The organism is Dialister micraerophilus DSM 19965 (assembly GCF_000194985.1).
Classification (GTDB): Bacteria; Bacillota; Negativicutes; order Veillonellales; family Dialisteraceae; genus Dialister; species Dialister micraerophilus.
The window spans coordinates 303,226-360,896 of the sequence record NZ_GL878519.1 but is presented as its reverse complement, the minus strand read 5'-3'; the positions used below and the strand labels follow the sequence as shown (position 1 = coordinate 360,896).

At 35.2% G+C, this 57,671-nt stretch carries 56 protein-coding genes, 2 tRNA genes and 1 pseudogene (1 of these 59 running past the window's edge); 56 read left to right on the top strand and 3 right to left on the bottom strand.

Annotated elements, in window-relative coordinates; translation table 11 throughout:
• The 3 genes and pseudogenes from HMPREF9083_RS01740 to pyrE form a co-directional block, all read left to right on the top strand.
• Nucleotides 1-810, top strand: partial view of a hypothetical protein gene (locus HMPREF9083_RS01740; protein ID WP_007555664.1) — the 3' portion only. The gene continues 123 nt to the left of window position 1, outside the view; the window shows 810 of its 933 coding nt (coding positions 124-933); the start codon falls outside the window, past its left edge; its stop codon occupies nucleotides 808-810.
• Nucleotides 811-954: 144 nt separating this feature from the next.
• Nucleotides 955-1,637 (top strand): annotated as a pseudogene (gene pyrF, locus HMPREF9083_RS01735) (orotidine-5'-phosphate decarboxylase).
• Nucleotides 1,634-2,224, top strand: coding sequence for an orotate phosphoribosyltransferase (gene pyrE, locus HMPREF9083_RS01730; protein ID WP_035062575.1), 591 nt, complete (start codon nucleotides 1,634-1,636; stop codon nucleotides 2,222-2,224). The pseudogene pyrF and the gene pyrE overlap by 4 nt, the downstream one beginning before the upstream one ends.
• A 56-nt stretch (nucleotides 2,225-2,280) precedes the next feature.
• On the opposite strand, the gene HMPREF9083_RS01725 is transcribed toward pyrE, so the two are convergent.
• A complete protein-coding gene (locus HMPREF9083_RS01725) occupies nucleotides 2,281-3,336 on the bottom strand; it encodes an NAD(P)H-dependent flavin oxidoreductase (RefSeq protein WP_007555658.1) in 1,056 nt (351 codons plus the stop codon).
• 263 nt (nucleotides 3,337-3,599) lie between these two features.
• Between HMPREF9083_RS01725 and HMPREF9083_RS01720 the strand changes: the two genes are divergently transcribed.
• The 27 genes from HMPREF9083_RS01720 to HMPREF9083_RS01585 all read left to right on the top strand — a co-directional run bounded on the left by HMPREF9083_RS01720 (nucleotide 3,600) and on the right by HMPREF9083_RS01585 (nucleotide 27,786).
• Nucleotides 3,600-4,163 carry a transcription factor gene (locus HMPREF9083_RS01720; RefSeq protein ID WP_035062573.1) on the top strand — a complete coding sequence of 188 codons (564 nt, stop codon included), beginning with the start codon at nucleotides 3,600-3,602 and terminating at the stop codon, nucleotides 4,161-4,163.
• Entirely contained in the window at nucleotides 4,160-5,191 is a 1,032-nt protein-coding gene (plsX, locus tag HMPREF9083_RS01715) for a phosphate acyltransferase PlsX (protein WP_007555230.1), read from the top strand. The genes HMPREF9083_RS01720 and plsX overlap by 4 nt, the downstream gene beginning before the upstream one ends.
• A gap of 1 nt (nucleotide 5,192) precedes the next feature.
• Entirely contained in the window at nucleotides 5,193-6,185 is a 993-nt protein-coding gene (locus HMPREF9083_RS01710) for a beta-ketoacyl-ACP synthase III (RefSeq protein ID WP_035062572.1), read from the top strand.
• A 19-nt stretch (nucleotides 6,186-6,204) separates the two neighbouring features.
• Nucleotides 6,205-7,155: an ACP S-malonyltransferase gene (fabD, locus tag HMPREF9083_RS01705; RefSeq protein ID WP_007555655.1), complete on the top strand. Its 951-nt coding sequence runs from the start codon at nucleotides 6,205-6,207 to the stop codon at nucleotides 7,153-7,155.
• A complete protein-coding gene (gene fabG / locus HMPREF9083_RS01700) occupies nucleotides 7,155-7,898 on the top strand; it encodes a 3-oxoacyl-[acyl-carrier-protein] reductase (protein ID WP_007555654.1) in 744 nt (247 codons plus the stop codon). The genes fabD and fabG overlap by 1 nt, the downstream gene beginning before the upstream one ends.
• A gap of 39 nt (nucleotides 7,899-7,937) precedes the next feature.
• Nucleotides 7,938-8,171 (top strand): acyl carrier protein, encoded by a 234-nt coding sequence (locus tag HMPREF9083_RS01695; protein ID WP_007555299.1) that lies wholly within the window; start codon nucleotides 7,938-7,940, stop codon nucleotides 8,169-8,171.
• Nucleotides 8,172-8,315: 144 nt separating this feature from the next.
• A complete protein-coding gene (gene fabF, locus HMPREF9083_RS06390) occupies nucleotides 8,316-9,560 on the top strand; it encodes a beta-ketoacyl-ACP synthase II (RefSeq protein ID WP_007555653.1) in 1,245 nt (414 codons plus the stop codon).
• 12 nt (nucleotides 9,561-9,572) lie between these two features.
• Nucleotides 9,573-10,292 carry a ribonuclease III gene (gene rnc / locus HMPREF9083_RS06385; RefSeq protein ID WP_007555652.1) on the top strand — a complete coding sequence of 240 codons (720 nt, stop codon included), beginning with the start codon at nucleotides 9,573-9,575 and terminating at the stop codon, nucleotides 10,290-10,292.
• 308 nt (nucleotides 10,293-10,600) lie between these two features.
• Entirely contained in the window at nucleotides 10,601-11,131 is a 531-nt protein-coding gene (locus HMPREF9083_RS01680; RefSeq protein ID WP_007555651.1) for a biotin transporter BioY, read from the top strand.
• A 60-nt stretch (nucleotides 11,132-11,191) separates the two neighbouring features.
• Nucleotides 11,192-12,346 carry a thiolase family protein gene (locus HMPREF9083_RS01675; protein WP_007555650.1) on the top strand — a complete coding sequence of 385 codons (1,155 nt, stop codon included), beginning with the start codon at nucleotides 11,192-11,194 and terminating at the stop codon, nucleotides 12,344-12,346.
• 121 nt (nucleotides 12,347-12,467) lie between these two features.
• A complete protein-coding gene (locus tag HMPREF9083_RS01665; RefSeq protein WP_338084856.1) occupies nucleotides 12,468-13,697 on the top strand; it encodes an AMP-binding protein in 1,230 nt (409 codons plus the stop codon).
• A gap of 131 nt (nucleotides 13,698-13,828) precedes the next feature.
• Nucleotides 13,829-14,299 carry a ribosome maturation factor RimP gene (locus HMPREF9083_RS01660; protein WP_007555647.1) on the top strand — a complete coding sequence of 157 codons (471 nt, stop codon included), beginning with the start codon at nucleotides 13,829-13,831 and terminating at the stop codon, nucleotides 14,297-14,299.
• Between the two features lie 17 nt (nucleotides 14,300-14,316).
• Complete coding sequence (nusA, locus tag HMPREF9083_RS01655; RefSeq protein WP_007555646.1) at nucleotides 14,317-15,438, top strand: transcription termination factor NusA; 1,122 nt, start codon at nucleotides 14,317-14,319, stop codon at nucleotides 15,436-15,438.
• Nucleotides 15,438-15,704, top strand: coding sequence for an RNase P modulator RnpM (rnpM, locus tag HMPREF9083_RS01650; protein ID WP_007555240.1), 267 nt, complete (start codon nucleotides 15,438-15,440; stop codon nucleotides 15,702-15,704). The genes nusA and rnpM overlap by 1 nt, the downstream gene beginning before the upstream one ends.
• The gene (locus tag HMPREF9083_RS01645) at nucleotides 15,697-16,002 is read left to right on the top strand and encodes a L7Ae/L30e/S12e/Gadd45 family ribosomal protein (protein ID WP_007555645.1); all 306 of its coding nucleotides are present in this window, start codon (nucleotides 15,697-15,699) and stop codon (nucleotides 16,000-16,002) included. The genes rnpM and HMPREF9083_RS01645 overlap by 8 nt, the downstream gene beginning before the upstream one ends.
• A 21-nt stretch (nucleotides 16,003-16,023) precedes the next feature.
• Nucleotides 16,024-18,582, top strand: coding sequence for a translation initiation factor IF-2 (gene infB, locus HMPREF9083_RS01640; protein ID WP_007555643.1), 2,559 nt, complete (start codon nucleotides 16,024-16,026; stop codon nucleotides 18,580-18,582).
• A gap of 75 nt (nucleotides 18,583-18,657) precedes the next feature.
• The gene (gene rbfA, locus HMPREF9083_RS01635; protein ID WP_007555286.1) at nucleotides 18,658-19,011 is read left to right on the top strand and encodes a 30S ribosome-binding factor RbfA; all 354 of its coding nucleotides are present in this window, start codon (nucleotides 18,658-18,660) and stop codon (nucleotides 19,009-19,011) included.
• On the top strand, nucleotides 19,008-19,973 hold the full coding sequence (locus HMPREF9083_RS01630; protein WP_007555642.1) for a DHH family phosphoesterase: 966 nt from the start codon (nucleotides 19,008-19,010) through the stop codon (nucleotides 19,971-19,973). Before rbfA ends, HMPREF9083_RS01630 begins: the two co-directional genes overlap by 4 nt.
• The gene (gene truB / locus HMPREF9083_RS01625) at nucleotides 19,973-20,833 is read left to right on the top strand and encodes a tRNA pseudouridine(55) synthase TruB (RefSeq protein WP_007555641.1); all 861 of its coding nucleotides are present in this window, start codon (nucleotides 19,973-19,975) and stop codon (nucleotides 20,831-20,833) included. The genes HMPREF9083_RS01630 and truB overlap by 1 nt, the downstream gene beginning before the upstream one ends.
• A gap of 1 nt (nucleotide 20,834) precedes the next feature.
• The gene (locus HMPREF9083_RS01620) at nucleotides 20,835-21,788 is read left to right on the top strand and encodes a bifunctional riboflavin kinase/FAD synthetase (RefSeq protein ID WP_007555640.1); all 954 of its coding nucleotides are present in this window, start codon (nucleotides 20,835-20,837) and stop codon (nucleotides 21,786-21,788) included.
• A gap of 118 nt (nucleotides 21,789-21,906) precedes the next feature.
• Nucleotides 21,907-23,103, top strand: coding sequence for an aminotransferase-like domain-containing protein (locus HMPREF9083_RS01615; RefSeq protein ID WP_035062565.1), 1,197 nt, complete (start codon nucleotides 21,907-21,909; stop codon nucleotides 23,101-23,103).
• Nucleotides 23,104-23,163: 60 nt separating this feature from the next.
• Entirely contained in the window at nucleotides 23,164-23,889 is a 726-nt protein-coding gene (locus HMPREF9083_RS01610) for an SDR family NAD(P)-dependent oxidoreductase (protein ID WP_007555638.1), read from the top strand.
• 134 nt (nucleotides 23,890-24,023) lie between these two features.
• Complete coding sequence (locus HMPREF9083_RS01605; RefSeq protein ID WP_035062563.1) at nucleotides 24,024-25,238, top strand: DUF697 domain-containing protein; 1,215 nt, start codon at nucleotides 24,024-24,026, stop codon at nucleotides 25,236-25,238.
• A 156-nt stretch (nucleotides 25,239-25,394) separates the two neighbouring features.
• The gene (locus HMPREF9083_RS01600) at nucleotides 25,395-25,811 is read left to right on the top strand and encodes an acyl-CoA thioesterase (protein WP_035062561.1); all 417 of its coding nucleotides are present in this window, start codon (nucleotides 25,395-25,397) and stop codon (nucleotides 25,809-25,811) included.
• A complete protein-coding gene (locus HMPREF9083_RS01595; protein WP_007555634.1) occupies nucleotides 25,811-26,584 on the top strand; it encodes a glutamate racemase in 774 nt (257 codons plus the stop codon). Before HMPREF9083_RS01600 ends, HMPREF9083_RS01595 begins: the two co-directional genes overlap by 1 nt.
• A gap of 2 nt (nucleotides 26,585-26,586) precedes the next feature.
• Nucleotides 26,587-27,141, top strand: a complete 555-nt coding sequence (locus tag HMPREF9083_RS01590) for a hypothetical protein (RefSeq protein WP_007555633.1) — start codon at nucleotides 26,587-26,589, stop codon at nucleotides 27,139-27,141.
• The gene (locus tag HMPREF9083_RS01585) at nucleotides 27,142-27,786 is read left to right on the top strand and encodes a coenzyme F420-0:L-glutamate ligase (RefSeq protein ID WP_007555632.1); all 645 of its coding nucleotides are present in this window, start codon (nucleotides 27,142-27,144) and stop codon (nucleotides 27,784-27,786) included.
• A 107-nt stretch (nucleotides 27,787-27,893) separates the two neighbouring features.
• On the opposite strand, the gene rpmB is transcribed toward HMPREF9083_RS01585, so the two are convergent.
• Entirely contained in the window at nucleotides 27,894-28,085 is a 192-nt protein-coding gene (rpmB, locus tag HMPREF9083_RS06215) for a 50S ribosomal protein L28 (protein WP_040014006.1), read from the bottom strand.
• Between the two features lie 214 nt (nucleotides 28,086-28,299).
• On the opposite strand from rpmB, the gene recG reads away from it, so the two are divergent.
• From recG to HMPREF9083_RS01555, 6 genes are all read left to right on the top strand, one after another.
• Nucleotides 28,300-30,336, top strand: coding sequence for an ATP-dependent DNA helicase RecG (recG, locus tag HMPREF9083_RS01580; protein WP_007555630.1), 2,037 nt, complete (start codon nucleotides 28,300-28,302; stop codon nucleotides 30,334-30,336).
• A gap of 145 nt (nucleotides 30,337-30,481) precedes the next feature.
• Complete coding sequence (locus HMPREF9083_RS01575) at nucleotides 30,482-31,231, top strand: WecB/TagA/CpsF family glycosyltransferase (protein WP_007555629.1); 750 nt, start codon at nucleotides 30,482-30,484, stop codon at nucleotides 31,229-31,231.
• A 1-nt stretch (nucleotide 31,232) separates the two neighbouring features.
• The gene (locus HMPREF9083_RS01570) at nucleotides 31,233-31,880 is read left to right on the top strand and encodes a phosphatidylserine decarboxylase family protein (protein WP_007555628.1); all 648 of its coding nucleotides are present in this window, start codon (nucleotides 31,233-31,235) and stop codon (nucleotides 31,878-31,880) included.
• 1 nt (nucleotide 31,881) lies between these two features.
• Nucleotides 31,882-32,595, top strand: coding sequence for a CDP-diacylglycerol--serine O-phosphatidyltransferase (pssA, locus tag HMPREF9083_RS01565; protein ID WP_007555627.1), 714 nt, complete (start codon nucleotides 31,882-31,884; stop codon nucleotides 32,593-32,595).
• A complete protein-coding gene (locus HMPREF9083_RS01560) occupies nucleotides 32,592-33,854 on the top strand; it encodes a glycosyltransferase family 2 protein (RefSeq protein ID WP_007555626.1) in 1,263 nt (420 codons plus the stop codon). The genes pssA and HMPREF9083_RS01560 overlap by 4 nt, the downstream gene beginning before the upstream one ends.
• Nucleotides 33,855-33,916: 62 nt before the next feature.
• Nucleotides 33,917-34,002, top strand: a tRNA-Leu gene (locus tag HMPREF9083_RS01555).
• A 479-nt stretch (nucleotides 34,003-34,481) separates the two neighbouring features.
• On the opposite strand, the gene HMPREF9083_RS01550 is transcribed toward HMPREF9083_RS01555, so the two are convergent.
• Entirely contained in the window at nucleotides 34,482-35,207 is a 726-nt protein-coding gene (locus HMPREF9083_RS01550; protein ID WP_007555625.1) for a TVP38/TMEM64 family protein, read from the bottom strand.
• Nucleotides 35,208-35,651: 444 nt separating this feature from the next.
• Here HMPREF9083_RS01550 and HMPREF9083_RS01545 point away from each other — a divergent pair, with 444 nt between their 5' ends.
• The 20 genes from HMPREF9083_RS01545 (at nucleotide 35,652) to glmS (ending at nucleotide 57,658) form a co-directional block, all read left to right on the top strand.
• Nucleotides 35,652-38,303: a valine--tRNA ligase gene (locus tag HMPREF9083_RS01545; protein WP_035062560.1), complete on the top strand. Its 2,652-nt coding sequence runs from the start codon at nucleotides 35,652-35,654 to the stop codon at nucleotides 38,301-38,303.
• A gap of 46 nt (nucleotides 38,304-38,349) precedes the next feature.
• A complete protein-coding gene (locus HMPREF9083_RS01540; RefSeq protein WP_035062558.1) occupies nucleotides 38,350-39,651 on the top strand; it encodes a bifunctional folylpolyglutamate synthase/dihydrofolate synthase in 1,302 nt (433 codons plus the stop codon).
• 139 nt (nucleotides 39,652-39,790) lie between these two features.
• On the top strand, nucleotides 39,791-40,417 hold the full coding sequence (locus tag HMPREF9083_RS01535; RefSeq protein WP_035062556.1) for a DUF47 domain-containing protein: 627 nt from the start codon (nucleotides 39,791-39,793) through the stop codon (nucleotides 40,415-40,417).
• Nucleotides 40,410-41,402 (top strand): inorganic phosphate transporter, encoded by a 993-nt coding sequence (locus HMPREF9083_RS01530; RefSeq protein ID WP_007555290.1) that lies wholly within the window; start codon nucleotides 40,410-40,412, stop codon nucleotides 41,400-41,402. Before HMPREF9083_RS01535 ends, HMPREF9083_RS01530 begins: the two co-directional genes overlap by 8 nt.
• Before the next feature lie 91 nt (nucleotides 41,403-41,493).
• Entirely contained in the window at nucleotides 41,494-42,354 is an 861-nt protein-coding gene (ylqF, locus tag HMPREF9083_RS01525) for a ribosome biogenesis GTPase YlqF (protein WP_007555621.1), read from the top strand.
• Nucleotides 42,351-43,145: a ribonuclease HII gene (locus HMPREF9083_RS01520; protein WP_007555620.1), complete on the top strand. Its 795-nt coding sequence runs from the start codon at nucleotides 42,351-42,353 to the stop codon at nucleotides 43,143-43,145. Before ylqF ends, HMPREF9083_RS01520 begins: the two co-directional genes overlap by 4 nt.
• Before the next feature lie 267 nt (nucleotides 43,146-43,412).
• Nucleotides 43,413-43,766, top strand: coding sequence for a YraN family protein (locus HMPREF9083_RS01515; protein WP_007555619.1), 354 nt, complete (start codon nucleotides 43,413-43,415; stop codon nucleotides 43,764-43,766).
• An 8-nt stretch (nucleotides 43,767-43,774) separates the two neighbouring features.
• The gene (locus HMPREF9083_RS01510) at nucleotides 43,775-45,292 is read left to right on the top strand and encodes a YifB family Mg chelatase-like AAA ATPase (RefSeq protein ID WP_007555618.1); all 1,518 of its coding nucleotides are present in this window, start codon (nucleotides 43,775-43,777) and stop codon (nucleotides 45,290-45,292) included.
• Between the two features lies 1 nt (nucleotide 45,293).
• Nucleotides 45,294-46,385 (top strand): DNA-processing protein DprA, encoded by a 1,092-nt coding sequence (dprA, locus tag HMPREF9083_RS01505; RefSeq protein WP_007555617.1) that lies wholly within the window; start codon nucleotides 45,294-45,296, stop codon nucleotides 46,383-46,385.
• 33 nt (nucleotides 46,386-46,418) lie between these two features.
• The gene (gene topA / locus HMPREF9083_RS06825) at nucleotides 46,419-47,798 is read left to right on the top strand and encodes a type I DNA topoisomerase (RefSeq protein WP_256998177.1); all 1,380 of its coding nucleotides are present in this window, start codon (nucleotides 46,419-46,421) and stop codon (nucleotides 47,796-47,798) included.
• A gap of 32 nt (nucleotides 47,799-47,830) precedes the next feature.
• Nucleotides 47,831-48,736: a topoisomerase DNA-binding C4 zinc finger domain-containing protein gene (locus tag HMPREF9083_RS06820; protein ID WP_256998176.1), complete on the top strand. Its 906-nt coding sequence runs from the start codon at nucleotides 47,831-47,833 to the stop codon at nucleotides 48,734-48,736.
• A 24-nt stretch (nucleotides 48,737-48,760) separates the two neighbouring features.
• On the top strand, nucleotides 48,761-50,056 hold the full coding sequence (trmFO, locus tag HMPREF9083_RS01495; RefSeq protein WP_007555614.1) for a methylenetetrahydrofolate--tRNA-(uracil(54)-C(5))-methyltransferase (FADH(2)-oxidizing) TrmFO: 1,296 nt from the start codon (nucleotides 48,761-48,763) through the stop codon (nucleotides 50,054-50,056).
• A 69-nt stretch (nucleotides 50,057-50,125) separates the two neighbouring features.
• Complete coding sequence (gene hslV / locus HMPREF9083_RS01490) at nucleotides 50,126-50,656, top strand: ATP-dependent protease subunit HslV (protein ID WP_007555231.1); 531 nt, start codon at nucleotides 50,126-50,128, stop codon at nucleotides 50,654-50,656.
• Nucleotides 50,657-52,021, top strand: coding sequence for an ATP-dependent protease ATPase subunit HslU (gene hslU, locus HMPREF9083_RS01485; protein ID WP_007555613.1), 1,365 nt, complete (start codon nucleotides 50,657-50,659; stop codon nucleotides 52,019-52,021). It abuts the gene before it with no gap.
• 124 nt (nucleotides 52,022-52,145) lie between these two features.
• Nucleotides 52,146-53,126, top strand: a complete 981-nt coding sequence (locus HMPREF9083_RS01480; RefSeq protein WP_007555247.1) for a biotin--[acetyl-CoA-carboxylase] ligase — start codon at nucleotides 52,146-52,148, stop codon at nucleotides 53,124-53,126.
• 17 nt (nucleotides 53,127-53,143) lie between these two features.
• Nucleotides 53,144-53,914, top strand: a complete 771-nt coding sequence (locus HMPREF9083_RS01475) for a type III pantothenate kinase (protein WP_007555611.1) — start codon at nucleotides 53,144-53,146, stop codon at nucleotides 53,912-53,914.
• A 90-nt stretch (nucleotides 53,915-54,004) separates the two neighbouring features.
• Nucleotides 54,005-54,080 (top strand) — tRNA-Glu (locus tag HMPREF9083_RS01470).
• A 110-nt stretch (nucleotides 54,081-54,190) separates the two neighbouring features.
• Nucleotides 54,191-55,141 (top strand): signal peptide peptidase SppA, encoded by a 951-nt coding sequence (sppA, locus tag HMPREF9083_RS01465; protein WP_035062553.1) that lies wholly within the window; start codon nucleotides 54,191-54,193, stop codon nucleotides 55,139-55,141.
• Nucleotides 55,142-55,150: 9 nt separating this feature from the next.
• Entirely contained in the window at nucleotides 55,151-55,729 is a 579-nt protein-coding gene (locus tag HMPREF9083_RS01460; protein ID WP_007555266.1) for a hypothetical protein, read from the top strand.
• Nucleotides 55,730-55,831: 102 nt separating this feature from the next.
• The gene (glmS, locus tag HMPREF9083_RS01455) at nucleotides 55,832-57,658 is read left to right on the top strand and encodes a glutamine--fructose-6-phosphate transaminase (isomerizing) (RefSeq protein ID WP_007555609.1); all 1,827 of its coding nucleotides are present in this window, start codon (nucleotides 55,832-55,834) and stop codon (nucleotides 57,656-57,658) included.
• The last annotated feature ends 13 nt before the right edge of the window (nucleotides 57,659-57,671 follow it).

Genomic DNA, 57,671 nt, shown 5'->3' with positions numbered 1-57,671 from the left:
TCGGACTTGAACGATAAAAAAGTTGACGAAGCAAGAAAAAATATTTTTTCAAAAATAAAAATAAAAGGTAAAGCATATTATTCTCATGATTATCAGTACATGGCAGATGTAACTGAAGATTCCGTAGCCATATATAATGCCGGAGATTTATCAAATCCTCAAAATGTTGTACTTAAAGGACAAGGTGTTTCTTATTTCGATTGGATGCCCGACAGAAATTTGGCGCTTATGGCGTTATATCCTAAAAATTGGAAAGGCGGACAGTGGAATGTAACTCTTGCAAGATATAATCCTGAAGGTACAGTTCATGAGTCGGATGCTCCTATTAACGATTTACCGAAAAATAGTAAAATTGTAGATGCCGCATATTCTACAGCGACAAACGTTGTATATATGAAAATGGAAGTAGGAGACGGTCTGTATAGAATTTACAGAACGGATGCAAATTATGATACACGCAGAATATATTTGCAATCTTCCCATATAGGTAAAATTGCAGTATTTTATGATGAAGATAGATTGTTTTATGATGATACCGAACGCGGTACAATGTATACTTTTGACGGTTCTGACGGCTCTTGGAGAGTTATTTCACCTCCGGGTATGTACAGATTGGTCGGCGTAGGTAAAGATAAAACTATTTATGCTGTAAAAATAAATTCAAAAAAAGAAGCTGTAAGTTATTGTGTAGGTAAGCTTGGAGTAGGATTTGAAGAAGTGAAATCTTTGGAAACTCCGGTAGATTTCAATTCCGTTACAGTTCACATGATAGCGGAAGCCGCATTACAATCTGAAAAGCAAAAAAAATAAGAAGCTCGGCTTCTTATTTTTTTACTCTGAAATCTTGATATATATATCTGTATAAGTTAGAATGATAAGAATTGTGGTCGGAAAGGAGTGCATAAAGTGGAAAAAATCTGTGAAGTAAACAACAGAATAATTGTGGCATTGGATATGAATTCCTTTGATAAAATGAAAGAAATGGTAGATGAATTGGGAGATGCCGTTTCTTTTTATAAAGTAGGAATGGAATTGTACTACAGTGTCGGACAAAAAGCTGTTGAATTTTTAAAAAGTAAAACAAAAAAGTTTTTTTGGATTTGAAATTGCATGACATACCGAATACGGTAGGACATAGTGTATATTATCTTACAAAATTGGGAGTAGATTTATTAACTGTGCATGCGGCAGGTGGAAGTAGGATGCTTGAAAGTGCAGTTCATTATGCAAAAATTGCAGCTGAAGAAGAAGGAATAGAAGTTCCGAAAATTTTAGGTGTAACGGTTTTAACTGCAATTGATGAAGAAGCATGGAAAGAAATTGGCAGCAAATTATCTATAAAAGACAGCGTTATAAATTTTGCGAAAATCGCAAAAAAATCCGGACTTGACGGTGTAATAGCATCTCCTAAAGAAGCTCGAATGATACGAGAAATTTCCGGTGATGAATTTCTTATAGTTACACCCGGAATACGTCCGAAGTTTGCAAATGCAAACGATCAAAAACGTATTACCACACCGAAAGAAGCAATAAATAACGGTGCAACTCTTTTAGTGATAGGAAGACCGATTACTCAAGCGGAAAATCCGAGACATGCGGCAGAATTGATAAATGAAGAAATAAGGGAGGCAATATAATGAACGAGAAGGAAGTAGAAGCGTTATTGAGAGAAACAAAAGCAATTCTTGAAGGGCATTTTCTTTTAACATCCGGACTGCACAGTTCGCTTTATGTAGAAAAATTCAATGTATTGCAGCATCCGAAGTATACACGTGAATTATGTAATGAATTTGCAAAATATTTTAAAGATAAAGGAATAGAAACCGTAATAGGACCGGCAACAGGAGGAATAATTTTATCTCACGTTACTGCTGATTTATTGGGAGTTCGTGCAATATTCACCGAGCGTGAAAACGGAAAAATGAAATTCAGAAGAGGATTTAAAATAAAGCCCGGCGAAAAAGTGTTGATAGTTGAAGACATCGTTACAACCGGAGGATCCATAAAAGAAGTTGTAGATGCCGTAAATCAGGAAAAGGGCGATATTGTAGGTGTAGGACTTTTTGTAGACCGTTCCGGAGGAAAAGCCGAACTTGGAGTACCTCAAGAAAAAGTGCATGCTCTGCTGCATTTGGAAGTACCTACATTCAAAGCTGAAGAATGTCCTAAATGTTTGAAAAAAATTCCTTTGACCGAAAGAGGAAGTCATCATTTGAAAAAATAAATATTTGAAATAAAAAATCAGAATGTATAAAAAGTACATTCTGATTTTTTGTGGAATTATTCAGTTAATTCGGAAATCAATTTCGGAACGGTTGTAATTTCTTTAATTTTCCAAGCATTCGCACCGCAGAAAATAAGTCCGTTATCCACATCACCCGTTACTGCACGTACAAGCGCCATTGTAATACAGTATGGAGTAGTTTGCGGAGAACAACCTGTCAAACATCTGAAACAACTGCGAACAATTTTTTTACCTCTCAATATTTTTTTTACATAGGGATTTATTATTGCACGTCCCGGCATGTGGACCGGACTGTGAACCAAGCCTATGTCTTCTTTTTTTGCTTTTATATAAGCCTCTTTAAATTCTCTCGAGGCATCACATTCTTCGGTAGCGACAAAACGTGTTGCCATCTGTACACCGGAAAGTCCTAAAGATATGCAATGATTTATATCACTTTTATCGAAAATACCTCCGCCGAAAACAACAGGTATTTTTTTATTGAATTTATTTTCAAAAGTTTTTACTATTTCCAAGATTTTTATGATTTCTTCATAATAACTTTTGTGTTCATATATAGCAATATCTTCACGACTGTATCCTAAATGTCCTCCGGCTTTAGGACCTTCTATAACCACCAAATCGGCAGTTCTCTTATGATGACGTTCCCAAAGCTTCAGCAATACGGTAGCAGCTTTGGAAGAACCGATAATAGGTGCGATTTTTGTGTTTGTTCCTTTAACAAATTCAGGTAAATTTTTCGGAAGACCTGCTCCGGAGAAAATAATATCGGCACCGCTTTGTACAGCACATTTTACATAATCTTCATAATGCTGTCCTCCACACATTATATTAACGCCGATTATTCCGTTATCGGAAATTTCTTTTGCTTTTTCGATATGATAACTTAAAGTTCTTATATTAGCATCATAAGTATGTCTTTTAAAATCAGGATCTTTAAAGCCCGGTTGTGCTGCTGAAACCACTCCTATTCCTCCGGCTTTTGCTACGGCTCCGGCCAATTTTGAAAGACTTACACCTATACCCATACCGCCTTGTATTATAGGTACTTTTGCAATCAAATCTCCTATACGAAGAGAAGAAAACAACATATAAAACTCCTTGTTAAAAAAATAATATTCAAACAAATATAAAAATATGTTTTATATAAAAAGTAAAAATATATTTTTGAATAGTCTAGTATTTAAGGGAATAAAAGTCAAATTAAAAATAAAAAACAAATAAAAAATACAAAAATGATAATTGAAACAGTTAATTATTCTCAATTAATAATGTAATATTTATTTGTTAAAATTTTGCTTAATGGTGAATATTTTTAGCACGTATGATATAGTATTATCGGTAGGTGATAAAAGTGAGCGGCAAAGAGCATTTTAGCAAAAAAGAACGGCGAGAAGCCGTTGCAGAAATACTTCGACAAAATCCTTGTCTCACGGATGCCGACCTTGCTGAGCAATTCTCGGTATCTGTTGCAACTGTTCGCTTGGATCGACAAATTTTAGGAATTCCTCAAATGAGAGAGCGAGTTGAACAGGTTGTTTCCGAAGGTTTTCCGCAAAGAAAAAACGGACTGAAAGTTATAGATTTGGATATCGGGAAAAAAGGTATAGCACTGTTTAATACCGATGAATCTATGGCAGGCAGTGAAGGAATGGTTTCTGCGGAATACTTTTATGGAGCTGCAGCGCAAATGGCTCAATACATTGTAGGAATTTCTTTTTTACCCACGCAGGTAGGAAATGTAAAATATAAAATTCCTGTTGTACCCGATAAACAATTGATAGTAAAGGGAAGAGTAGTATTGATGCGCGGTAATAAAAAATATGTGTATATAAGTTTTTCCAATGATGCACAAGAAGTTTTCCGTGCAAAATTTATTATGGAAACATTAATTGATAAGGATAAGAGAAAAATATGATTAAAATTGCAGTAGATGCTATGGGTGGAGATTATGCACCTTTGGAAATTGTACTCGGAGCAATACGTGCAGTACGTGATTTCGGAGTTCATGTAGTTTTGGTCGGCGATAAAGATCAAATCGAAAAAATTTTAAAAAATGAAAATGAAGAAAATAATGAATTGATTGAAATTCATCATGCATCACAAGTAATAGGTATGGATGAACATCCGGGGTTGGCATTTCGAAAGAAAAAAGATGCATCGATTTCCGTCGGTGCAAAATTGGTAAGATCCGGAGAATGTAAAGTTTTGGTAGCACCCGGATCTACAGGAGCTGCGGTCACTGCGGGACTCTTGGGAATAGGACGTATTCCGGGAATAGAAAGACCTGCAATTTTGACACCTCTTCCCAATGAAAAGGGAGAACAGACTTTTTTGATTGACTCCGGTGCAAGTGCACAACCTAAAAAAGAAACATATTTGCAAAATGCACTTTTAGGTTATGTGTATGCAAAATATGTTGCGAATATAGAAAATCCTAAAATAGGATTGCTTAACATCGGTGAAGAAAGTGTAAAAGGAAGTCCTGAAGTTACTGCAGCAAACAAGTTGCTTTCCGAACAAAAAACGATTCCTTTTATGGGAAATGTTGAAGGAAGATATGTAATGACCGGAGAATATGATGTTGTTGTTACGGACGGATTTACAGGCAACGTGGTATTGAAATTCGGAGAAGGTGCAGGACATCTTTTTTCGGCATTGATAAAAGAATCGGTAAAAAAAGGCGGATTGCGTGCAAAAATCGGAGGATGGCTTTTAAAACCGGCATTGAAAGAGCATTTGGTTAAAAGGATGGATTACTCCGAATATGGAGGCGCTTTACTTTTAGGCATACGCGGAGGTTTGATTATTTGTCACGGTTCTTCGAAATCATGGGCAATTCGCAATGCGATTAAATTGGCAAAAGACGTAGCCAAAACAGATTTACATGAAATAATTGCAGAAGCACTGAAAAAAATAGAAAAAAATGATGAAACGGAGTGTTGATATGAAAGAGATGACACCGTCCGGAATACTTGGAACAGGTCATTATGTACCTGAAAAAATAATTACCAATTTTGATTTGGAAAAAATGGTAGAAACTTCGGATGAATGGATAAGAACACGTACAGGAATAAAATGCAGACATATTTCTTCAGAAAATGAAAACACATCCGATTTATGTGTAAAAGCTGCAAAAAAAGCGATGGAAGCTGCAAAAATTACTGCTTCCGATATAGATTTTATAATTGTAGCGACAATTACACCTGATTACATTACACCTTCAACGGCATGTCTGGTTCAAGATAAATTGGGATGCAAAAATGCAGGTGCAATGGATATATCCGTAGGATGCACGGGATATGTTTATGCATGTACGGTAGCATCAAATATGGTAAGCACAGGAATGTACAAAAAAATTTTGGTAGTAGGAGCCGAGACTCTTTCACGAATAGTAAATTGGCATGATCGTACAACCTGTATTTTATTCGGAGACGGAGCCGGTGCGGCAATTGTAGGAGAAGTTAGTGAAGGTTACGGACTTCTTTCGGCAGAATTGGGTTCTGACGGAAGTTTGGGAAATATATTGTGTATACCGGCAGGAGGAACCGCAAAACCTGCAAGCCATGAAACAATCGATTCCGGAGATATGTTTCTTCATATGTCCGGATCCGAAGTGTTTAAAGCCGCAGTAAGGCATATGGAATTTACAACCTTGAAGGCTGTAGAAAAAGCCGGGCTGAAAAAAGAAGATATAAATATGTTTATAGCACATCAAGCCAATAACAGAATCATACAAGCAGTAGCAAAAAAAATTGGGCTTGAAAGTGAAAAAGTATTGGTAAATGTCGATAAATACGGAAACACATCTGCAGCCTCCATAGGTATAGCTTTGGATGAAGCGGTAAAAGCCGGAAAAGTAAAAAAAGGTGACATTGTGGTACTTACAGGATTCGGTGCAGGATTGACCTGGGGATGTGCGATATTTAAATGGAACTGATACATAGGAGCGCAGAAGTATGGAAAAATTGACAACGGCATTTTTATTTCCCGGACAAGGATCACAAAAAGTCGGAATGATTCGTGATTTATATGAAAAATATGATTCGGTAAAAAATATAGTAAAAGAAGCGGATGAAACACTGGGATTTCCAATTTCAAAACTTATGTTTGAAGGTCCTGAAGAAACTTTGATGAAAACGGAATTTACTCAGCCGGCTATTTTGACGGCAAGTGTGGCATGTTGGAAAGTTCTTTTTGAAAACGGAGTAGATCCCTGTGTAGTTGCAGGACATAGCTTGGGTGAATATTCCGCATTGGTAGCTGCCGATGCGATGTCATTTGCCGATGCGGTGCATACGGTAAATTTGAGAGGTAAATTTATGCAAGAAGCAGTACCTTTGGGACAAGGAGCTATGGCTGCCGTCATAGGTATGAAAGCTGAAACTGTAGAAGAAATTTGTGAAACTATATCTACAGATGAAGAACCTTTACAAGCAGTAAACTATAATTGTCCGGGACAAGTGGTTATTGCAGGAGTAACATCATCTGTGGAAAAAGCTTGTAAAGTATTTAAAGAAAAAGGCGCAAAACGAGCTTTAATGCTCAAAGTAAGCGGACCTTTTCATTCGATATTAATGAAACCTGCAGCCTTAAAACTGAAAGAAGTTTTGGATAAAATAGAAATAAAAGATTCATTTATACCGATTGTAGCGAACGTAAATGCAAATGTTGAAAACAGTGCGGAAGAAATAAGGGAAAATCTTATAAATCAAACATTTAACCCCGTACGTTGGGAAGACTCTATAAGATTTATGCTTGAAAACGGAGTGACAAAATTTGTTGAATGCGGTCCCGGAACGGTATTGTCCGGTTTTATGAGACGTATAGATAAAACGGTATTTAACTGTCATGCGGAAAATATAGAAACCGTAAATGAAGTAATTGTCAAAATGAAAGACGGTGAATAATGGAAAATCAAATAAAAGTAGCATTGGTAACAGGTGCATCCAGAGGTATAGGACGAGCAACTGCCTTGGAACTTGCAAAAAAAGGTTATACAGTAGTAATAAACTATGCAGGCAATAAAGAAGCTGCAGACAAAGTACAAAACGAAATAGAAAAAGAAGGTGGACATTCCGTTACAATTCAAGGGAATGTAGGTTCATCCGAAGATGTCGACAGAATTTTTTCGGAAATAAAAGAAAAATTCGGCAGACTTGACTTACTCGTAAATAATGCAGGAATTACAAGAGACAGTTTGACTATAAGAATGAAAGAAAAACAATGGGACGAAGTAATTACAACGAACCTTAAAGGTGTATTTTTAACTGCAAAAGCTGCAGCTTCAATTATGCTTAAACAAAGAAGCGGAGTAATTATAAACGTTGCATCCATAGTCGGAATTGTAGGGAATATAGGTCAGGCAAATTATTCTGCGGCAAAAGGCGGAGTAATCAGTATGACAAAGACTATGGCGAAAGAATTTGCATCAAGAGGTGTAAGGGTAAATGCTGTAGCACCGGGATTTGTAGAAACGGATATGACGGAAATTCTTCCTGAAAAAATAAAAGAAAATATGTTAAATTCCATTCCGCTCGGACGTATGGGAAAAGCACAGGAAATTGCGAATGCAATAAGTTTCCTTGCATCTGATGATGCTTCCTATATAACAGGGCAAATTTTGCAGGTAGACGGCGGAATGGTTATGTAATATAATTTAAAAATGATGCAATGAAAGGTGGTGAAAGTGATGAGCGCATTTGACAGAGTGAAGAAAATCGTAGTTGAACAGCTCGGTGTAAACGAAGCAGACGTGCAGATAGATGCTACTTTCATTGATGATTTGGGAGCAGATTCTCTCGATATCGTTGAATTGATTATGGCATTTGAAGAAGAATTCGATATTGAAATTCCGGATGACGCAGCTGAAAAAATTAAGACAGTTCGTGATGCAGTAGACTACATTGAAAAACAAATTCAGTAATTGTCTTAAATCATAGGGACACCGGGGGAAACCTCCCGGTGTTTACTATGTATACGGACAAATTTTCAAAAAAGGTAAAGATATCTCTGGTTTTTTTTGAGAATTTGTCTCTAATCGAAAATACTAAAAGGGGTTGTTAAAAATATGAAAAGACGTGTAGTCATAACAGGACTTGGAGTAGTATCTCCGGTAGGTATAGGAAAAGAAAAATTTTGGGAAGAATTATTGAAAGGCAAATCGGGAATAACCGAAATTACAGAATTTGATGCAACGGAATTTCCGGTAAAAATAGCAGGAGAAGTAAAAGATTTTGATGCTGCCTTATATATAGGGGACAAAAAGCAAGCAAGACATATGGATCGCTATGCACAATTTGCAGTAGCGGCGGCAAAACTTGCAGCAAAAGACGCATCATATGACATGGAAAAAGAAAATTCTAATCGTGCAGGTGTGGTAATAGGAACCGGTATAGGCGGAATTGCCACATTGGAAGAAACGGTACGTAGAATAGACAAAAGAGGACCTACCAAGGTAAATCCGTTCGCAGTTCCTATGATGATAGGAAATATGGCATCCGGACATGTATCCATAAGTTTAGGATTGCAGGGTCCGGTACTTACAGATGTAACGGCATGTGCATCGGGAACAAATGCAATAGGAACAGCATTGAGAATAATACAATCGGGTGATGCGGATGTAATGTTTGCAGGCGGAACGGAAGCTGCAGTATGTTCATCGCCGATGGCAGGATTTGCCGCAATGAAAGCACTTTCATCTAGAGAATGCGATCCTAAAGAAGCATCATGTCCATTTGACGTAAGAAGAGACGGGTTTGTTTTAGGTGAAGGAAGCGGAGTTCTGGTATTGGAAGAACTCGAACACGCAAAAAAAAGAGGTGCATATATATACGCGGAACTTGCCGGATACGGAGCAAACGGAGATGCATATCATATTACAGCTCCGAGACCGGGAGGAGATTTGCAAAAACTTTGTATGGAAAAAGCATTGACGGATGCAAATTTGAAACCTGAAGACGTAGATTATATAAACGCACATGGAACATCCACATCTCTTAACGACAAAAATGAAACACTTGCAATAAAGAAACTTTTAGGTAAACACGCATATGAAATACCGGTAAACTCAACAAAATCCATGATTGGACATTTATTGGGAGCTGCAGGTGCGGTAGAAGCCGTTGTATGCGCATTATCAATTGAAAATCAAAAAGTTCATCAAACGTTGAACTTTGAAAACGGCGGAGAAGATTGCGATCTTGATTATGTAAAAGAAGGTCCGAGAGATACGAAAGTTGATGTTGCAATGTCCAATTCATTCGGATTCGGCGGACATAATGCCGTTATAGTAATGAAACGTTATAAAGAATGATTGTGTGAAAAAATGCATAAAAACAGAATAAAAGAACTCGAAGAATTTATAAAAGAGAATGAAATTCCGATAGAAAACCATGAATTGCTTAATATTGCATTGACACATACATCATATGCAAACGAACATAAAAAAAACAAAGAACATGATAATGAAAGATTGGAATTTTTAGGAGATGCCGTACTTGATCTGATAGTAGGAGAATACCTGTTTCGTAAATATCCTTTGTGGAGCGAAGGTGAACTTACTAAAGCAAAAGCAAGTGCGGTATGTAAACCTGCATGTGCGGAAATCTCCACAAGGCTTAATGTAGGGAAATATCTTCTCTTGGGAAAAGGAGAAGAAAAATCAGGCGGAAGAACACGAGTATCCATACTCGGAGATGCTTTTGAATCATTGATAGGTGCAATATATTTAGACATCGGATACGAAGTGACATTTGACTTTGTAATAAAACATCTTGAAAAATTCTTGGATTTGATAATGCAAGGTGACTACGACAAAGATTACAAAACCGATTTACAAGAAATATTGCAACAAAACGGTGATGTAGAAATTTGTTATAACGTAATACATGATGAAGGTCCGGATCATGATAAAACAATTTGGATGTCGGTAACCGCAGACGGGAAATACCTGGGAAGCGGTATAGGCAAAAGCAAAAAACAAGCGGCACAACGTGCAGCAAAAGAAGCAATAGAAAGAATTGAAAAAGAAGCGAAAAATAAATAAAAGCAATTTGTAAAAGCGGTCATTTCCAAATGATCGCTTTTTACAATGAATTTGAAATATAAAATATGAAGAAAATAAAAACGTAATAAATACAATTAATGAAATTGAAATACAAGTTGACAATTGAATTGTATAAAACAATAAAAAATAAAAAATTTATTTGAAGATAAAACCCGTAAAACAGCAAATGTAAGAAGAAATCAAAAAAATATTTGTGCATATATAAATATCAACTTAATCAAAATAGTTTAGTTGACAAATTGACAATAGACATATATAATAACAACATCTTGAAAACGAGGTGCCATATGGAAAGTAAAAACAAATTAAGACAACAAGTGTCGGCTGCACTTTTTGCTGCACTTACTGCAGTGTTTGCGCAACTTGCAATACCGATAAATCCCGTACCCATTACACTCGGAACGTTGGCAGTATTGCTTGCCGGAGGATTTTTAGGTAAAAAATACGGAACTTTGAGCATGTTGCTATACGTTTTGCTTGGAGTTTTAGGAATTCCCGTATTTTCAATGATGCGTTCAGGATTTGCAGCATTGGTAGGACCCAGCGGCGGATTTATTATAGGATTTATATTTATGGCATTGATTATGGGACTTACGGCGGAACTGTTCGGTGAACATTATGGGAAATTGTGTATCGGCGGTATTATAGGAACGGCAGCTTGCTACTTACTTGGAATTATATGGTTTGTTATATTAACCGGTAAAGGAATTCAAAGTGCTTTGGCAGTATGCGTAATTCCTTTTTTACCCGGAGATGCAGCCAAGATATTGATAGCATCGTTTTTGATAAAAAAATATCGAAAAATAGTATTGAAATAAAAAAGATACAGATTCTTATAGAATCTGTTCTTTTAATTGTAAATGAGCAGCGTGATATAAATGATAAACCGAGTTTTTTTATTAGGCGGATTGAGAACTCACATAGGAATAAGAAACGGTATATTTAAAAACGTTCTTCCTGAAAAATTGGGAGCCGCATTGATAAAAGAAATAAAAAGAAAATATTTTGTAGAAAATCCGGACTTGTTGATTTGCGGAAATGCAATAGGACCCGGCGGAAATATAGGAAGATTGACATTGCTTAATGCAGGTATATCAGACAATGTACCTGCTTTTACGGTAGATACGCAATGCGCATCCGGACTGACTGCGATTGATATAGCGTACAGTAAAATTGCATCGGGGCAATGTGAACTGGTATTTGCAGGAGGTATAGAAAGCACCTCTCTTCAACCGTATCGAGAATATAATGAAAACGATCCGCGTACAAAACTAAGAAATTCGAAATTTACAGCAGCACAATTCTCACCGTCGGAATATGAAGATGATGCAATGCTTTCAGGTGCCGAAAAAACAGCAAAATTGTTGAACATAAGTAAAAAAGAAGCAGACATGGCCGCATTGGAATGTTATCAAAATGCATACAAGGCAAGAGATAAAAATTTGCTTGGAAATATAATTTGTCCACTCTTCTCCAGCACAAGAGATGAAGTTATGAGACGTAAATTCACTGAAAAATTACTTGAAAGAGCGCCATTGATATTCAATCAAAACGGAAGTGTATTGACTTCGGCAAACAGTTGTACAATTAATGACGGAGCCGCATTTGTGATATTGGCATCGGAAAATTGGATGAAACAAAATAAAAGAGAATGTGAAATAGAACTGCTAAGCACGATGATGAAAGGTACAAATCCGGAATATCCTCCATTGGCGGCAGACTTTGCGACTTTAAATATATTGAATGAATGTAATTTAAAATACAAAGATATATTTGCCTTCGAATACAATGAATCTTTCTCCATAATTCGAGTTCATTTCCAAAAAGAACACAACGAAGAGAAAAAACGATTCAATAAATGGGGTGGAGCATTGGTATACGGACATCCATATGGAGCATCGGGAGCGATTTTAATGCTTCATTTGCAGGAAATACTGAAAAAAGAAAACGGACAATACGGTATTGCCGCCATTCCTGCAGCAGGAGGAATAGGACAAGCAATTCTTGTCGTTAATCATAAAGGTAAAAAATGAATACATTTTCAGAGCAGATATTTTTATACGCAAAGACAAAAAGTAATAAAAAAGGAATTTCAATTGATGAAAATTTTTATACATATGAGGAATTGGCAAATGAAATAAAAAAACGGAAAAAATATTCAATTGTAATATAAAAGACAAAACAGTTGCGATTTATACAACATCCGTTATTGAGCAACTCGTTGTATTTTTGGCGGTGGAAAATGCAAAAGGAATTCCTCTTTTGCTTCATGACTACTTAAACAAAAATGAAATAAATAATTTATTGAATACATATAAAATTCCTTATTTGTTTTCAAACGGTAAAATTATAAAAACACATTTTGCAAAACAAGAAATATCTGAAACACAAAAAATATGTGAAAATATTCCAGAAAGAAAATTTGCAGTATTGAGCTCAGGAAGTGAAGGCAATCCGAAACTTATATATAGAACATGCTCAAGTTGGACAGATTTTTTCGACATACAAAATCGCATTTTCAAAATCAATTCCGACTCATCACTTTATTTTCACGGATCGTCGGCATTTTCCGGTAATTTGAATATGATATTGGCTTTTTTATACAAAGGGGCATTTGTCAAAGGGACATCAAAAATGTCTCCATCCGTGTGGAAAAAAGAAATCTCGGAATTTTCCTGTGACCATATCTATATGATTCCTTCAAAATTGGCAATATTGACAAAAAACAAAATTGTCTGCACCTGTGTGAAGTCCATATTGTCAGGATCGGAATTGATATCCGAAAAAGAAATGCAATGCCTTAAAACACAATTTCCGAATGCGGAAATTATTTTGTACTACGGCTCGGCAGAATTGAGCTATGTAAGTTATTTGCGAAATCCGGAAGTGAAAAAATCGTTCAATTGCATAGGTAAACCTTTTCCGGAAGTAAATGTATCAGTTTGTAACGGAGAAATTTTTATAGAAAGTCCGTTTACGGCATTGGGACTTACAAAACCGTACAGCTGCGGAGATAGAGGATTTATGAATGAAAAAGGAGAATTGTTTTTTTGCGGAAGAAAGAAAGATGTATTCTCGGTTAAAGGAAATGCCGTACATGCACAACGCATAAAACAAATTTTTAAAAATATAAAAGGCGTGGAAAATGTATGTATAATTCCGTTTCAAACCGAAAACGGAAAAAATAAAATAGCAGCATTTATTGTCAAGTCGGACACATTCAATAATACGTTGATGAAAAAAGTTGTAAATGCCGAATTTCATTCATGGGAAAGACCTTCACGTTATATTTTTTTATCTGAAATTCCATTGAATTCAACCGGAAAAATCAATAAAAAAGCATTATACAAGTTATTGGAAAATTCAAATGACGTTAATAAATAAAAAAATTGGACTTAGTTAAATTTTTCTGCTATAATAACGATGTTAATATATATTTCCTGGTGGAAGTGAGCTGCGGCTCACTTTTTCTTGTATTGAGGGAATGTACCTGAGAAGTTTAAGAGGTGTAAATTATGTCACATAAGGAAATCGAATCTGCAGTAGAAGCACTTATACAACCGGTATTGGAAAAAAAGGGCATTGAAGTTGTCGATGTGGAATATGTTCGTGAAAGAAATTGGATTTTACGCATTTTTATCGACAAAGACGGCGGAGTAGATTTGAACGATTGTCAAGAAATAAGCGTTTCGGCAGGAGAATTAATTGATAAAAACGATTTAATTTCGGACAATTACATGTTGGAAGTTTCCTCACCCGGAATTGATCGTGTTTTGAAAAAAGACAAAGATTTTATTCGTTATAAAGACAGCAAAGTCAGTGTAAAATTGTTTGCGCCTGTTGAAGAATTAAATTTGGACAAAGAATTTGCAGCAATTTTGAACGGCTTGGTAAATGATGAAATATCTTTGATATTAGATGACGGAAGAGAAATTTTTTTATCAAAGAAAAAGATTTCTCAGATGAGATTATATTTTGAATTTTGATGGAGGCGTAAAGAATCGTGAATACAAATTTGTTGGATGCCGTAAAGGCTTTAGTTAAAGTAAAAAAGGTCGATGAAGAAATTGTTTTCAATGCACTTGAAATGGTATTGCTCACAGCTTATAAAAAAGAAACCGGAAGCAACGCAAAAAGCTCGGTAACTTTCAATCGTGAAACCGGTGAATATCATATTTATGCCGAAAAAACGGTTGTTGAAGAAATCGATCCGTTATCGGAGAACGCTATAAATGAAGTCACCGTTGCGGAAGCAAAGAAATATGATGAAAATTTGGAAGCCGGAGATCTTTTCCGTATTGAAGTTACTCCGGAAAACTTCGGAAGAGTAGCTGTACAAACTGCAAAGCAAGTAATGATACAGAAATTGCGTGAAGCCGAACGTGGTTCCATTTACGATGAATTCTCCGGACGTGAAGGAGATATTATAACAGGAACTGTAAAATGGAGTGACGACAGAACGGTATATGTAGATTTGGGACGTGTTGAAGGTATTCTTCCTTTTTCCGAACAAATCGAAGGCGAACATTTTGCACCGAACGATAAAATTAAGTGCTATATTTCAGAAGTAAGAAAAACTACAAAAGGTCCGGAAATTTTCCTTTCAAGAAAATCGCCGGAATTGTTGAAACGTTTATTTGAAGTCGAAGTACCTGAAATTTACAGCGGCGTAATTGAAATAAAAGCGGTAGTACGTGAAGCGGGTTCACGCTCAAAAATCGCAGTATACACAATGGATCCGACTTTGGACCCGATAGGTGCATGTGTAGGTCCGGAAGGACAACGTGTAAGAAATATAGTAAATGAATTGCACGATGAAAAAATAGATATAGTTCGTTGGGATGAAGATCCGGCGGTTTATATCGCAAATGCACTGTCTCCTTCAAAAGTAATTTCGGTATCTATATGGGAAGAAGAAAATTCGTCCTACGTAGTGGTTCCGGACTATCAATTGTCTTTGGCAATAGGTAAAGCGGGACAAAATGCAAGATTGGCAGCTAAATTGACAAACTGGAAGATTGATATAAAGAGTGAATCACAAGCTGCAGAAGACGGATTCGGACAAGAAGAAGGAAGTGTGTTGGAAGATTTTGAAGAAGCATACGAAAAACCGGAGGGAGAATAATGAAAACAAAAAAAATCCCTATGCGTATGTGTGTAGGTTGTGGTAATCTTAAGATGAAAAAAGAATTGTTACGTATAGTAGCACTTCCTACAGGTTTGATTGATTTGGATAAAACAGGGAAAATGTCAGGTAGAGGTGTATATATTTGCGGAAATATACAGTGTTTTGAAAAAGCGTTCGAATCGCATGGTTTGGAACGTTCTTTGAAAAGACCGGTATCTCCGGAAGTATATGAAAAACTTAAGGAACAAGTAAGTAATGAATAAAAAAATTTATCAATTTATCGGACTGTGCATGAAAGCGGGATGTTTGATGTCCGGTAATGAACAGATTGCAGATAAATTAAAAAGAGGCAAAGGCGAATTGCTTATAATTACTGAAGACAGTTCTATGAATACGAAAAACGAATATATCAATTCGGCAAATAAAGCCGGAGTAAGTTATATTATTTTCGGTGAAAAAGAGCAAATGGGAAATGCTTTGGGAAAGAGTATACGAACTGCGGTCTTGATTATGGATAAAGGATTTGCAGAAGCACTCCGAAAAAAACTGAATGACCTGTAATGGTGAAATGGGAGGCTCTTTATGCAGAAATACAGAATTTATGAATTGGCTAAGATGTATGGTAAAACGAATGAAGAGGTAATGAATATTCTGAAGAAAAATAAAATAGAAGTAAAAGGAAACTTGAGCAGCGTAGACGAAAATGCCAAGAAAATCGTTGAAAAAGCTTCAAGCAAGAAAAAACCGTCTAAAAAACCGGTTTTTCGTACAGTAAGATTTGATAAAAAAGGCAGACCTACAGACAGAGTAAAGAAACATAATGCTCCTAATGCATACTCTTCCTACTCTACTGAAGAAGTTAAAGAAGAAAAAGAAATAAAAAAAGAAGAAATAAAAAAAGAAACAAATGAAGTAAAGAAAACATCAAATGACGGTACGAAAGGCAATAAAACGACAAAATTACATGAAAAGAATGTAAAATCTCAAAAGAAGGAATATGGCGAGCATAAACAAGTGAACAAAATCATTGATAAAAAAGAATCCGGCTATGAACGTAAACATACACGTTTTGATAAGAACTCAAATTATAAAAACGGAGGTCACGAAAAGAGTCGAATGAACAGAAATGAAAATTCTTCGGACTATCGAAAATCAGGAAACAATAAAGTGAAAAAATCCAGAAAAGAACTTTCATTTACCGATATTCCTGCAGAAGATTTTGTACAACCGCAGCAAAAACGAGAAAGAAACGCATCTCGTAAAAAAACTCGTAAAGATTACGAACGCAGCAGAAGAGAACGTGAAGGCGGTTCATTGATGGCACGTTCTTTGAAACAAAGCAAAAAGAAAAAACATGCACAAGAGAAAAAGCCCGTCGTATATCCTACGGAAGTAAAAATGCCTTTGAGCGTTACGGTTAAAGAATTGGCGGAATTATTCTGTCGAGAAGTAAGTGAAGTAATCAAGCGTTTGATGATGCTTGGCGTTATGGCGACAATCAATCAAAATCTCGATCAGGACACAATAGAAATTCTTGCAGATGAATTCGGCGTAAAATTATTGGAACCGGACGTTATAGCGGATCCGACAAAGTACGAACCGGAAGCAGATGACCCCAGAGACTTGGTAGTAAGACCGCCGGTAGTAACAATAATGGGACATGTAGATCATGGTAAAACCACATTACTTGACGCACTTCGTTCAACCAATGTGGCATCACATGAAGCGGGCGGAATTACTCAAGCTATAGGTGCTTACCAAATCAAGTACAAAAATAATAAAATTACATTTTTGGATACACCGGGACATGAAGCATTCACCGCAATGAGATCAAGAGGTGCGCAACTTACGGATATTGCAGTTTTAATCGTAGCTGCAGATGACGGAGTAATGCCTCAAACTATTGAAGCCATAAATCACGCAAAAAATGCAAAAGTACCGATTATGGTGGCAATAAATAAAATAGATAAACCCGGAGCCAATATCGACAAGATAAAAGAAGAATTATCACACCACGGACTTATTTCGGAAGAATGGGGCGGTGACGTGATTATGGTTCCTATTTCCGCAAAGAAAAAAATAGGGTTGGAAGATTTACTTGAAAACATACTTTTGGTTGCGGAAATTCAAGAATTGAAAGCAAATCCCGACAGAGAAGCATACGGTATCGTTGTAGAAGCCAAACTGGATAAAGGTAGAGGTCCGGTAATGAGCGTTTTGGTACAAAACGGAACACTTCATGTAGGAAACGGTGTTTTGGCAGGTAAATGTTGGGGCCGTGTAAGAGCGATGACAAATGAACATGGAAGAAAAATGAAATCTGCAGGACCGTCAATGCCGGTAGAAATTCTCGGTATGGACAGCGTACCTGAAGGTGGAGACCACTTCTATGTAATGGATGAAAGACAAGCAAGACTTATTGCGGAAGCACGTGCAGCACATGCAAAAGAAGAAGAACAAAGCAGAAAACAGAAGATTACATTGGATAATATATTCGAAAAAATCAAAGAAGGCGAAATGAAAGATTTGAATATTATTATCAAGGCGGACGTACAAGGCTCAGTAGAAGCACTTGTACAATCATTGGAAGCCATAAAGAGTGACGAAGTAAGAGTTGTAATAGTTCACTCCGCAGTAGGCGGAATCAATGAATCCGACGTAGTACTTGCTTCGGCATCTGATGCACTTATCTTGGGCTTTAACGTTCGTCCGGATGCAAACGCAAAGATAGCTGCCGAAAGAGAAAAAGTCGATATGAGAATGTATAGAGTAATCTATGATGCAATAGATGACATCAAGGCGGCAATGACAGGTATGCTTTCACCGAAACTCAAAGAAATAGAATTGGGAGAAGCCGAAGTTCGTCAAGTAATTCATACACCTAAAGTAGTAGTTGCAGGATGCTACGTTTCAACAGGAAAACTTGTAGCACGTTGTCAATTACGTATAGTACGTGACGGAATTGTTGTACATGAAGGTAAAATAAGTTCACTTCGCAGATTCAAAGACGATGTAAAAGAAGTAAAATTCGGAATGGAATGCGGTGTAGCGATAGAAAGCTATAGAGATGTAAAAGAAGGAGATATATTGGAAGCCTTTGAAATAGAAGAAACCGCAGGAACATTGGAATCTGAAGAATAAAAAGAAAGTGAGGCGTGATATGAATGCATGACATATGCTTTCAATCACGCTTTATTTATTGATGAGAGGTAAAAAATGGCAGAATTAAGAGTACGAAAGATACAAGAATTCATAAAACAAGAAGTAGGAAAACTGCTCCTGAACGGAATTAAAGATCCTCGTTTAGGATTTACAACGGTTACAGACGTTAAAGTAACCGGAGATTTAAGAGAAGCTACAGTTTATGTAAGCTTGTTCGGCAGTGAAAAAGAAAAGAAAGATTCATTGAACGTATTGAACAAAGCAAAAGGATTTATAAGAAAAGAAGTCGGAAAAAGTTTAAATATTTTTTATTCTCCCGAAATTTCATTTGAAGAAGATAAATCATTGGAATATGGAATGAAAATTGAAAAACTTTTGAATAAAATTCATGAGGATGACAAAAAATGAGTTTGGCGATAAATCATGCACAAAGAATAAATAAAAAAGAAGCAATGAATTTTTTGAAAAAGCACAACAGTTTTCTGCTTGTAGGACATATACGGCCCGACGGAGACGATGTAGGATCAATGTGCGCATTGCATAATGTACTTAAATCTATGGGGAAAGATGCTGACATGCTACTGGGAGATCCGGTTCCTGAAGTATTTTTATGTATAGAAACAGCCAAACTGATAAAAAATGAAATACCGAAAAATAAAAAATACGATGCTATGGTATTTACCGATTTGGCAAATTTAAAAAGAGCCGGAGATTTCGATTTTCCGGATGTACCCAGTCTTTGTATAGATCATCATAAAACGAATGAAGGATACACCGATTATTTATACTTGGAACCTGATTATGCGGCAGCGGCGCAATTGCTTGCGGAAATGTTTTTTGATGAAAATATAAAAATGGATAAAGACACATGTAATGCGTTGTATATGGCACTTTGTACAGACAGCGGATTTTTTAAATTCAGTTGTACATCTGCGCACACATTACTTATGGCAAGCAAATTGGTTGAAATGGGAGCTGAACCTGCATATATATCAAGACATTTAGATTCAAAAAGTAAAGAATATATGCAATGCTATACACTTGTGGCAAACAGCATAAGAACATTATGCGGCGGTAAACTTGTTACCGCAAAAATGGATAAAAACGCTATGGAACTTGATGGAGAAAACTCAGACAGATATGTAGACATACCAAGATGTTTAAAAGGTACTGAAATTGCAATTCTTCTGAAATATCAAGACGAAAATACAACACGAATATCACTACGCTCGGTTCAATATGCAGACGTATCCGAAATAGCGGCGAAATTCGGAGGCGGAGGACATGCAAGAGCTTCCGGATGTACAATTTCAAAATCTATGAATGAAGCGGAAAAAGAAATTATAAAAATTGCGGAGAAATACTTGTAATGGACGGAATAATAAATGTTTTGAAACCCTCCGGAATGACATCGTTTGATGTAATAGCGAAATTGCGAAAAATATACGGACAAAAGAAAATAGGACACGGAGGAACACTGGACCCTATGGCGGCAGGAGTTCTTCCGGTATTTTTAGGCAAGGCAACAAGAATTATAGAATACGCTTCAATTGACAAAAAAACATATGAAGCGGAATTTATAATGAATATAGAAACAGATACGGAAGATATGACAGGAAAAGTTATTTCCACCTCAAACGAAAAACCTTCAGATGAAGCGTGGTACTCGGCATTAAACAGATTCAAAGGCAAAATAATGCAAGTACCGTCACAATACTCTGCAATTCAAATCAACGGAGAACGTGCATACAAAACAGCAAGAAAAGGACAAAAAGTAAACATACCGGCAAGAGAAGTAAATATAGAAAAATTGGAAATAAGATCCATAGAATATCCATACATAAGAATATCTGTAACCTGTTCCGCAGGTACATACATACGTGCATTGGGAAGAGATTTGGGTAAATCTGTAAAATGTCCTTTAACGATGTCATTTCTTTTAAGAACAAAAATGGGACCTTTTGATATAGAAAATGCAGTAACATTGGAAGAAATAAATGAAAATCCTTACGATTGCGTTCAAAAAGAATTAGGCGATTTCGTTTCACATTTGCCGAGAATAAAACTTGACGAAAGCAATGGAAAAGGATTTTTGCAAGGTAAAAGAATTTTACAAAAAATGAATGATTGCGAAATTATTGCAGTATACGGTGAAGAAGGAACCCTTTTAGGAATAGCGGAAATGAAAAAAGGAGTACTTCATCCGAGAAAAGTTTTGCAAGAGGTATGAAATGAAAATTATACATTCTTTAGAAGAAATGAATATAAAAGAACCGATTGTTTTCGCAATAGGTTTTTTTGACGGAATACATAAAGGACATCAAGAAATTTTAAATCAGACAAAAAAGCTTGCAGCAAAAAAATCCGCAAAATCAGGAATTATAACTTTTTATCCTCATCCCTTGTCAGTTATATTTCCTGAAAATCCGGTAAAATTAATTTTAACGCAAACTGAAAAATATGAAATTTTAAAGAAATACAATTTGGATATAATTATAGAAATAAAACCCGATATAGAATTTTTGCATCAAAGTCACGAAGAGTTTTTAAATAAGCTGAAAAAATTTTCAAACTTGAAAGGCATCATAGTAGGAGAAAATTTTACATTCGGCTATAAAGGTTCGGGAAATGCCGAAACCATGAAAAAATTTTTCAAAAATGAGGTTGAAGTAAAAAAAATAAATTTGATAAAAAATACACTGACCGATAATACAGTGATTTCAAGTACAAATATAAGAAAATTTATAGCTGACGGAAATATGCGTGAAGCTATGAAATTTTTAGGAAGACCGTACTTTATTACAGATAAAATTGTACATGGATTTAAAAGGGGAAGTGAACTGCTTGGAATTCCCACTGCAAATTTGGAATATGGCTTTGAGCGTATGTTGCCCTCCGATGGAGTTTATGCAACCTATATAGAAGTAAAAGGTAATAAACATCCTTCAATCACAAATATAGGAACCAATCCTACATTCAACGACAAAGAACGTACAATAGAAACATTCATTTTAGATTTCGATGAAGAAATATACGGACAAATCGTCAAATTGGAATGGATTGAAAAAGTTCGTGACGAAATAAAGTTTGAAAAATATCAAGATTTAATACTGCAAATTAAAAAAGATATAGAGAAAGCGGGAGAAATTTTAAAAAGGTCGAATAATTATATATTTAAAATTTAACAATAAAGGTATTGACACATATTTTTTTTAGACATATAATTTTTAAAATTTAGTAATATAATATGGCTTGGCATTTATACTAAAAAGCCATAAGGTAGGAAGGTACAAGGAGGATATTATGGCTATACGTTTTTCAAAAGTTTTAGAAAATAAAAAACAATCGGATTTAGGATGTTTGTTGGCATTGACAGCACAGCCTAATATTATTTCCTTCGCAGGCGGATTACCTGCACCGGCAACTTTTCCAATAAAAGAATTAACCGAAATTGCCATAAAAGTCAGAGAAAAAGACGGAAGTAATGCTATGCAATACGGACCGGCACGTGGATATATGGGACTCAGACAGGCGATTGCCGACAGAATGAATTCTTTGTATAAAAATCACGGAATGAAAACTGTGGATGCCAAGAGTATTATGATTACAAGCGGATCTCAACAAGGCTTAGATATAACAGGACGTGCATTTATCGATAAAGACGATGTTGTATTGGTAGAAAGTCCTTCATACTTGGGAGCATTGGGAGCATTTGCGTTTGAACAACCGAAATTTGTAGAAGTTCCGACAGATCATGAAGGTATGATACCGTCCGAATTGGATAAAATTCTTGCAAAAACCGAAAATGCAAAATTTATCTATGTAATTCCGAACTATCAAAATCCTACAGGAATTACATGGTCATTAGAACGTAGAAAAGCATTTATGGAAGTTGTAAATAAATATCAAATACCGGTATTTGAAGACAACCCGTATGGAGATTTGAGATTTGAAGGAGAAGAAATACCGCCGCTCAAAGCTTTCGACACTGAAGACTTGGTAATTTATTCGGGAACATTCTCAAAAGTTTTGGCACCGGGAATGCGTATAGCTTGGATTTTAGCAAGCGAAACCATAATGAAAAAATTTGACGAAATAAAAGAAAGTACAGATTTATGTACATCTTGCGTAGGACAACGAGAAGTGGCAATGTACATGAACGAATATGATTTCGAAGGACATATACGTGAAAATTGCAAGTTGTATGAACATCGTAGAAATGTAATGTGGGAAGCAATACAAAAATATTTCCCGAGTGACGTGAAATGTCAATGTCCTCACGGAGGATTGTTCCTTTGGGTAGAACTTCCCGAACACATGAATGCACGTAAGTTATTTGAAGTTTGCATTGAAAATGAAGTTGCATTTGTACCGGGCGACGCATTCTTTCCTGCATCTGCAAAAAATAATTTTTTCCGCCTCAATTTTTCATACAATGACGATGAACTTATAATTGAAGGTATAAAAAGAATTGCAAAAGCAATGAAAGAATATAAATAATTTGTAAAAAAAAGCCGTATTGTTTAACAAGACGTCTTTTTTTATGAACAGGAGAATTTAATGAAAAAAACAGCAATTATTACCGGAGGTACCTCCGGAATAGGTCTTCAAACAGCTAAAACGCTTGCAGAAGAGGGATATATGCCGATATTACTTGCAAGAGATGAAGTAAAAGGAAAATCGGCGGAATTCGAAATATCCGGAAGCGTATTTATTCCTTGTGACGTAAGAAATCCTGTATCATGCAAAAATGCTATTGAAAAGGCGGCAAAATTCGGAGAAATAAGAGCAGTAGTGACCTCGGCCGGAATTTACGGTGAATCATTACTTGAAAATACAACGGACGAACAAATAAAAATTTTTTTCGAAACAAATGTATTCGGAACGATGTACATACTGAGAGAAATAATTCCATATATGAAAAAAAACGGAGGAAGTATAGTCACGATTGCATCGGATGCGGCATTGCAAGGAAATACTCAATGTTCTTTATACGGTGCGACAAAAGGAGCCGTAACGGCATTTTCGAAATCACTTGCACTTGAATTGTCAGTATACAAAATCAGAGTAAATGTAATTTGCCCGGCAGACATAGATACACCCTTATTGGAGAAACAGCTTTTAAAAAGCGGAGAAAACAAAAAAATTCTGAGCAGGCAATATCCTCTCATGCGTATAGGAAAAGCGGAAGACGTAGCAAATGCGGCGGCATTTCTCTTATCGGAAAAAGCATCATTCATTACCGGTACAATTTTATCGGTAGACGGAGGACTTACAGACTGGTAAAAATCGGAATTATAATAAACGGTGAATTGAAAAATCAATTATAAATAAAAATTTATTATCAGTATACTTATATTCAAATTCGTGTATAATGAAAATAAAGAAAACTTTTTATTTAATTGAACAGGAGGTACGTCATGAATAATGAAGAAATAAAAAATGAAGAACTTGAAAATAAATGCAATTCGGAAACAACGAACGAAGTGGTACAAAATGAAGCTGAAGTCGAAGTTAATGTGATTGACAATAGAGATGAACAAGCTGCAAAACTTATTCAGTGGGGAGCGGCAAGAGCCGGAGTTATAGTTTTGACACCGTTTTTGGGAACGGCGGCACTCATCGCAAATGAAGTATATATGATTACACGCATAGGTGATATATACGGAATAAATCTTTCAAAAAAAGCCGTACTGTCATTTTTAGGATCGCTTGGAGCAACAGTAATAGGAAACTTGGCATCTACACTTATACCCGTAAGTATAATACAAGGTCCGATAGCGATATCCGTAACATACGGAATAGGAAGAGCGGCACAAAAATGGATAAAAGACGGTATGCCTGACGACACAAAACCCTATCGTGAAATTTTTGAAACCGAAAAAATTCAAGGAGATGAGAAGATGGAAGAATTGAAAAACAATGAATCTAAAAATCAACCTTTAGGAAATGAAAAAGAAGACTTCACAAACGAATTGGAAAAATTGGAAGATGCATACCAAGAAAAAGCACACGAAGCAGTAAATAAAATGGCAGACCAATTATCCGAAACGGTAGAAATATTGGGAGATAAATTAATCAACGTACTTAAAAAGACCGGTGTAACAGAAGAACAAATCGAAGACGCAAAATATACGGTACTCGGCGCAAGTGAAGTAGCACAAGAAACAGCACAAAAAGCGATAATTGAATTCAGAGAACAAGTAGAAATACGTTCTAAAGAATTTCACAAAGAAGCAAAAAAATGTGCGGAAGAAATGAAAGTAAAAGCAAAAAAACAAATGGAAGAGCTGCAAAAGAAAAAAGAAATTCTTCTTCATAAATCAGAAATAAAATCATTGCAAGCAAAACAAAAATCCGAAGAACTTAAACTGCAAGCAAAAATACATATGGAAAAAGTAAAAGAAAAAACAGACAAACTTAAAGAAGATATGAAAGAAAAAGCAGGACAAGTTCAAGTAAAGGTAGAAGAAATAAAAGGAAAAGCGAAAGAAACTGCAGTGACATATAAAACGGCGGCAAATGAAGCCATCGAACAGACAAAAGGCAAAATTTTGACTGCAGCAGAAGAATTTAAAGAAAAAGCCGAAGAACGTGCAGCGGAAAAGAAAGCAAAAGCGAAAAACGAGAAATAATAAATAATTACATAAATAGACCCTGACAAAATGAACACATAAGTTTTTTGGGTACATTTCAAAAGCCTATGTGTTCATTTTTCATTTAAATAAACAGCGATATAAGTTTTTGACTTTTAACTGATTTGCTGTAAAATAAAAATGCGGAGGAACGATATGAATATTATAAAAAGAAGAGTTCATTTTTATGAAACCGACGGTATGAAAGTGGTTCATCATGCAAATTACTTTAAATGGTTTGAAGAAGCCAGAGTGGAATACCTTCGTGCAGGAGGAATATGTTTAAATGAACTTATGAAAAAAGGAATAGTATTTCCTATAGTGGAAGTGCAAGCACGTTACTTGAAATCTGCAAAATATGATGATGTAATTATCATAAAAACATATTTGAAAGAAATAAACAGAATAAAATTGACATTCTACTATGAAGTTGTAAAAGAAGAAACCGGTGAAATACTGACAACGGCTACTACAAAAGGTACATATACGGATATAAATACAGGTAAGATTGTAAGAATACCTCAGGAAAAAATAGCCAAGTTGATTTCTATTTCAAAAGAGGACAGAGAATAATGGATAACCGACCCATAGGAATAATGGACTCAGGAGTAGGTGGACTTACAGTTGCACGTGTTTTGAGACAAAAGTATCCTGAAGAATCAATTATATTTATAGGAGATACGGCAAATAATCCTTATGGAGAACGTACCTCTCATGAAATAAACGTATTAGCGGGAAAAATGAAAAAATTTTTGATAAGTAAGAATGTAAAAATGATTATAATTGCATGCAATACGATTACATTCAACGTGCAAAAAAATTTTTATGACGAAAAAATACCGATTGAAGGTATGAGTTTGGACTTACCTCATTTTGAAAACGCCGGAAGCATAACCGTATTTGCCACACCGGCAACAATAAATTTGCACATACATAAAAATAAAATAAAAGAAAAATTCCCTAACTCAAAAATTGAAGAAATGCCATGTGAAGGGTTGGCACATGCTATAGAAGAAAATAATTCACGGGAAAAAATAACCGAAATTTTGAAAAAAATAATAGAAAAAAGGAAAATTTCACCCACAGATATAGGAATATTTGCATGTACGCACTATCCTCTTGTTGAAGACGTATTTAAGAAAATATGGAATAAAACAGAATTTTGGGATCCGGCGGAAAGTACGGTGGAAAATTCCATGAAAAAATTAAAAAAAGAAAACAAAAAATCGGAATCTTACACTGAAGATTTGTTTTATTTTACAGAAAATGCCGAAAGAGCGGAAATTTTGGTAAAAAAATTTTTCGGAAATAAAGTTTCCGTAAAAAATATTAAATTGGGGTGTTAATTATGACTTTGACAGTAATAAAGATTATTACCGCCGTTATAGGACTGATTTGCTTAGGTTTTATTGCATATTGGATAATGGCTTTTATACAAGGTGATTGCAAGTTTCACATAGAGAAAAATAAAATGAGCTCACTTAAAGTGGACTCCATGAGCGATAACCATGTGTTATTTACATTTACGGTACCTATTGTAAACAAAGGTAGACAAAACGGAACGATTATGGATGCGTTTATGAGATTATACGTTCCGTTCGAACAATACAACGAGGCATTTTTATCTACACTTTTGACAGTTAAAGATTTACCGAGAAATGACGGATATTGGCAGGCATGTATAATTCCCAAAGGAAGTCATAAGACATTGGTTTGCAAAATAATAATGCAAGGAAAATCGGGAAACATATTGAGAGACTTAGAAGCTATACCTGATATACCGTTGGAAATAATTTATCAAGCTGTAGGACGAAGCGATTACTATTACGAAAAAGAAATGATACATATAAAAAGTGAAGAAATACGCTCTGCAGTATATTCATATACATCGGAGGTGAAATAAATGGAATCACCGGAACTTATACCAGTACATACAAGAATACTTACAAATAAAGACAATATAGTAGAAGCAATCAAAGAATATGCACAAGATATCATTACGAATAAAGATATAGTGTGTGTTGCCGAATCCGTACTTGCGATAACACAAAGCAGATATATAAGGCCTGAAGAACTGAAAGTATGCTGGCAAGCAAGACTTATGAACAGATTTGTACCGCCTGCAGGATCTATGGCAAGTATTTACGGAATGCAAGCCGCAATGGAAGAAGAAGGTAAATGGAATATGATGTTTTCATTTATCTGGGGTGCAATTGCAAAATTGGCGGGCAAACATGGAGTTTTCTATCAAAGATGCAGACAAGCGTCATTAATAGACGATGTAACTGGAACAATGCCGCCGTTTGATAAATGTCTTGTATATGGACCTGCAAATGCAAGTAAGGTATGTGAAGAAATAAAAAAAGCGACAGGAGCATACGGAGCTGTAATAGCAGATGTAAATGATTTGAAAAGAGCTGCCGTACTCGGGAAAAGTGCAAAAATCAGTCCATACAAAGTGGCAAAAATATTAATAGACAATCCTTTTGGAAATGACAATCAAAAAACACCGATAGTTATAATTAAAAATTTTACAGATTATGTATAAAAAAAGCATCGAATTGCAAAAAAACTCCTTTATGACTTTTACGATAAAGGAGTTTTTCAATCTCGATGTTTTTAAAATAAAAAAGCCGACATAAGTCGGCAACTTTATTAAATATCTCTGTTAACTTTGTTGGAACGAAGGGCGCGAGTGCAGACATTCATTCTCTTGACTTTCCCGTTAACAAGAACACGAACTCTCTGAACGTTCGGTTTCCAAGTTCTCTTTGATTTTCTGTGAGAATGGGAAATCTTAAAACCGGTCAATACTTTTTTACCTGAAATTTCACAATAATTAGCCATGTGCTACACCTCCTTGCATGTCCCTGATTGCAACACTAATAATATAGCATATTTTTTTTTAGATGTCTATATTTCAATATTCAAATAACCGTTTTTCATCATACCATATGAATTTCAATTAATCAAGAATTTACAAAGCATAAGTTGCAAATTATTTTGAAACTCGGAAATTTATTTAATATAATAAATACAAAATGTAAAAATGAGGACACATATGAAACTGGAAGACTCGGTAATGAAAGTAAAGTGTGTGGGCCCGAAGATGTTTGAAAAACTTGGAAAATTGAATATAAAAACGGTGGAAGATTTAATTAATTTTTTTCCGAGAAAATATCAAGATTGGTCAAAGATTACACCTATGGAAAACATTGTGATAGGAGAAGAATGTCTCATATACGGTAAAATCGTTAAAATAGATGAACGGATTTTACGTCGCGGAATGAGACTTCTTTCGGTAATATTGACCGACAATATAAACAGTGTGACTCTGACATATTTCAATCAAAGCTGGAAGAAAAAACAATTTAATATAAATGAAGAAATTTTAGCATATGGGAAAGTTGAATATTTGTACGGTAAATATCAAATATCGAATGCCGAAATTGAAGCGGTTCCAAAAGAAAATTTGAAAAATTTTGAAAAACTGGTACCGATATATCCGCTTACGGAAGGAATAACGGCGACACAAATGAGAAGTATGATAGCATTTGCATTGAAAAATGTTTCGAATTTAAAAGAAAATTTACCCATAGAAATTTTGACACGTGAAAATTTTCCGGATAAATTACTTGCCGTAAAAATGTTGCATAATCCTAAAAATTATAAAGAAAAAGAGACGGCAAGAAAAAGACTTGCATTTGAAGAATTATTTTTTATGCAAGCGGGAATATTGATGCTAAAAGAAAAACGAAAAATAAATTCTTACGGAATAAAATGCAGTCCCTCAGGTAAACTTGTAAAATCCGTTTTAAATAAATTTCCGTTTGAACTTACAAAAGATCAGAAAAAAGCATTTTCGGATATCGAAAATGATATGGAAGATATAGAACCGATGTACAGATTATTGCAAGGAGATGTAGGCAGCGGTAAAACTGCAATAGCGGCACTTACAGCGGCTAAAATTGTAGAAAACGGATATCAAGCGACCCTTATGGCACCAACTGAAGTTTTGGCATCACAACATTACAAAACTTTTTTGAATTTATACAAAAATTTATCGGTAGAAATTGCATACTTGTCAGGAAATATAAAAAATTCGGAAAGAGAAGTACTGTTAAATAAATTGAAATCCGGAGAAATAGATATACTGATCGGTACGCATGCATTGATTGAAAATAATGTGAAATTTGCACATTTGGGACTTGTTATTACCGACGAACAACACAGATTCGGAGTAAAACAAAGAGAATTGCTTGAAACTAAAGGTGAAAATCCTCACGTGCTTGTAATGACTGCAACACCTATACCGAGAACGATGGCACTTTCGGTATACGGAGATTTGGATGCATCCGTTATAAATCAAATGCCGATAGGCAGAAAACCGGTAAAAACATATGTAATAAATGACAAATTGCTGCAAAGAGTATTGATTTTTATAAAGAAAGAAATACAAAAAGGTCATCAAGCATACATAGTATGTCCGCTTGTAGAAGAAAGTGAAAAAACAGATCTTGCAGCCGCTATATCCGTTTATGATAAACTCAGAAAAAATATTTTTTCCGAATATAAATGCGGACTTATATACGGAAAAATGAAAAACTCCGAAAAAGAGCAAATAATGAATGATTTTTGTGAAAACAAACTGCAAATACTTGTTGCCACATCGGTAATAGAAGTAGGAGTAAACGTTCCGAATGCAACTGTAATGCTTGTGTATGGAGCCGAACGATTCGGACTTTCTCAACTGCACCAATTAAGAGGAAGAGTAGGTAGAGGTAAAATACAATCATACTGTATTTTGTACACAAAAAATACAAATGAAACGACAACATTAAGACTCAACATAATGACAAAAATAAACAACGGATTTTTACTTTCGGAAAAAGATTTAATGTTGAGAGGCTCGGGAGAACTTTTCGGATATCATCAACACGGGATGCCTGATTTGAAAGTTGCAAATATAATAAAAGATTTGCCGTTGCTTGAAAAAGCAAGAAACTACGCACAAAAATTTATTCATTCGGAGAAAAACATAAAAAGTGAAGTAAAAAAACGTTTCGGCAAAGTTTTTTTAGAACGTTTATATCATTAACGTGAAAAGTATTTGTGAACATAATCCGTTTATATGCTATACTTTTTACATATGGTAAATATGAATATTGTCATATAAATATATTTGAATTACAATAATAGTGTTAATCTGACAACAAAGTAAAAATATTTTACTTAGGAGAACTATGTTTGATATAAAAAAAAGTGCCAGAAATATTATGGGAATTAATGTTCATGCCATAAGCATGGAGCAGGCGTTGGAGTTTGCTTTGGATAAAATTGAACGTAAAGAACCATGTATGACTGCAACACCCAATGCGGAAATGATAATGTTGGCACAAAAAGATAAAGAATTTGCAAAAATTTTGAACTCTTGCGATATGCTTATAGCAGACGGAGCAGGGATTATATGGGCCGGAGAACAACTGGGATATCATTTTCCGGAACGTGTTGCCGGTGCAGATTTTGTTGAAAATTTACTGAAAAAAGCGGTAGAAAAACAAATATCCGTATATTTTTTGGGCGGAGCACCTAAAGTAGCAATGAAAGCCGTTGAAAGATTTAGAGAGAAATACGGAGAATTTCCTTTAGCCGGAATACATGACGGATATTTTGATGAAAAAGAAGAAATAAAAATTATTGAAGAAATAAAAAATAGAAATACTGAAATTTTGCTTGTGGGAATGGGAGTCCCGAAGCAAGAAAAATGGATTTATCACAACAAAGATAAATTGGGGAATGTATTCTCAATAGGTATAGGCGGAGTTTTTGACGTAATGGCGGGGGTTGTACCTCGTGCACCTAAATGGATGCAGAAAAACAGATTGGAATGGGCATATAGGTTGTTCAAACAACCTCAGCGTATACATCGAGTAATGGCAATTCCGAAATTTATGATAAAAATCAAGAATTGGAAAGGATCGAAAAAGAAGTAAAATGTTAAAGAAACCTATTATATTACCGGAAGGATATCCTTTTATAGGGGTATCGGTTTTATTGGCAATATTATTGGCTTATTTCGGCTTTAAGCATACAGCGGTAGTGCCGGCAGTTTTTGCGGTATATTTTTGTTACTTTTTTCGTTGTCCGCGCAGAAATTCCAAAATACCTGAAGAAAAAGATATTATCGTATCTCCGGCAGACGGAACTGTAATGTCCGTTGTAAAAGATGTAGATGAAGAAATGTTTCTTGGAGAAAAATGTTGGAAAATAACGATTTTTTTGTCTGTATTCAACGTTCATTGCAATCGTTCACCTATGGAAGGTAAAATTACATATCAATCATATACGCAAGGTAAATTTTTACCGGCATATAAAGATTCTGTAGGATTTGAAAACGAGAGAGGCGCAATAGGAATAAAAGGCGAAAAACGCTCGATACTTGTAATATTGATTGCAGGAATTTTGGCAAGACGTGTAGTTTCATGGAAAAAACTCGGAGACAACCTTAAAATGGGTGAATTGTACGGAATGATTAAATTCGGTTCATGTACAGAAATTTATATTCCCGGAAATGTTGAAATATGTGTAAAAAAAGGTAGTAAAGTAAAAGGTGGATTGTCAATCATAGGGAGGTTGAAATAACGTGAAAAAATCATGGATAGCAAACGGAGTTACGGCAGCAAATGCGTTGTTCGGAGGATTGTCAATTATGTGCTCCATAAACGGAGAATTTTATTTGGCAGCGACATTTATATTACTCGCAACAGTTGCAGACGCATTGGACGGTCGTGTAGCACGTGCACTTAAAACTGCAGGTCCGTTCGGAGTTGAACTGGATTCTCTCTGTGATAATATTTCATTCGGTATTGCCGCAGGTGCTTTGATTTATTCATATCAATTGCAATCATTGGGAACATATGGACTGATTCCATGTGCTTTATTAGGTGCATTTTGTTCATTCAGATTAGCACGTTTCAACGTAATGGTCTCGGATGTACATGGATACTTTCAAGGACTTCCCTGTCCGACGGTAGGAGTTTTGATTTCATCATACGTACTTTCGGGAGTGAAGATTTGGGATTGGCTTGCACTTATTTGTGTTTTAGGATTGGGAATTCTGATGGTAAGTGAAGTTCACTACCCGGATAATAAAGGTGCAAGCGCCGATCAACTGCACTTACCTGCATTACTCGGATGTTTGCTTTTCGTGATTATATGTATATTTTTACAACCGTCCACATGGGCAGCTGCAATCTGCGTAGCATACGTTATATTCGGTATGATAAATACATGGTTGAATCGTAGAAAGAAGAAAATGCGCAGAGCAAGAAAAATGAGAAAAGGCATGGATTTATGACATACATTCTTGACATTATTATGATTCCGGTACAGCTGATTGTAGCGTTTTTTACGATTTATTATACGGTTATAGCTATATTCGGAATGTGGCATAGAAAAGAAAAAAATCTGGCAGAACCGAAAAGTAAATTTGCAATAGTAATTCCGGCACATAATGAATCCGTAGTAATAGGAGAATTGTTGGATAATTTGAAAAAATTAAAATATCCGTCAAACCTGTACGACATATTCGTTATTGCGGACAACTGTACGGACAAAACGGCTGAAATAGCAAAAGAGTACGGTGCAGAAGTTCTTGAACGTGAAAACAAAAAAGAAATAGGAAAAGGTTATGCGATGGATTGGGCTTTTCCTAAAATATTCGAATTGAACAGAAATTATGACGCTTTTTGCGTATTTGACGCAGATAATCTTGTGCACTTGGACTTTTTGAAAGTTATGAACACAAGACTTCTTAAAGGCGAAAAAGTAATGCAAGGATATCTCTCCGCTAAAAATCCTGTGGACACATGGGTATCCGGCACATTTGCAATAGCTTTTTGGGTTGTAAACCATTTGTGGCACTTGGGTAAGTATAATATCGGCTTATCTTCCTGTTTGGGAGGAACCGGTATGTGTATTGCATCCGATATTATAAAGAAATACGGATGGGGATGTGACTGTTTGACTGAAGACATGGAATTTTCAATGAAATGTCTCAGTCACGGTATACGTACATGTTGGGTACATGATGCAATTATTTACGATGAAAAACCGTTATCATTGATGGCATCATGTAAACAAAGAAAACGTTGGGCACAAGGACAATTCGATTGTTCGGAAAGATACATACCGATATTGTTTAAAGAAGGTATACGTCGTAGAAATATAGTTATGCTTGACGGAATAATGCAACTTTTGCAAAACTATTTTCTGTTGATTTCGACATTTTATGCAATTATGACTTATATAAATATGTTCGATCCGTGCTTTACGGTAATTTTATATAACGACGTATTGATACCGCAACAATTTTGGTCAACCTTAGGTATTATTCAATATGTTTTACCGTTAATTGTATTACTGCAAATAGAAGTACCGCTGAAAATTTATTTTTATTGGTTCTTCTATCCGTTATTTATGTATTCATGGATACCGGTAACATTTTTAGGATGGTTGGATCGACATAAAAAAGACTGGGTACATACAGTTCACACAAGAAATTTGAATTTCGAAAAAACATCGCTGACAAGAAAAAAAGAAATTGACAAAAAATAATTTTCTGAAATTTGATTGACGTAAATAGTTTGTTATGTTAAAATTATTTCTGTCAGTGAAATGCCGGAGTGGCGGAATGGCAGACGCACCAGACTCAAAATCTGGCGGTGGCGACACCGTGTGGGTTCAAGTCCCACCTCCGGCACCATAAAAATAATCAGACACGATTGAATTAATCGGATGTCTGATTTTTTATTGCGTGAATTTGAAATTTTGAAATACGATGTTTATACGACTATATAATAAAATGCGGTTTCATAATAAATGTCGGATGAGTATAAGTAAATATATTTATTTCGTTTTTATTAAAATAAAAAGTGTACATTATTCGTATCGATACCACACAATTATCTCGAAAAATAATCAAAGGAGTAACTGATAAGTGCGTGAATTTTTAATAGAAATTTTGAAAAATTATTTTAATATTAAATTGAATAAATGTAATTATGCAATAAATTTTCAGACACTATAAAAGATTATTGAGGCAAAAAGTATTATTGTGTATATTTCTTATTTTGTTCAATTGATTTATTTTGATATTTAAAAGGCAATATAAAAAACGGATGCGTAAATATAATTTTGCATCCGTTTTCTGTTCAAATAATTATATTTGATTTGATAATTAAATCAAAATCTGTTTTTTATTTCCGCATTATTATAAAACTTCTTCAAAAACGGTAATTGATAAAATCTTTTTCTGTAACGATGTACAACAGTAAATGCGAGTACCAGAAACAAAAGTATAAAAAATCGTACACTATGCTCTTCGAAACGCAATAAATCGTGTCCGAGCAAAACTTCAACCGCTACTGAAGGAATTTTACCTATCAGCGTACACCGAAGATGCTCTCTGCTGTTTAATTTACTGACTACGGCTACTGCAGTAGTTAATATGTTCGGTGAATATGGAACTGCTCTTGCAATAATCATTGCCTTGATTGTACTGTATTTATCAAGTTTCTCCAAAAGATTTCTTTTTTCTATAAATTGTCTTGAACTTTTTCTTAGAAATATTCTTCCTATATGGTAACTTAACTCAATACCTATTACTTCTCCAATCCATGAAATAATAATTCCTGGTATTATTCCGAATAAAACTCCGTTTACCGTAAGGGAAGGAATTGTAGGAATACCGAGTACATTGAAAATTGCGATAATCAATATGCTTATTATGAAAGCCCAATACCCGAAAGACGTAATATAAGAAGATAATCCGTTCATATCTCCCGCTAAAATCAACTTTGCAGTTGTGTGATAAAAAACCGGAAAATATGTTTTTGTAATTACAAAACAAAGAAATCCGGCAATGATAAACATAACAATTCCGGAAATTGTTTTATAGGTGTTTGACATAAAGGTCCTTGATTTCTAAATAGTAAAATGCATTCTGATTTTCAAATGCGAAAACAAACTGTCTCTATTATTATATCACAGGAACATACATTAAAATAACTTGGTTGTGAGTGTATGATAAATTTATATAATAAAAAGATATTTTAAAAAATTTACTTGAAAAAAGCAGTTTTTGTGTTATTATGGTATAAATAGAAAATGCTATGAAGGGAAGAAGCTGTGAATTGTTTTACAGAGACTTGTACAATTGCTGAAAGTACAGGAATACATGAAACGGTAAGTCACCCCTGAGCAGACAGAAATGTCCGTTACGTTCGTTACGCGTTTACGAGTGATTTACAGATAATTAAGGAGTAGTGTCTGTAAATTATATAGGTGGTACCGCGGAAGGTCTCTTTCGTCCTATGGGATGAAAGAGTTTTTTTATTTAAAGGGGAGGAACATATGCAAGAAGTAAAAGGATTGGATAAATATAATCCCGGAGAAATTGAAGGCAAATTATATGAATTTTGGGAAAAGAACAATGTATTTCATGATGAGCCGGATTCTTCAAAAGAACCGTACAGTATAGTTTTGCCTCCACCGAATGTAACAGGACAGTTACATATGGGACATGCGTTGGACGGAACTTTACAAGATATATTGATACGATACAAACGTATGCAAGGATATAATGTCATGTGGCTTCCGGGAAAAGATCATGCAGGAATTGCAACGCAAGTAAAAGTTGAAAAACAAATTGCAAAAGAAGGTTTGACCAAGTACGACTTAGGTCGAGAAAAATTTCTTGAACGTGTATGGCAATGGAAAGAAAAATACGGAAATACAATAGGAAAACAAATACGTAAATTGGGTTCTTCATGCGATTGGACAAGAGAACGTTTTACAATGGATGATGTATGTGCCAAAGCCGTAAGAGAAGTATTCATAACATTGTATGAAAAAGGTTTGATTTATAGAGGATTCAGAATTACAAATTGGTGTCCCAGATGTCAAACCGCACTTTCGGATATTGAAGTTGAACACGAAAATGAAGACGGTAAATTGTATTATGTTAACTATCCTATCGTAGGTAGTGATGAATATATACAAATTGCGACAACACGTCCTGAAACAATGCCGGGTGATACGGCAGTTGCGGTAAATCCGGATGATGAAAGATATGTACATTTAATCGGTAAAATGCTTAAATTGCCGACAACAAATCGTGAAATTCCTGTTATTTCCGATGAATACGTAGATAAAGAATATGGTACCGGTTGTGTTAAAATTACACCTGCACATGACCCTAATGACTTTGAAGTAGGAAGTCGTCATAATTTGGAAACATTGATTATTATGAATAAAGACGGCACGCTTAATGAAAATTCCGGAAAATATAACGGAATGGACAGATATGAAGCGCGCAAACAAATAATCAAAGATCTTGAAGAACAAGGTTTGCTTGTAAAAACGGAAACAAAAGAACACGCAGTCGGACATTGTTCACGTTGTGAAACTGTAATCGAACCTTTGACAACCAGACAATGGTTTGTAAAAATGAAACCGTTGGCAAAACCGGCAATGGATGCAGTTACATCAGGTAAAACTAAATTTGTACCGGAACGTTTTACAAATATATACATACAATGGCTTGAAAATATTCATGACTGGTGTATTTCACGCCAACTTTGGTGGGGACATCGTATACCGGTATGGTATTGCGAAGAATGCAAAGAAACGATTGCATCTCGCACAGATATAACTGAATGCACAAACTGCGGAAGTAAAAAAATTAATCAAGACCCAGATGTACTTGATACATGGTTTTCGTCTGCACTTTGGCCGTTTTCGACAATGGGCTGGCCTGAAAAAACAGAAACATTAAAACAATGGTATCCTACAAGCACAATGGTAACCGGATATGACATTATATTTTTCTGGGTAGCACGTATGATGTTCATGTCGATGGAATTTATGCATGAAATACCGTTTAAATACGTATTCATACATGGACTTGTGCGAGATTCACAAGGAAGAAAGATGTCGAAATCTTTAGGCAATGGTATAGATCCGCTTGAAGTCATAGAAAAATACGGTGCAGACGCATTGAGATTTACATTGGTAACGGGTAATACACCCGGAAATGATATGCGATTCTACTATGAACGTGTAGAAGGAAACAGAAACTTTGCAAATAAATTGTGGAATGCAACCAAGTTCACACTTATGAATTTGGATAATTATGATAAGAACTTCATACCGGAAGAAAAAGATTATGCACTTGCAGATAAATGGATATTGGAAAAATTGGCAAAAACCGAAGAATTCGTAAGCAGAAATCTTGATAAATACGAACTCGGAGAAGCTGCCGACAGTATATATAATTTTGCATGGAATTGTTTCTGTGATTGGTACATTGAAACTGCAAAATCACGTTTATATGCAGAACATTGTAGAGATCGACAAGTAACACAATATGTACTTGTATATACATTGACACGTATGTTGGCACTCTTGCATCCGTTTATGCCTTTTATTACCGAACACCTTTGGCAACATTTACCTCATGAAGGGAAAACATTGGCAAGAGCGGAATGGCCGAAGGTATCTGAAAAACTTCGCTTTGAAAAAGAAGAAGAACAAATGGAACGTATTATGGAAATAATAAAAGCAATCCGTAATATGCGTGCCGAAGCCGGAGTTATACCTGCAAAGACATGTAGAATAAAGATACATGTAACAAGAGAAAATCTCAAAAATTGTATTGAAAATCATAAGAGCTACTTTGAAAAACTTGCAAATGTGGAAAGTATCGAATTCTTGAACAGTGATGAAGATAAGCCTGAAAATGCACTTACGGCGGTAGTGACAAATTCCGATATATACATGGAATTAAAAGGACTTATAGATACGAAAAAAGAAACTGAACGTATAAACAAAACAAGAGAAGTACTTGAAAAAGAAATTGCAAGAGCCGAAGGTAAACTCAAGAACAAGGGATTTATAGCAAAAGCACCGGCAGCGGTAGTAAATAAAGAAAAAGAAAAACTTGAAGAATTCAAAGAACAAATGAAATCTTTGGAAGAACGTCTGAAATTTTTAACAAAAATATAAATAAAAACAGCCTTGTAAAAGCAAGGCTGTTTTTATGGAGGTATTTATGACTTACGAAAATGCAATAGAATCTTTGGAAAAATCACTTGTATTTGGAATAAAACCCGGAATGCAACGAATAAAAAAACTTTTGGAACTTCTCGACAATCCTGAAAAAGCATATAAAGTAATTCACGTTACAGGAACAAATGGTAAAGGCAGCGTAGTTGCGATGATTACAAAAATACTTGAATTATCGGGTATAAAAACAGGAAGATTTACATCACCGCACTTGATTGAATATACCGAAAGATTTTATTCATGCGGAGCGTATATATCAAAAGAAAAATTTGCGGAAATGTATGAAAAGGTACAAAAAGCAGTTCAAATAATGAAAGAAGAAGGACACGAACAACCTACGGAATTTGAGATGCTTACCGCAATGGCATTTTTATATTTTAAAGAAGAAAACGTAGAATATACGGTAGTAGAAGTGGGAATGGGAGGACTTTTGGACTCCACAAATGTAGTTGAACCGGAAATTTCCGTTATTACAAATGTAGCAATGGATCATATGAAAATATTAGGCAAAGATATAAAATCCATTGCAGAACAAAAAGCCGGAATAATAAAAGAGAAAAAACCTGTAGTAACATCTGCAACAAATGAAGCACTTTCAATTATAAGCAAAGAAGCCGAGAAAAAACATTCGAAAATATATGTATACAATAAAGATTTTGCAGTTGATTCGGTAGAAGTAAAAAATAAAGGTCAAATGATAAAACTCAAGACCGATATAAAAGAAATTTCCGAAAAAGAACAAACTATAGAAATACCGTTAAACGGAAAATATCAATCAATAAATGCGGCGATTGCATGGACAACTGTAAAATTACTTGAAAATAAAGAAAAACGTATAACAAATGAAAGTATACTCAAAGGATTTTTGTCGGTAATATGGCATGGAAGATTTGAAATATTTGAAATAGACGGGAATACAATTATCCTTGACGGAGCACATAATTTCGCCGGAGCAAAAACTTTAAATGAAACATTGAATCAAAAGTATAAAAATAAAAAAAGACTTGTAATTTTCAGTTCGCTTAAAGATAAAGAAACTCAAAAAATACTGAAACTTATAGTAAGAGAAAATGATACGGTATTTTTTGTTGAAGCACCGACAAAACGTACAAGAACATTTGATGAACTTAAAAAAATGACGGATTCGAAGCACTTTGAAATGCCGAATGTAAAAACAGCACTGGACAAAGCATTGAAAATATCCGGGAAAGACAATGTAATAATTGTTTGCGGATCGCTATATATACTAGGAGATGCATTGAAATTTATAAACGGGGAAAGCGACTAATAATAATTCAACTCAATTATTCTTAAAAGTAATAAAAGAATCTCAAAATTATATTAAAAAACATTGTAAATTTACAAAAAATTTACAAAACCAAAGTATGATAAAGAGAATGCAAAATGATTTTAAGATGGAGGGACAAATGTTCAGTCTGGTAAATAAGCATGAGGAGTTTTTTGACTACTTGGTAACAAATGCAGAACACTTTCACAAAGGCGCTGTCATGATAAAAGAATTATTGACGGATCCGTCAAAACTTGAAAGATACACAAAAGAAATAAAAGCTATAGAACATACTGCAGATGATGTTACTCATGAAGTTGTAAATAAAATGGGAGAAGTATTTATCACTCCTATAGACAGAGAAGATTTTTGTTTACTTACAAACAATATAGATGATTGCGTAGATGACGTAAAAGACGTAATTTTGTCGTTGAGACTTTATCATGCAGGTATAGGTTGGGAATTACCGCTTCGTATGGCGGATATACTTGTAGAAATGTCCGAAAATCTTATCGTGCTGTTCCGACTTCTTAAAAATATTGATAAAAATGAAAAAGAAATAAATGAAATAGTAAGAAAAATAAATATATTGGAAAGTGAAGCCGACAATATATATAGAGATGTAGTATCGGACCTTTTTGACGGAGATCATGAAGTTATGGAGATAATACGTTGGAAAGAAATAATGGAAACAATGGAAATTACTGCAGATCAAGGTGAACGTGTTGCAAACATTATTCGAGAAGTGGTAGTGAAATATGCATGATATCTACTTGATAGGGTTTGTTATTATATTGGCGCTGTTATTTGACTTTATAAACGGATTTCACGACACTGCCAATGCAATAGCAACATGCGTGGCTACAAGAGCAATAAGTCCGAAAGTTGCAATAGTAATGTCCGCAATTTTAAACTTTTTGGGAGCCATGGTATCCACCGGTGTTGCAAAAACAATCGGCGGAGAAATAGTAAACTCACCGGATATGGTAGACTCGAGAGTTTTGATAGCGGCATTGACAGCATCAATTATATGGAATCTTTTCACGTGGTGGATAGGGATGCCGTCAAGCTCATCTCATGCACTCATAGGAGGCATGATCGGTGCAGTAATTATTTCATACGGAATCGGTGCGATACACGTAAGCGGAGTGCTTACGATAGTTGCAGGACTTATAGTTTCTCCTCTTGCGGCACTTGTGTCAGGATATATTTTGATGACGTTGTTTTACCTGCTTTTTGCAAAAATGAGAAAATCCAAACTGAACTTTATAGCGGTGCATGTGCAAATACTGTCAGCGGCAATAATGGCATTCTCACACGGGTCAAATGACGCTCAGAAATCTATGGGAGTAATAACACTTGCATTACTCTCGGGAGGATACATAGGAGCACTTGAAGTTCCGTGGGAAGTAAAAATTGCATGTGCAATAGCAATGGGATTAGGTACAAGCATGGGCGGTTGGAGAATAATAAAAACCGTAGGAAATAAAATATTCAGAATGCAACCTATAAACGGAGTAGCTGCAGACTTGAACTCTGCCATAACGGTATTTACAGCTACATTTTTGCATCTTCCCGTATCTACAACACATGTAGTAACAGGCTCTATTATGGGTGTAGGTTGGGCACATAGATTTAAAGCGGTACATTGGAATGTAGCATACTCAATGGTATCTGCATGGGTAATGACAATACCGTGCACGGCAGCGGTAGGTGCATTGGTATACATAATAATGCTGCATTTAATATAATTTCTAAAATACGGTTAATGCCGTATTTTTTTAATATATGAATTTATGATAATATAAAAAATAAAAGTAAAAGTAAAAACAGGAGAAAAAAATGCTGATTCAATGGTTCCCAGGGCATATGGCCAAAACAAAACGACTTATAACCGAACATTTAAAAGCTGTAGATGTGGCGGTAGAACTTTTAGATGCGAGAATTCCGATGTCAAGCGCAAATCCTATGGTGGAAAATTTGGTACAAAACAAGCCGAGAATAATTGTACTTAATAAATCGGATCTTGCAGATGTAAAAATTACGGAAAAATGGATTGAATATTTCAAAAAAGAGAATATAGACGTTATACCTGTAAGCACATACAACGGAAAAGACAAGAAAAAATTAATAAATTTAATACGAGAAAAAGCAAAACCCGTACTTGAAAAATGGCAAAGAAGAGGACTTAAAAACAGATCCGTAAGAATTATGATTTTAGGAATACCGAATGTAGGTAAATCAACACTTATAAATTTTCTTTCAGGATCGAAAGCAACGAGAACGGCAAACACACCGGGACACACAAAAGGCAAGCAATGGGTAAGACTTTCATCAGGACTTGACCTTCTTGATACACCGGGAGTACTTTGGCCGAAATTCGAAGATCAAAATGCAGCATTGAAATTAGCGGCAACAGGTGCAATTGCAGGAGAAATATTTGATTCATATGAAGTAGTAACAACATTACTTGCCGCACTAAAAGAAATATCACCGCAAATATTAAAAGAGAAATATGACATTGAAGATGTAAATCAAGATACGCAAATACTTTTGGAATTAATAGGAAAACGTAGAGGATGCCTGTTACCTGGAGGAGAAATAGACTCGACAAGAGCCGAAGCATTGGTACTTACAGATTTCAGAAGCGGGAAACTCGGCAGAGTAACATTGGATATGCCGCCGTCAGAGGATAAAAAATGAATATTGCTGAAGTAAAAGAATTACTGAAAAAAGATAATGTAGAAATATCACTTATTGAAAAACTTATGCAAGACAAAAGAAAAGGTGTACAACAAGCGCTGAATACGTATTTTAAGAAAAAAGACTTTGAGAATAAAGAGCGACTCCGTGTAGAAGAAATGTATGCAGTCGAAAGTGAATTTTATAAACAAGGCATACAATATGTAGTCGGAATAGATGAAGTAGGAAGAGGACCGCTTGCAGGACCTGTAACGGTAGCGGCAGTAATACTTAAACCGCACTGGTTTATAGAAAATTTAAACGATTCGAAAAAAGTATCAAAAGAAAAAAGAGAAATTATATCAAAAAAGGTACATGAAGAAGCACTTGCTATATCAATAACGGATTTATCGGTTGAAGAGATAGACACACTGAATATATATCAGGCAACTATGCTTGCAATGTATCAAGCTGTAAAAAAACTTGAAATAAAACCTCAAGCGGTAATAGTAGATGCGATGCCGCTGCATTTTCAAGTTCCATGTAAATCATTAATACACGGAGATTCAAAAAGTGCATCGGTTGCTGCAGCATCTATAGTGGCGAAAGTACACAGAGATCATATAATGGACGAATATGCAAAAATATATCCTGGATATGATTTTGAGGACAATAAAGGATACGGAACGAAAAAGCATATGGAAGCAATATATGAACTTGGAATAACACCGATACACAGAAAAAGTTATGAACCTGTAAAAAGTATTGTTTTAAAAGGAAATTATAAAAAGAATAACGGAGTAAAAATTTAAAATATTTTATTAATACGTAGAAGCATATTGTAAAAGAGTACAAAAAATAAAATAAAAAACGAATAAGTATAATAAAAAAATTTACACTACGACATGTATCGGAAATTATGGACATATTTATTATCAATCGAATTGAACATGTGGATGCTTTTTTGTGTCTTACAAGAAGCATCCTTTTGTTTTGAAATTTTTTATGCGTTTGACTTGTTTATTTACAATATATTAATATTGATTTAAAAGTGATTGAATTGGTTTGTGGAGAAGTATATGAAAAAATCCGAATTTGGACGTTATGGAGAAGAACTTGCAGAAAAATATCTTGAGAAAAAAGGATTCAAACTTTTAGCGAAAAATTTCAGAAGGCGACATGGAGAAATTGATTTAATAATGCAAGACGGAGAAACGTGGGTTTTTGTAGAAGTAAAAGCACGAACAAATAAACGTTTCGGTGAACCTATAGAATCGGTTACTCCTTATAAAAGGGAACATATACGCTATTGTGCGAATATGTACTTATATATGAAACAAGAAGAAGACAGGCAAGTAAGATTTGATGTAGTTGAAATTATGATTTATCCGGGTAAAGAACCTGTTTATAGACATGTAGTTAATGCATTTTAGGAGGATTTATGTTTGCGCAAGTATATGGCACAACAACTTATGGATTGAACGGTCACGTTATTATTGTTGAAACCGATATAAATCGCGCAGCACCTTCTTTTGATATTGTAGGACTTCCTGCAACATCGGTTAAAGAATCAAAAGAACGTGTGTATTCAGCAATAAAAAATTCCGGATACCATTTTCCTATAAATAAAGTTACTGTAAATTTGGCACCGGCAGATTTAAAAAAAGACGGGTCCGGTCTTGATCTTCCAATCGCAATCGGATTACTTACAGCAACGGGCGTAATACCTCAGGAAATTTTAAAAGATTCGTTATTTATCGGAGAACTTTCCTTAAAAGGTGAAATAAGAGCGGTCCCCGGAGTACTTTCAATGGTTCTTGCAGCCAAAGAACATGGAATACAAAAATTTTTCGTACCTGAAAAAGTTGTTTCAGAAGCTTTACTTTGTGAAGATATACAAGTTTTTTCCGTTAAATCTTTGAGATGTGTAGTTGAACATATATTAGGAAATGAAATATTGAAACCTGCTTTGAGAAATGAAACGGAACAAAATAAGAAATTGATATATGACGTGGATTTTTCCGAAGTACAAGGGCAAATTACGGCAAAGCGTGCATTGGAAATTGCCGCTGCCGGAGCACATAACGTATTGATGTCGGGAACTCCTGGATCGGGAAAGACAATGCTTGCAAGAAGAATTACTACAATCCTACCTTTAATGACGCAAGAAGAAGCATTGGAGGTAACGAAAATATATAGTGTGGCAGGTTTATTTAATGAAAATCAAATTATGCATGAACGTCCGTTTCGAAGTCCGCATCATACCATATCTACTGCAGGACTTATAGGCGGAGGAACCGTACCGCGTCCCGGTGAAGTGACACTTGCGCATCATGGAGTGTTGTTTTTAGATGAGCTTCCTGAATTTCCGAGATCCGTTTTGGAAGTACTTAGACAACCGCTGGAAGACAGAAAAGTTCATATATCAAGAGTTAATGCATCATTTGTATATCCTACAGATTTTATTTTGATTGCAGCAATGAATCCTTGTCCGTGCGGATACTACGGAGATTTAAAAAGAGAATGTACTTGCACAGATGGAGAAATAAGAAGATATAACAGAAAAATTTCAGGACCGTTGCTTGACAGAATAGATTTACACATTTCAGTACAAAGACCTAAATACAGTGAATTGACATCCGCAATAAAAGCTGAAAGTTCAAAAGAAGTTGCAATTCGTGTACAAAAGGCAAGAGAAATACAAAAAGAGAGACTGAAAAAATGGGGAATGCAATGCAACTCGCAAATGAGACACAAACAATTGCGTGAAACTTGCACACTTGATAAAGAAGGGTCCGAAATGCTCAGATATGTATTTGAACAAATGCAACTTTCTGCACGAAGTTATGACCATATTATAAAAGTAGCAAGGACAATAGCGGATTTGGACGAATCCGAAAATATCGACAGTTCACATATTGCCGAAGCTATAAGCTACAGAAGAATGGCAGGTAGATAATATGGACATATATACCGCATCAATACCGGGATGTCCGTGGCTGGGATCGAAAACAATAAGACACTTGCTTTCCGTTTTTAAAACAGGAGAAAAAATATGGAATGCAACATCTGTAGAATTGTGTGAAAAAGGAAAATTGACGAGCAAACAGCTCAACTCTTTTTTGAAATATCGAAAAGAAGCCGATTTGGAAAAAATTTATAAATTGATGCAAAATTTCAATATAAAATATTGCACACTGAATGATGAAGTATATCCGAAGCTTTTGGCAAATACGATAAATCCTCCACCGGTACTATATTATCGAGGTGAATTGCCTGTAACGGACAGAATTATAAGTATAGTAGGAATAAGAAAAGCAACAGTTTACGGAGTCAAAACTGCAAAAGAAATAGCGAAAGAGTTGTCGGAAAGAAACGTAGTTATCGTTTCCGGAGGTGCAAGAGGAATTGACAGTGCAGCGCATAAAGGTGCATTGGAAGGAAAATCCGCAACTGTTACAGTAGCGGCTTGCGGACTTGATAAAACATATCCTGCAGAAAATCGTAATCTTTTTGAAAAAATTATTGCACATGGAGGTTGTATAATATCCGAATATGCACCGGGTACACCGCCTTTAGGCAGACAATTTCCGGCAAGAAACAGAATTATTGCCGGAATGACACGCGGAGTAATTGTAATTGAGGCGGCTGAAAAAAGCGGATCTCTTATTACTGCAGATTTTGCACTTGAAGAAGGAAGAGATATATTTGCAGTACCGGGAAATATTTGGGCGGAAAGTTCAAAAGGAACAAATAAGTTATTAAAAATCGGAGCTTTCTGTTGCACATCATACGAAGATATATTATCTGAATACGGATGGGAAAATAAAAAAGAAATAAAATGCAAAAAAGATAAAACTTTCAATAAGCAGTTGACATTGGAAGAGGAAGTGTTGTATCGTTTTTGCAGTGAAAGTGTAGAAATAACGGAAGATGAACTGTTGATAAAAACCGGAATGTCATTGAAAACATTAAAAAGCTTGTTGCTGCAATTGCAACTGAAGGGTGTTGTAATGCAAACACCGTCAGGAGGATTTGTCATTTCCGGTTAATTGAATTTTCATAACAGATACGGAGGAATAAAGTTGCCGATTATCAGAACTATTACTATCGGAACGAAGAGTAAGGGAAGAAAGAAAAAAGAGCCGGTATTTAAAAGAAAACCTAAGGCAAACGGGAAACATCTTGTTGTAGTGGAATCACCGGCGAAAGCAAAAACAATTGAAAAAATTTTAGGTAAAGATTACAAAGTGTTGGCATCAATGGGACATTTGCGTGATTTGCCGCAACGTACATTAGGGGTAGATATAGAAAACGGATTTACACCTGAATACGTAAATTCCACTGAACGTGAAAACGTAATAAAAGAATTGCGTAAAGAAGCAAATAGATCTAAAGATGTTTATTTGGCAACCGACCCGGATCGTGAAGGTGAAGCCATTTCATGGCACTTATCAAATTTACTTGATGTAAATATTAAAGATAATGTCAGAATAGCATTTCATGAAATAACACCTACAGCCATAAAAGAAGCGATTAAGCATCCGAAACCTTTGGATATGAATCGTGTAGATGCACAGCAGGCACGTCGAGTACTTGACAGATTGGTAGGTTATAAAATTTCTCCGTGGTTATGGAAACAAGTTTACAGAGGACTGTCTGCAGGACGAGTACAATCTGTTGCCACTCGTTTGATTTGCGAGCGTGAAGAAGAAATAAAAGCGTTCAAAGCGGAAGAATATTGGTATGTAAACGGAGTTTATTCAACAAAAAATAATGAAAAATTTACTGCAAAAGTAATTCGTAAAGACGGTAAAGATATAGTTTTCAAAAACGGAGAAGAAGCACAAAATGCAGTAAATGAAATTTTAAATAAACCTGCAATTGCAGAATCCGTTACAAAATCGAAAAAACAGCGTAAACCGAAAGCACCGTATACAACATCAACCATGCAGCAAGATGCTGTAAACAAACTCGGATTCGGCTCGAAGAAAACAATGATGCTCGCACAAATTCTTTATGAAGGTGTAGAAATTCCCGGGCATGGACATGTCGGACTTATCACTTATATGCGTACAGACTCGACACGTATATCGGATGAAATGATTACATCGGTCAGAGAATATATAAATAATGTATACGGAGAAGAATATTTACCTAAAAAACATAATGTATATTCCAAATCAAAAGAAGCTCAAGATGCACATGAAGCAATAAGACCTACAAATTTGAAATTTGCACCTGAAATACTTACAAAAGTACTTACAAGAGATCAATTACGTTTATATACATTGATTTGGAACAGATTCATTGCAAGTCAGATGACACCGCAAATACAACAAAATACCGTTGTACTGCTTAAAACCGAAAACTATACATTAAAAGCAAACGGTATGTACGTATTATTTGACGGATTTACAATATTGCAATCGGCAAAAGAAAAAAGAAAAATGCCGAAGAATTGAAATTGTTGCCGAATATTCAAAAAGGCGAAGAAATGTTGAATATAAGTGCAGAAGGAGAACAGCACTTCACTTCTCCGCCTGCAAGATATACAGAAGCAAGCTTGATTAAAACTTTGGAAGAAAAAGGTATAGGAAGACCTTCAACATATGCACCAATATTGGATACAATCCAAAGAAGAAAATACGTAACAAAAGAAGGTAAGCAATTTATTCCTACAGAAGTCGGATTTGTAGTAACCGATCTTTTGAAAAAATATTTTTCAGGAATTGTAGATATAGATTTTACAGCAAATTTGGAAAGCTGGTTAGACAAAATTGCTGAAGGTAAAGCAACGTATAAAGCAGTACTTCAAGATTTTTATGATGTTTTCAAAAAAGAATTGGAATCTGCAAAAATTGATGCGGAAAAAGATAAAAAGCAAGAAATATCTGAAGTTAAATGCGAAAAATGCGGTGCGTTCATGATTATAAAATTGGGACGCTACGGAAAATATCTTGCGTGTCCGAATTATCCGAAATGCAGCAATATAAAACCGTTTTCCGTAACCGAAGAGAAAAATGAATTATCCGATATACCATGTGAAAAATGCGGGAAAAATATGGTATACAGAACAGGACCTTACGGAAGATATTTAAAATGTGTCGACTGCGGAATAAATAAAGCAATTGTAGAAGATACAGGAATAATATGTCCGAAATGTAAAAAAGGACATATGGTAAAACGTCGTTCAAAACGTGGACGTATATTTTACGGATGCAATGAATATCCGAATTGTGATATGGCACTGTGGAATGAACCTATAGATAAATTTTGCGAAGAATGTCATTCAATAATGACAAAGAAAACCTATAAAAACGGAACCGAAAAAATACTATGCTCAAATGCGGAATGTATAACGAATGAAAAGAAGAAGCATACATCCGAAAAGGGAAAATAATCTCTAAAATATAAGGAGAAACAAGTGACAAAGAAAATAATCGTAATAGGTGCAGGTCTTGCAGGAAGTGAAGCTGCATGGCAAATTGCAAAAAATAAAATACCTGTAACATTAATAGAAATGCGTCCGAAAAAAAATACGCCCGTACATGATACGGAGTACTTCGGAGAACTGGTATGCAGCAATTCATTACGTGCCGCAAGCTTGCAAAATGCCGCAGGACTTTTGAAAGAAGAAATGCGAAGACTGGACTCGCTTATAATAAAAACTGCAGATGAACATCAAGTTCCGGCAGGCGGAGCTTTGGCGGTAGATCGTATAGGATATGCAAAAGCCGTAACTGAAAAAATAAAGAGCAATCCGTTTATAGAAATACGATATGAAGAAATTAACGAAATTCCGGATGACGAAACAGTTATTATTGCAACCGGACCTTTAACGGAAGGTAAAATGGCGGAATCGATAGAGCAATTTTGTGACGGAAAAGGTTTTTACTTTTTTGATGCGGCAGCACCCATAGTAACAAAAGAATCATTGGATATGGACGTTATTTATAAAGCATCCAGATACGACAGAGGAGAAGCGGCATACTTAAATTGTCCGATGAATGAAGAAGAGTATAATTCTTTTTATGAAGCATTGTGTCAAGCTGAAACGGCAGAAGTACACGGATTTGAAAAAAATAAAGTCTTTGAAGGTTGTATGCCGATAGAGGTAATGGCATTACGTGGTAAAGATACAATGCGTTTCGGTCCCATGAAACCGGTAGGACTTATAAATCCAAAAACCGGAAAAGAACCTTATGCGGTAGTTCAATTACGACAAGACAACAAAGAAGATGCTTTGTATAACATTGTAGGATTTCAAACACATTTGAAATGGGGAGAACAGAAAAGAGTATTCGGAATGATTCCGGGACTTCAAAATGCAGAATTTGTGCGCTATGGAGTAATGCACAGAAATACATATATAAACACACCCGAGCTTTTAAACGAAACAATGGAAACAAAAAAGAGAGAAGGTCTTTTCTTTGCCGGGCAGATGACAGGAGTAGAGGGTTACATAGAATCTGCAGCATCCGGAATAGTTGCGGCATATTCTGCAACGGCAAGGTACTTGGGAAAAGAACCGAAACCGTTTCCTCGTGAAACGGCAATAGGTTCATTATGTAATTATATTTCACACTTTGAAGGTAAAAATTTCCAACCTATGAATATAAACTTCGGACTTATGCCTATATTGGAAAAGAGATATCCGAAAAAAATAAAGAATGAAAAAATAGTTGAAAGAGCATTGCAAGCAATTGAAAAGTTAATTTAAACAAAAACAGCCGTCAAGGCTGTTTTTATTACAATAAAAATGTATAATTAAATAAAACAAGGAGGTAATATGTTTAACGCGACTACAATAATAGCAGTAAAAAAAGACGGACATACCGCTGTGGCCGGTGATGGGCAAGTTACTATGGGAAATGCGGTAATAATGAAAAATACGGCAAGAAAAGTAAGAAGATTGTATAACGGGAAAGTAATTGCAGGATTTGCAGGATCCGTTGCAGATGCATTTGCACTTTTTGATAAATTCGAGATGAAACTTTCAGACTGCAACGGAAATTTACTCAGAGCTGCAGTAGAATTTGCAAAAGATTGGAGAAGAGACAGAGTACTTCAAAAACTTGAAGCATTACTTATTATGACAGACGGTACACATCTGTTTTTAGTATCCGGCAGCGGAGAAGTTATAGAACCGGATGACGGAATACTTGCAATAGGCAGCGGTGGAAATTATGCACTTGCGGCGGCACGAGCATTAAATGCAGAAACTGAACTTTCCGCACGTGAAATCGCAGAAAAATCAATAAATATAGCGGCAGATATTTGCGTATATACAAATCATAATGTAATTGTGGAGGAAATATAAATGATAGAAACCTTGACACCTCGAAAAATTGTAGAATACTTGGACCAATACATTATAGGACAAAAAGAAGCAAAAAAATCTGTTGCAATTGCACTTAGAAATCGTTGGAGAAGCAGCAGACTTTCACAAGAAATGAAAAAAGAAGTAAGTCCGAAAAATATTCTCCTTATAGGGCCGACAGGTGTAGGAAAAACAGAAATAGCAAGACGATTGGCATCACTTACAAAAGCACCTTTCTGTAAAGTTGAAGCGACAAAGTATACTGAAGTAGGGTATGTGGGCAGAGATGTGGAATCAATGGTGCGTGACCTTGTAGAAGAATCAATCAGACTTGTAAAAAAGAAAGAAATAGGTAAATTAGGGAAAAATTCACAAGAAGAAGCAATAAAAAAGATAGCCGAAATTTTGTGGCCGACAAAAAAAGTAGAATCAAGAAGCCCGATGGATATAATATTCGGTGAAAAAGAAGAAAAAAAAGAAGAAATCATTGACGAAAACAAATTGAAGAAGAGAGAAGCTTTTATCGAACGGATAAGAAACGGTGAAATGGATGAAAGAGTTATAGAAATTGAAGTTGTAGATAAAGGTGGAAGCGAAGGTTTTCAAGACGGAGAAAATATAATACAAATAACGCAAGTTATTTCATCAATGATGCCTAAAAAAACTAAAAAGAAAAAAGTTACCGTAAAAGCGGCAAAAAAGATTTTTGCGGAAGAAGCTGCCGATGAAATGCTTGATATGGAAACTGTAAAAGAAAAAGCAATAGAAGTGGCACAAGAACGAGGAATAATATTTATAGATGAAATAGATAAAATTGCCGAAAAAGGCAGAAACGGGGGACCGGGAGTATCACGTGAAGGCGTACAAAGAGATATACTTCCTATAGTTGAAGGTGCAACGGTAAAAACAAAGTACGGACCTGTAAATACCGAGCATATTTTATTTATTGCAGCAGGAGCATTTCACGTATCCAAACCGGGAGACCTTATACCGGAACTTCAAGGAAGATTTCCGATACGTGTAGAACTTCAAAACCTTACAAAAGAAGATTTACGGAAAATTTTAATAGAACCCAGACAAGCATTAATACTTCAATATACAGCGCTGCTTGAAACGGAAGGACTCAAAGTAAACTTTGCAGACTCCGCACTTGATGCAATTTCAGAAATTGCATTTCGTGTAAACACCGAAACTGAAAATATCGGTGCAAGAAGATTGTATACGATACTTGAAAAAGTACTCGAAGATATTTCGTTTGAAGCACCTGACATGGTAGAAAAAAATATTGTTGTAGATGACGTGTATGTTCGTGAAAAATTAGGGAAAATAATAGAAAACATAGACATTTCAAATTATATTTTATAATAAAAAAACGTATTGATTTAAAATAAAATTAAATCGATACGTTTTTTTACGAAACCCCGTATATTTGCAAAAAAATATATGGATGATTATAATTATTTAAATGAGTTTCACGGAGGAGGAGCAGATGAGAAACGAGATATTGGAATATTTTCGCAAGGCAAACGGCGAATATGTATCCGGACAACAAATTTCAGATGCTTTGAAAGTTTCACGTACAGCTATATGGAAACATATAAAAGTATTGAAAGATCGCGGCTATATATTTGAATCAAGTACGAAAAAAGGATATCGTTTGATTTATGCACCGGATTTACTTACGCCGCTTGAAGTTTCAAATGAATTGAAAACCGATATACTTGGGAAACGTATAGTATATATGGAAATAACAAAATCCTCCAACAATGAAGCAAAAATGATAGCAGCACAAGGTGCCGAAAACGGTACATTGGTAATAGCTGAAGAACAAACCGGCGGAAGAGGAAGACTTACAAGAAATTTCTACTCTCCTTTTGCAAAAGGTATATGGATGTCTTTGATATTAAGGCCTAAATTCCTACCTATGGAAGCATCCAAATGTACACTTATGGCAGCGGTTGCAGTTTGTAAAGCGGTAAGACAATTCGGACTTACGGAAGCAGGAATAAAATGGCCTAACGATGTACTCTATAAAGGTAAAAAACTTGTAGGAATACTTACAGAGATGTCTTCTTCAATGGAAAAAATAGATTACATAGTAGTTGGTATAGGGATAAATACGGGAATAAAAGAAAACGAATTTCCGGAAGAAGTAAGAGGACGTGCGACATCATTTTTGAATGAAGGTATAGAAATATCAAGAAAAGAATTGCTTGCAGCAGTATTGTTCGAGCTTGAAAAAAATTATATTGAAGTTGAAAAATATGGATTTGCAAATATTCTTGAAGAATGGCGAAAACTGACGGTAACGTTGGGTAAAAACGTGCAAATTATTTCATATGGAGAAACATACACCGGAAAAGCTCAAGATATAGATCAAGACGGTTGTCTTCTTGTAAAAACTGATAAAGGCATAAAGAGGGTCATTGTAGGAGATGTTTCTATAAGACCTGCGGGAAATTTAAAGTAAATCGGAAGGGAAACGAAATGTTACTTGCGTTTGATGTAGGGAATACAAATATAGTATGCGGAGTTTATGACGGTGATAATTTAATACAACATTGGAGATTGGCAACCGACACATTGCAAACTGCAGACGGATATGCGGGAATGTTCGGAACTTTATTTGACTTGGGCGGAATTAAATTTTCAGATATTACAGATGTAATTATAGCCACAGTTGTTCCACCTATAATTCCGTTACTTGAAAAATTATCAAAAAAATATTTTCATTGCGATCCGATTTTGGTAGGACCAGGAATAAAAACAGGATTGAATATACTTTACGATAATCCCAGAGAATTAGGAGCGGATCGTATAGTGAATGCAGTTGCCGCAATTAATGAATACGGCGCACCTTTAATTATTATAGATATGGGTACTGCAACAACTTTTTGCGTAGTAGACAGTAAAAAAAGATACTTGGGCGGTGCAGTTGCATTAGGGGCTATAAGCTCTATGGAAGCACTTTTTCAACGTGCATCGAAACTTCCTAGAATAGAACTTGTAAAAACTGACTCGGTAATTTGCAGAAATACTGTATCGGCAATGCAAGCAGGAATATATTACGGATTTGTGGGTCAAATAGATGAACTTGTAAAAAGAATAAAATCCGAACTTGGTGAAGAAAAAGTGAAAGTGGTAGCAACAGGGGGTCTGTCATCACTTATTGCGGAAGAAACGCAAACTATAGATGTAGTAGATTCTATGCTTACGCTTAAAGGCTTGTTGCTCTTGTATAAGAAAAATAAAAAATGAAACTTTTAAAACTGAATTTGATACAAAGCATATTCAGTTTTTTTATTGCTTGAATTTTTTTTAATGCATAGTTATAATAATTATGTTCATGGCCGGTTAGTCAAACGGTTAAGACACTGCGTTCTCAGCGCAGGGATTATGGGTTCGAATCCCATACCGGTCGCCAATGATGCACTTTGAGTAGGTACTTGAAGTGCATTTTAATTTATTTAAATAAAAATATAAATGTTTATGTTATAATTTATAATAATCTAAAGTATGAAATCGGAGGATTTTATGAATATATCCAAGAGAGGGAAAATAACCTTAGCCGTAATAATTGTATTGTTTATCTTAGCGATAGCAATAAATTTTGTCGGAATGAAAGATGTTTCATCATTTGCAAATAAAAATAATAATAAATACGTTGCAGTTGTACGAATTGACGGACCTATTTACGGAGGCGACGTAAATCAAAATATGTTGGGCGGTGTATCCGGAAGTTCAAGTGAAGATATTATGTATGAACTTAGAGAAGCCACAAGAGATCCGAATGCAAAAGCCGTATTACTTAGAATAAACAGTCCGGGAGGAACAACCGGTGCAACACAGGAAATTGCGGAAGAAATAGATAAAGTAAGAAACTCAGGTAAACCGGTAATTGTATCTATGGGAGATACATGTGCATCTGCAGGATATTGGCTTGCAAGCAAAGGTGACTATATATTTGCAAGTCCTGCAACGATAACCGGAAGCATCGGTGTATACATGGACTATACAAATGTATCCGAACTTATGGATAAATTAGGGGTAAAAAATGAAAAAATAAAAAGCGGAACTCACAAAGATATTTTATCCATGTATCGTCCGATTACCGATGAAGAAAAAACTATTTTACAAAAAATGGTAGATGATATATATAATCAATTTGTTCAAACAATTGCCGACGGAAGGCATTTGGAAGAAGCGAAAGTAAGAGAAATTGCCGACGGAAGAATTCTTACCGGAAAGCAAGCACAAGCATACGGACTTGTAGATGCAATGGGAAATTATTATGATGCACTGACATATGCCGGAAATCGTGTCGGTATAAATTCCGATGTAATTCCAACACGTTCTTATAGTAAAGGAATGACACTTCGCGGATTGTTATCTGCAGAAATGAACAATACGGCACAAAATTTTGCAAGTAGAATAGTAGACGAAGCGATAAATGCGATGTCGGAAAAAACTGCCGTAGTACGTTAAGGAGGCATAATGACAAAACTTTTAGATCTTATATTCCAAATGGTTGTACATCCGAAGAATGCACTTAATGAAATAACTGAATTAAATCTTCTTAAAGAATCGATTGTTATATGTATTATTTCATGCATTTTATTTATGATAGCTGCATTCGGTAAAGACTCCGGTATTATCGCAGGTTTCGTTGTAATATTACTTATAGCGATTAATTTAATTATGCATGCTGCATCTGTACACTATATATCTTCATTATGGAACGGAAGTGGAAGTGCAAAAGGAATTACATCCGGATTTATTTCAAATACGATTGTATATGCGTTTTGTGTATTTCCTGTTTTCTTTTCACAATGGGGATTTGAAAATATTTCAAAAATATTATTTATTGTAATCGCAATTTGGTCATATGTATTGGACGTAATTGCAATACGGGAAAATTATAAATTCACAATAGGAAAATCAATTGTAGTAAATTTTATACCGCAACTTATTATTTTGGCATTAATTTTATTATTGGTAGTACTCACAACACTTTCCGCAATATCAGGAATTATGGAGTTACAAAATTTAGAGTCTGTGGTAAGTCAAATATAATGAAATTGTGAAGTTTATTATGTGTATATGATATAATAAAGATATTATTTTAGACAGAAAATCGTTATTTAAAGACGATATGTAATAGGAGGAAAATCGTTTATGTGCGGTATTTTAGGTTATGTAGGTGATGGAGATGCAACAAAATTTTTAATTGAAGGACTTCGTCGCTTGGAATATAGAGGATATGACTCATCAGGAATTGCAATATATCAAAACGGAAAATTTGAAATTGCAAAGAAAAAAGGGCGTCTTTCGGTATTGGAAAAAGAACTTCAAAATAATCCGCTTCATGGACACATAGGTATAGGGCATACACGCTGGGCAACGCATGGGCAGCCGTCAGACAAAAATTCACATCCTCATGGAGATTCTAAAAATAAATTCGTTATTGTACATAACGGAATAATAGAAAATTATTTGGATTTGAAAAAAGATCTTTTGGAAAAAGGACATGTTTTCAAATCCGAAACAGACAGTGAAGTAGTGGCACATTTGGCTGAAGAGTTTGATGATGGGGATTTTTTATCGACAATAAGAAAAGTTATATCCGTTATTGAAGGTTCATATACATTGGTATTTGCAAATGCTGCAGATCCTGATACGTTGATATGCACAAAAAAAGACAATCCGCTTATTATCGGACTGGGAGAAAATGAAAATTTCATAGCATCCGATATTCCTGCGATAATAAGTCATACAAGACGTATATATGTTTTGAATGACGGAGAAATCGGAGTAGTGAAAAAAGACAGCATTTCCGTATATGGTGCCGACGGACTTCCTATATCCAAAAAGGTGCAAGAAGTGACATGGAGTGTAGAAGCCGCAGAAAAGGGCGGATACCCGCACTTTATGCTTAAAGAAATTTTTGAACAGCCGAAAGCGGTTCATGATACATCGAAAATACATATTTCAAAAGAAGGTGATGTTGTTTTCGATAATTTAAATTGGAAAAAATCAAATCTTGAAAGAATAGATAATGTACTTATTACCGCTTGCGGTACCGCATATCATGCAGGGCTTGTTGCAAAACATTACATAGAAAGATTTGCAAAAATTCCGGTAGAAGTAGATATTGCATCAGAGTACAGATATAGACAGCCTTTAACTGACGGAAGAACATTGGCGATTGTAGTAAGTCAATCCGGAGAAACCATAGATACTTTGGCAGCACTTAAAGAAGCTAAAAGGCTTGGTGCACAAAGTATCGCAATAACCAATTCAATTGGTTCGTCAATAGCAAGAGAGGCGGATAACGTAATTTATACGATTGCAGGTCCTGAAATCGCTGTAGCATCTACAAAAGCATATACCACACAACTTGTGGCATTACTTCTTTTTGCATTGTACATGGGACAAATAAAAGGAACACTTTCAAAAGAAGAAGTTCGTGACTATACAAAACAGATAGTTGAGCTTCCTGATAAAATAAAAAAAGTGCTTAAAGAAAAAGAACATATGGAAGAACTTGCCGAAAGATTTATTAAAGCAAAGGATATATTCTATCTCGGAAGATCTATAGACTATGCTATTGCGATGGAAGGTGCATTGAAATTAAAAGAAATTTCATACATTCATGCGGAAGCATATGCCGGAGGGGAACTTAAGCACGGAACATTGGCACTTATAACAAAAGAAACTCCTATAATTGCCGTAGCAACACAAGATGAAATTGCATCTAAAATGTACAGCAACATACAAGAAGTACGTGCAAGAGGTGCCGATGTATTCGGTATAGGATATGAAAATGATGAAAATCTCGGAAAATACACAACCGAAAACGCAAAAATACCGCGTGTAAATGAATTTATAGCACCGATACTTTCAGTAATACCCATGCAGCTTTTGGCATACTATACAGGTATCAAGAGAGGTAACGATGTAGATAAACCGAGAAATCTTGCAAAATCTGTAACTGTAGAGTAATCAACAAAAGGAG

Coding starts and splice junctions, on each gene's coding strand:
- HMPREF9083_RS01725 (WP_007555658.1), bottom strand. CDS start 3,336: ATGTTGTTTTCTTCTCTTCGTATAGGAGATTTGATTGCAAAAGTACCT.
- plsX (WP_007555230.1), top strand. CDS start 4,160: ATGATTAAAATTGCAGTAGATGCTATGGGTGGAGATTATGCACCTTTG.
- HMPREF9083_RS01710 (WP_035062572.1), top strand. CDS start 5,193: ATGAAAGAGATGACACCGTCCGGAATACTTGGAACAGGTCATTATGTA.
- fabD (WP_007555655.1), top strand. CDS start 6,205: ATGGAAAAATTGACAACGGCATTTTTATTTCCCGGACAAGGATCACAA.
- fabG (WP_007555654.1), top strand. CDS start 7,155: ATGGAAAATCAAATAAAAGTAGCATTGGTAACAGGTGCATCCAGAGGT.
- HMPREF9083_RS01695 (WP_007555299.1), top strand. CDS start 7,938: ATGAGCGCATTTGACAGAGTGAAGAAAATCGTAGTTGAACAGCTCGGT.
- fabF (WP_007555653.1), top strand. CDS start 8,316: ATGAAAAGACGTGTAGTCATAACAGGACTTGGAGTAGTATCTCCGGTA.
- rnc (WP_007555652.1), top strand. CDS start 9,573: ATGCATAAAAACAGAATAAAAGAACTCGAAGAATTTATAAAAGAGAAT.
- HMPREF9083_RS01680 (WP_007555651.1), top strand. CDS start 10,601: ATGGAAAGTAAAAACAAATTAAGACAACAAGTGTCGGCTGCACTTTTT.
- HMPREF9083_RS01675 (WP_007555650.1), top strand. CDS start 11,192: ATGATAAACCGAGTTTTTTTATTAGGCGGATTGAGAACTCACATAGGA.
- HMPREF9083_RS01660 (WP_007555647.1), top strand. CDS start 13,829: ATGTCACATAAGGAAATCGAATCTGCAGTAGAAGCACTTATACAACCG.
- rnpM (WP_007555240.1), top strand. CDS start 15,438: ATGAAAACAAAAAAAATCCCTATGCGTATGTGTGTAGGTTGTGGTAAT.
- HMPREF9083_RS01645 (WP_007555645.1), top strand. CDS start 15,697: ATGAATAAAAAAATTTATCAATTTATCGGACTGTGCATGAAAGCGGGA.
- infB (WP_007555643.1), top strand. CDS start 16,024: ATGCAGAAATACAGAATTTATGAATTGGCTAAGATGTATGGTAAAACG.
- rbfA (WP_007555286.1), top strand. CDS start 18,658: ATGGCAGAATTAAGAGTACGAAAGATACAAGAATTCATAAAACAAGAA.
- HMPREF9083_RS01630 (WP_007555642.1), top strand. CDS start 19,008: ATGAGTTTGGCGATAAATCATGCACAAAGAATAAATAAAAAAGAAGCA.
- truB (WP_007555641.1), top strand. CDS start 19,973: ATGGACGGAATAATAAATGTTTTGAAACCCTCCGGAATGACATCGTTT.
- HMPREF9083_RS01620 (WP_007555640.1), top strand. CDS start 20,835: ATGAAAATTATACATTCTTTAGAAGAAATGAATATAAAAGAACCGATT.
- HMPREF9083_RS01615 (WP_035062565.1), top strand. CDS start 21,907: ATGGCTATACGTTTTTCAAAAGTTTTAGAAAATAAAAAACAATCGGAT.
- HMPREF9083_RS01610 (WP_007555638.1), top strand. CDS start 23,164: ATGAAAAAAACAGCAATTATTACCGGAGGTACCTCCGGAATAGGTCTT.
- HMPREF9083_RS01605 (WP_035062563.1), top strand. CDS start 24,024: ATGAATAATGAAGAAATAAAAAATGAAGAACTTGAAAATAAATGCAAT.
- HMPREF9083_RS01600 (WP_035062561.1), top strand. CDS start 25,395: ATGAATATTATAAAAAGAAGAGTTCATTTTTATGAAACCGACGGTATG.
- HMPREF9083_RS01595 (WP_007555634.1), top strand. CDS start 25,811: ATGGATAACCGACCCATAGGAATAATGGACTCAGGAGTAGGTGGACTT.
- HMPREF9083_RS01590 (WP_007555633.1), top strand. CDS start 26,587: ATGACTTTGACAGTAATAAAGATTATTACCGCCGTTATAGGACTGATT.
- HMPREF9083_RS01585 (WP_007555632.1), top strand. CDS start 27,142: ATGGAATCACCGGAACTTATACCAGTACATACAAGAATACTTACAAAT.
- rpmB (WP_040014006.1), bottom strand. CDS start 28,085: ATGGCTAATTATTGTGAAATTTCAGGTAAAAAAGTATTGACCGGTTTT.
- recG (WP_007555630.1), top strand. CDS start 28,300: ATGAAACTGGAAGACTCGGTAATGAAAGTAAAGTGTGTGGGCCCGAAG.
- HMPREF9083_RS01575 (WP_007555629.1), top strand. CDS start 30,482: ATGTTTGATATAAAAAAAAGTGCCAGAAATATTATGGGAATTAATGTT.
- HMPREF9083_RS01570 (WP_007555628.1), top strand. CDS start 31,233: ATGTTAAAGAAACCTATTATATTACCGGAAGGATATCCTTTTATAGGG.
- HMPREF9083_RS01560 (WP_007555626.1), top strand. CDS start 32,592: ATGACATACATTCTTGACATTATTATGATTCCGGTACAGCTGATTGTA.
- HMPREF9083_RS01550 (WP_007555625.1), bottom strand. CDS start 35,207: ATGTCAAACACCTATAAAACAATTTCCGGAATTGTTATGTTTATCATT.
- HMPREF9083_RS01545 (WP_035062560.1), top strand. CDS start 35,652: ATGCAAGAAGTAAAAGGATTGGATAAATATAATCCCGGAGAAATTGAA.
- HMPREF9083_RS01540 (WP_035062558.1), top strand. CDS start 38,350: ATGACTTACGAAAATGCAATAGAATCTTTGGAAAAATCACTTGTATTT.
- HMPREF9083_RS01535 (WP_035062556.1), top strand. CDS start 39,791: ATGTTCAGTCTGGTAAATAAGCATGAGGAGTTTTTTGACTACTTGGTA.
- HMPREF9083_RS01530 (WP_007555290.1), top strand. CDS start 40,410: ATGCATGATATCTACTTGATAGGGTTTGTTATTATATTGGCGCTGTTA.
- ylqF (WP_007555621.1), top strand. CDS start 41,494: ATGCTGATTCAATGGTTCCCAGGGCATATGGCCAAAACAAAACGACTT.
- HMPREF9083_RS01520 (WP_007555620.1), top strand. CDS start 42,351: ATGAATATTGCTGAAGTAAAAGAATTACTGAAAAAAGATAATGTAGAA.
- HMPREF9083_RS01515 (WP_007555619.1), top strand. CDS start 43,413: ATGAAAAAATCCGAATTTGGACGTTATGGAGAAGAACTTGCAGAAAAA.
- HMPREF9083_RS01510 (WP_007555618.1), top strand. CDS start 43,775: ATGTTTGCGCAAGTATATGGCACAACAACTTATGGATTGAACGGTCAC.
- dprA (WP_007555617.1), top strand. CDS start 45,294: ATGGACATATATACCGCATCAATACCGGGATGTCCGTGGCTGGGATCG.
- HMPREF9083_RS06820 (WP_256998176.1), top strand. CDS start 47,831: ATGTTGAATATAAGTGCAGAAGGAGAACAGCACTTCACTTCTCCGCCT.
- hslV (WP_007555231.1), top strand. CDS start 50,126: ATGTTTAACGCGACTACAATAATAGCAGTAAAAAAAGACGGACATACC.
- hslU (WP_007555613.1), top strand. CDS start 50,657: ATGATAGAAACCTTGACACCTCGAAAAATTGTAGAATACTTGGACCAA.
- HMPREF9083_RS01480 (WP_007555247.1), top strand. CDS start 52,146: ATGAGAAACGAGATATTGGAATATTTTCGCAAGGCAAACGGCGAATAT.
- HMPREF9083_RS01475 (WP_007555611.1), top strand. CDS start 53,144: ATGTTACTTGCGTTTGATGTAGGGAATACAAATATAGTATGCGGAGTT.
- sppA (WP_035062553.1), top strand. CDS start 54,191: ATGAATATATCCAAGAGAGGGAAAATAACCTTAGCCGTAATAATTGTA.
- HMPREF9083_RS01460 (WP_007555266.1), top strand. CDS start 55,151: ATGACAAAACTTTTAGATCTTATATTCCAAATGGTTGTACATCCGAAG.
- glmS (WP_007555609.1), top strand. CDS start 55,832: ATGTGCGGTATTTTAGGTTATGTAGGTGATGGAGATGCAACAAAATTT.